The sequence below is a fragment of the Candidatus Pelagibacter sp. PS_16 genome (assembly GCF_059417965.1).
The window spans coordinates 57672-114761 of sequence record NZ_CM182074.1 but is presented as its reverse complement, the minus strand read 5'-3'; the positions used below and the strand labels follow the sequence as shown (position 1 = coordinate 114761).

Below are 57090 nucleotides of genomic sequence, written 5' to 3'. Positions count from 1 at the left end.
AGGTTCCCCTACGGCTACCTTGTTACGACTTCACCCCAGTCGCTGACTATACCGTGGTCAAGGGTATAAAACCTTGCCTTAAGGTAGAACCAACTCCCATGGTGTGACGGGCGGTGTGTACAAGACCCGGGAACGCATTCACCGTGGCACGCTGATCCACGATTACTAGTAATTCCAGCTTCATGCACTCGAGTTGCAGAGTGCAATCCGAACTGAGGCATCTTTTCGGGATTTGCTTAACGTTGCCGTTTTGCTTCCTGTTGTAGATGCCATTGTAGCACGTGTGTAGCCCAACACGTAAGGGCCATGAGGACTTGACGTCATCCCCACCTTCCTCCAGCTTATCACTGGCAGTTCTTTCAGAGTGCCCAACTTAATGATGGCAACTAAAAGTGAGGGTTGCGCTCGTTGCGGGACTTAACCCAACATCTCACGACACGAGCTGACGACAGCCATGCAGCACCTGTGTTTCGTCCGGCCGAACCGAAAACTCTAATCTCTTAGAGTCGCGACGAACATGTCAAGTGTTGGTAAGGTTCTGCGCGTATCTTCGAATTAAACCACATGCTCCACTACTTGTGCGGGTCCCCGTCAATTCATTTGAGTTTTAACCTTGCGGTCGTACTCCCCAGGCGGTGTGTTTATCGGTTTCCCTGCGACACTGAAAATAAATTTCCAACGTCTAACACACATCGTTTACGGCATGGACTACGAGGGTATCTAATCCTCTTCGCTACCCATGCTTTCGTTCCTCAGTGTCAGTAATGATCCAGAAAGCTGCCTTCGCAATTGGTATTCTTTCTAATATCTACGAATTTCACCTCTACACTAGAAATTCTGCTTTCCTCTATCATACTCTAGCTGAAAAGTTTTGATGGCAGTTCCAGAGTTAAGCTCTGGGATTTCACCACCAACTTTTTCAACCACCTACGAACTCTTTAAGCCCAGTAATTCCGAACTACGCTAGGTCCCTTCGTATTACCGCGGCTGCTGGCACGAAGTTAGCCGGACCTTCTTATTCGGGTACAGTCATTTTCTTCCCCGACGAAAGAGCTTTACAACCCAAAGGCCTTCTTCACTCACGCGGCATCGCTGCATCAGAGTTTCCTCCATTGTGCAAGATTCCCCACTGCTGCCTCCCGTAGGAGTTTGGGCCGTGTCTCAGTCCCAATGTGGCTGATCATCCTCTCAAATCAGCTATTGATCATAGTCTTGGTAGGCCATTACCCTACCAACAAACTAATCAAGTGCGGGCTCATCCAATGGTGCATAAAGCTTTCTCCGTAAAGACTTATCCGGTATTAGCACAAGTTTCCTCGTGTTATTCCAGGCCAAAGGGTAGATACCCACATGTTACTCACCCGTCTGCCACTAAGTATTGCTACTTCGTTCGACTTGCATGTGTTAGGCGTGCCGCCAGCGTACGTTCTGAGCCATGATCAAACTCTCAAGTTAAAAAACGGCGCACACTAGCTTCATATATAAATTGTAAGAATACAATCCATACGATTTTGAAGTGTGTACGACAAATTTTGGTAACCTTAACCGTCCACACTTCTCTTCTTAAATTTTTACTTTTTAAATAGCTAATTGGGTCTAAAACGCCCAATAATCCTCACTAATCTATTGAGTAAACAATAATTTTACTGAGAAAGTGTGCTGCTTATAAGCTAAAATAAAAGTAAATCAAGCATTTAGCATTTAAATAAATGCTCAAATATATCAATAAATACTAGGTTTTTTTTGATTTTTAGTCATTACTAAATTAATAATTCAAAGTTCAAGATGATATTTAGTTCAAATAAAATAATAAAAATAATAAAAAAAAACATTGAGATTACTTTTCTTTTCTTACTATTGTTAATTACGATTTCAAGCACCAGCATCTATAACAAAAAAAAAGTATTAATAGATGAAAATTACAAAAATTTAATAAATAATATTTATTTCCAAAAAAGTATTAACCAAATTTTTGACAATCTAGTTCCAAGATATAAAAATATTGATCATAAAATTTCTAGTGGTGAAACCTTTGATAAAATTTTAAATAATTATTCTATACCAAATGAAGAAATTAATCAGATCAAAAAAAAATTAAATTCAGAATACAATATAAATAATCTTCAGCCAAATCTTGAAATAAAAATTACTATTGATCAATCAAATAATAAAAAAATTACTTCTTTTTTATTTCCAGTTTCTAGAACAGAAAAAATTCAATTAACTAGAAATCTAGATAATAACCTTTTTGAAAAAAAAATAATTATTACAAATTTAAATAAAAAAATTGTTTTTAAGGAAGGGAAAATTACACAAAGTTTATATAAAACGGCTATTGATTTGAAAGTTCAGCCAAATGTGATTATTGAGTTTGCAAGAATTTATGGATTCCAAATTGATTTTCAAAGAGATATTAGAAAAAATGATAATTTTCAAATCATGTACGAAGTGTTTGAAGATGATGATGGTAAAATATTTGAGACAGGTAATATTATTTTTGCAGATCTAAACCTAAGTGGAAAAAATAATGCATTATATTATTTTGAAAAAAAAGGAAGTGAAGGACACTATGATGAAAATGGTAAGAGTGTTGAAAAAGCATTGATGAAAACTCCTATTAATGGTGCAAGGCTTTCTTCTGCATTTGGAATGAGAAAACATCCTATAGATGGTTTTAATAAAATGCATAGAGGAACTGACTTTGCAGCCCCAATGGGCACTCCTATTATGGCATCTGGAAGTGGACTGATAACAAGAGCAAGATGGTGTGGTGGTGGTGGAAATTGTATTAAAATAAAACATAATTCAACTTATGAAACTATTTATGCTCATATGAAAAATTTTGCTAGAGGAATAAAAGAGGGAATAAGAGTAAAACAAGGTCAGATAATTGGTTATGTTGGGTCTACTGGAAAATCTACAGGTCCACATCTACATTATGAGGTAGTTGTAAATGGAAAAAAAGTTAACTCTCAAAAATTAAAGTTGCCTTCTGGTAAAACTCTTAAAGGAAAAGAAAGAGAAATATTTGAGGTAGAAAAAATTAAATTAGATGTTTTAAAATCAGAATTAATTATTGGATAAAATTAACTAGCAACAACTTTCTTTTCAACCACTTTTTTATCTAAACTTTTAACAACTTTTTTAACCTCAGGTTCAGTCACTTCTTTTTTAACCGTTTCAGCTTCAGTTTTAATAGTTTCTTCAACTTTTTTTTCTGAATCTAGTGGTTTAATAGTTGCAGTTGCAGATGAATTTACTCTAGCCATTCTAAGGCTTTCTTGCTCGTTTTGAACTCTTGTAAAGTGATCCGCGTGTTGAAAATAATTTTCAGATAAAATTTTATCTTCATTAGCTAAAGCTTCTCTCGCTAGGTCATTGTATTTTTCAATAAGTTTAACTGCATTATGATTATTTCTACCTGGAACTTTTCTTTGAAAATTATCATTGTTAGAAAATTTTGCCCCTTCATTATTGTTTCTAAATGGAGGTCTTCTATTATTATTGCTTCTAAATGGAGGTCTTCTATTATTATTACTATTATTACTTCTAAATGTTACCATAATATTTTTTCAATTTAAATTTTAGTGCTGATTATACAGCGATCATTGTTGCCATAATCTTTTATGGCTTTGTTAACGTAAAAACCTTCTTCTTTTAATATTTTTATAACTTTATTTTTTTGATTAAAACCAATCTCTAAAATAAATTTACCATTTTTCTTAATCAGAATACTCGTCTTATTGATTACTTTTCTGATTTTTGAAAAACCATCAAACCCACCATTTAAAGCTAACTTTGGCTCAAAATTAACTACATCTTTTTCCAAATATTTTAAATTTAACTGTTCAATATATGGAGGATTTGAAACAATAATATCATATTTGCCATTATTAAAATTGTCAACACTTGAGTGAAAAAACTTTACTCGACTAGTTAAGTTTAGTTGTTTAGCGTTAAATTTACTTACATTTATACTTTTTTTAGAAATATCTATTCCAGTTCCATAAAAATTAGATCTCTCTTTTAATATAGATAAAAGAATGCATCCAGATCCAGTTCCAATATCGAGAATTTGTAGTTGATCATCTTTTGAATAAATTTTTAAAACCTGTTCTATTATTAGTTCACTATCAGGTCTTGGAATTAGCACATCTTTATTGACAAAAAATTCATCTTTCCAAAACTCTTTTTTATTTATTAAATAAGCAATTGGTTCACCTTTTTTTCTTCTTTCAATTAAACTTTTAAATTTTCCTAATTGCTCTGAGTTCAAAACTTCTTTAGGGTTTAAAATAATATGCTTTTTATCTCTTTTAATCGAGTTGGATAATAATATCTCACTATCAAGTTGAGGGTTGGTTATCTTATTTTTTTGTAAGATATCTATTCCTTCATTTAGAATATTTTTTATATTCATTTAATTAAGATTGCTCAATTTTTCTTCTTGTGCTTGCAGCGTTAAGCTTTCTACCATTTCGTCAAAGGCTTCGCCTTCTAAAAAAGCTTCAAGTTTGTGTAAGGTTAGATTAATACGATGGTCTGTTACTCTTCCTTGTGGAAAATTGTATGTTCTAATTCTTTCAGAACGGTCTCCAGTTCCTATTTTACTTTTTCTATCTTCAGATCTTTCGCCTTCTATTCTTGATCTTTCTAATTCATAAAGTCTTGATCTTAAAATTAACATACCTTTTGCTTTATTTTTGTGTTGTGATTTTTGATCTTGTTGAGATACAGATAATCCAGTTGGAATATGAGTAATTCTCACGGCACTATCAGTTGTATTAACGGATTGTCCACCTGGGCCACCAGCTCTAAAAACATCAATTCTTAAATCTGAATCATTTATTTTTATATCAACCTCTTCTGCTTCTGGTAGAACGGCCACTGTTGCTGCAGAAGTGTGAACTCTCCCTTGAGTTTCTGTATCTGGAACTCTTTGAACACGATGAACTCCACTTTCATATTTTAATGTTGAATAAATATTTTTCCCCCTAATTGATGCAATAACTTCTTTTAGTCCCCCTGCCTCACTCTGAGACATACTTATTAATTCTAATTCCCATTTTTTTTGATGACTAACTTTTTCATACATCTTAAAAAGATCTGCAGCAAATAAACTTGCCTCTAATCCTCCCGTACCTGCTCTAATTTCTATAATTGCATTTTTTTTATCTGCTTCATCTTTTGGTAATAAAAATAGTTTTAATTTTTTTTCTATAGTTTCGTTTTCTAATTTTAAATCTTTTAATTCTACTTCAGCCATTTCTTTAAACTCATTATCACTACTAGAATCGCTTAATATTTTTTCTAGATCTTTTTTTTCTCCCTCATAAGAAAAATATTTTCTAGCATCATCAATTACCTCATTTAAATCCGAGTATTCTTTTGATTTTTCAGCAAAAAGTTTTTTATCCACTTCACCTGATGATAATTCTTTCTCTAAAACAGAATGCTTAGATATTAAATCTTCAATAGTTTTTAGAGGTATCATTGTATTTATAATTTTTTATCAAGTTCAGCAGCTTTTTTTTCAACTTCACTTACAACTCTTGATATTATATCCTCTGATAAAACTTTTTCACTTTGAATGCCAGATAAATAAAGCATATTATTACCCTTACCGCCTCCAGTAATTCCTATATCTGTCATCGCTGCTTCTCCAGGTCCATTAACTACACAGCCAATAATCGATAATGTTAAAGGGGTTTTGATGTGAGCTAGTTTATCTTCTAATATTTTTACCGTGTCAATTACTTGGAATGCTTGTCTTGCACATGATGGACAAGATATAATTTTTACACCTCTATTTCTTAAATTAAGTGACTTTAATATTTCATTACCAATTTTAATTTCTTTAACAGGATCATCAGACAAAGAAATTCTTATAGTATCACCTATTCCATCCATTAAAAGTGAGCCAAGACCTATTGATGACTTGACACTGCCTGATACAAAGCTTCCAGCTTCTGTAATCCCTAGGTGTAATGGATAATCTGTAACTTTTGATAGTTGACGATACGCTGCAATAGATAAAAATATATCTGAAGATTTTACACTTATCTTAAAATTAAAAAAATCTTGATCTTCTAAAATCTTAATATTCCTTTGTGCGCTTTCAACTAAAGCTTCTGGGCATGGCTCTTTATATTTTTCTAAAATATCTTTTTCAAGAGAGCCAGCATTAACACCTATTCTAATAGAACAATCATTATTTTTAGCAGCACTTAGTACATCGTGTATTTTTAATTTATCACCAATATTTCCTGGATTAATTCTTAAACATTTTGCTCCATTTTCAGCTGCTTCTATTGCTCTTTTATAATGAAAATGAATATCAGCAATTATTGGAACAGATACATGTTTTGTAATTTCTTTAAGAGCTAATGAAGACTCTTCATCTGGGCAAGAAACTCTAACCAAATCTGCACCCTCTTCATGAATATCATTAATTTGTTTTATTGTGGCCTGAATATCGGTTGTTAAGGTATTGGTCATTGATTGAACAGAAATAGGATTGTCACCACCTATTTTTACATCACCAACATTTATTACTTTTGTTTTTTTTCTATGAATGTCTCTAAATGGTCTTAAGCTCATAAGTTAATCTAACTTAAATTCTTTGTGAAGCACTGCTACTGCTTTTTTTATCTGTTTATTTGAAATTAAAACTGAAATTTTAATTTCAGAAGTTGAAATAACCATTATGTTAATCTTTTTTGAAGCCAAAGCTTGGAACATTCTATAGGTAATTCCTGGTGTTGTAATCATACCCACACCAATAATAGATACTTTTGAAACATTATTGTCATACGTAAGTTTTCTAAATGAAATTCTTTTATTTTGTTTAATTATTTTTTCTGTTTTTTTTACATCCTCAGATTTAATTGTAAAAGTTAAGTCTGTTTCTTTTCCATTTAAAGAAATATTTTGAACTACCATATCAACATTAATTTGATTAAGTGATAATGGTTTAAAAACAGCAGCTGCTACTCCTGGTCTGTCCTTAACACCTACAATCGTAACTTTAGAATCATTTTTTGTAGAAGTAATTCCAGTTATTATTTGATTACTGAAGGTTTTTTTTGTACCAGTTATTAATGTGCCTTTCTTTTTTTGAAATGAAGATTTAACTGAAAAATTAATATTATTTAGTTTTGCATCTTGCACAGATGTAGGTTGCATAACCTTTGCGCCTAATGATGCCATCTCTAACATTTCATCGTAGGAAATTTTATGAATTTTCTTGGCTTTAGAATGATTTCTTGGATCTGTAGTATAAACACCATCTACATCAGTGTAGATATCACACGCATCAGTATTAAAAAATTTTGCAAGCATTATTGCTGATGCATCAGTTCCACCTCTGCCCAGTGTTGTAAGTCTATTTTCTAAGTTAATGCCTTGAAAACCAGTTATGATAGGTATTCCACCTGATTTCATGAAACTAAGTATTTTTCCTTTATTGATTTTGCTAATTCTTGAAGAGCTATAAGGTCCTTCTGTAATAATTGGTAGCTGCCAAGACATCCATGATCTAGCTTTAAAACCAAGGTGTTTTAATCTACCAGCAATTAATGCACAAGTTGCTTGCTCTCCTGTTGCTAACAAAACATCATATTCTGCTGCATCAAAGGTATTACTTAATTCTTTTGTTTTTTTTATTAATTCATTGGTTGTGCCACTCATTGCAGATGAAACCACAATGACACCCATTTTCTTCTTTTTGTAAGAGGAAATAATTTTTGCTACGCTCTTTATTCTATCTATACTTCCAACGGAGGTTCCACCGAACTTTAATACAACAGTTTTCATTGATAATTTTGTAATTTATATTTGATAAAATACATCTTAATTGTTATGTCCACAAGTTATCTATTATGAATTCAATAAATAAAAAAGAAATTGAGAAATTTTCCAAAATTGCTGAAGAATGGTGGGATCCTAATGGTAAATTCAAACCATTGCATAATTTTAATCCAATAAGAATTAGATATATAAAAGAAAATATTATCAAAGATTTTAAAATTAGATCATCTGATAAGCCATTAAAAAATATTAAATTACTTGATATTGGTTGTGGTGGAGGGTTATTATCTGAACCAATGTGCAGACTAGGAGCAAGTGTTGTTGGCATTGATGCATCAAAGAAAAATATTGAAGTTGCAAAATTTCATGCAAAAAAAAATAAACTTAAGATTGACTATAAAGTTGCATCTCCAGAGATGTTAAAAGATAAAAAAAAATTTGATGTAATTTTGAACATGGAAATAGTTGAACATGTTAATGATATAGACTTTTTTATTAAAGAAAGTTCAAAATTATTGAAAAAAAATGGAATAATGTTTATCGCAACCCTTAACAAAACATTAAAATCTTATGTATTTGCAATAGTGGGTGCTGAATATATTTTAAAATGGCTTCCAATTGGAACACATGATTGGGAAAAATTTGTTAAACCTAGTGAGCTAATAGATATAGGTAAAAAAAACAATCTATCTCTTAAAAAATTAGATGGAATGAATTTTAATATATTAGATAATAGCTGGAAAGTAACAAATGATACTTCTGTTAATTATATTACAAAATTTATAAAAAATTAGTTCGTAGTATCTTTTATCCAAGGTAGTATTTCTGCTTTTATACCCTCTTCCTTTAATTCGTTAAGATCTTTTTTTGTTGCGGTACCATAAATACCTTTGGCTTTTTTTTTGTCTTTATAATGTAGAGACCTTGCCTCATAAGCAAAATTTTCTCCCACATATTCAAAATTTTTTTTTATAAATTCTTGATATTTATAAATTGTTTTTTTTATTTCTTTATATTTTTCACTGGATGAATCAATGTCTGTTAAAATATTTTTTGAAGTACTCACATTAGGAGACATCAAGCCCTTTCCAACATTTAAAGAATTACAAAAATGACAATTTAAGAATTTTTTCTTTTTAAGTTTTTCATATTCCTTAGACGATGAAAACCAACTATCAAAAGTAGTTTCACAATCTTTACATATGAGCTTGTATTTGATCATGGTTTATAGTTAATAATTAATAAAGTTAATTCAATATCAAATTAGCTTCTATAATCAGCATTAATCTCAATATATTTTTTTGTTAAATCCATTGTGTAAGCAGTAAAACTTTTTGATCCCATATTTAAATTTACTAAAATATCTATTGATTGACTTTTCATATAGTTAGCCACTTCATTTTCTTTATAATATTTAAAAATTTGTCCTTTTTCTATAATCTTAATACCACCAAAGTTTATTGCTAATTTTTTTAAATCTATTTTCACTCCAGATTTTCCTATGGCCATTATTATTCTACCCCAATTTGGATCTTCTCCTGCGATGGCTGTTTTAACAAGATTTGAATTCGCAATAGAAAAAGCTATTACTCTTGCTTCTTTCTCACTTTTTGATTTAACTATATTGATTGTAATAAATTTAGTAGCTCCTTCACCATCCTTAACCACTCTTTTTGACAAATTTAATAATACTGAATGTAGGGCTTTATCAAAACTAAATATCTTTTTATCATTAATATTATTAATGATTGAGTTTTTTACTTTTCCTGTTGAAAAAATAGAAACCATATCATTAGTACTAGTGTCACCATCGCAACTAATTGCATTAAAAGTTGTATTAATATTTTTCTTTAATAGTTTTTTTAAAACATCGTTTGAAAGATCTGCATCAGTGAAAACATAACCTAATGTGGTCGCCATGTTTGGAAAAATCATTCCTGATCCTTTGGCAATCCCATAAATCTTAACATTTTTATTTCCTATTTTGCATTCCTCCATAGAAATTTTTGGCTGTAGGTCTGTTGTCATTATGCCTAATGCGGCTTTCATCCAGGTAAATTTATTTTGTGTATATTTAATTTTTTTGATTAATTCTGGAATGTTCTTTTTAATTTTTTCAGTTGGATATTTTTCTCCAATTGTCCCTGTGCATCCAAAAAGTACTTGATTTGATGATATCTTCTTTGGAAAATCTTCGTCTTCAGTTTGTTTTTTTGTTAATTGTAATGCTGCTTCTTCTGCTATTTCTTTTAAACCTTGGTAACCTTCTGATCCTGTAAATGCATTAGCATTTCTAGTATTAATAATTAGAGAGCTTATTTTTTTACTTTTAATATTTAAATTCCACTTAATGTTCTCTGAAACTATTTTTGATTGTGTATAAACAGATGCATAGTTAGCCCCGTCTCTAAAATAAAACATAACCAAATCATCCCTGGGTTTGCTGTATAAATTTGCACAAACTGTGGATATTGAAACTCCATCTAGATGTTCTAAATCTTGAAAGTCACTATTTTTTGACTTTAAATTTAGTGAGTTTATAAAGTTTTTAACGTTTATTGGCATGTGTTTAAAATATTTATTTAATACTTATATTAAAAGTTATAATTAATTATATACCAGAAAATTAAATGCTTAATCCCTTAAATTTTATCAAAAAGTTTATTAAATCTAGCAATCAAAAAGAGCTCGATAGAATTAACAAAATAGTTGTAAAAGTTAACTCCTTGGAAGCTTCTGTTAAAAACCTTAGTGACGAAGACTTTCCTAAAAAAACTATAGAATTGAAAGATAGACTTAAAAATGGTGAAAATTTAGACACCCTATTGCCTGAAGCTTTTGCACTTGTGAGAGAGGCTTCTAAGAGAACAAGAAATGAGAGACATCATGATGTTCAAATACTTGGAGGTGTTGTGCTTCACGAGGGCAAAATTGCAGAAATGAGAACTGGTGAAGGTAAAACTTTAACAATAAGTCTAGCTGCTTATTTAAATGCTCTGACAGAAGGAGGGGTGCATATAGTTACTGTAAATGACTATCTTGCAAAAAGAGACTCGCAAGAAATGGGGGAGATATATAAATTTTTAGGATTAACTTTTGGTTTTATAAATAATGACCAAGATGATCTTGAAAGAAAAAAAAATTATAATTTTGATATTACATATGCAACTAATAGTGAATTAGGGTTTGATTATCTTAGAGATAATATGAAATTTTCAAAAGAACAAATGGTTCAAAGAGGACATGTTTATACTATTGTGGATGAAATAGATTCTTGTTTAATTGATGAGGCTAGAACGCCACTTGTAATATCGGGAGCTGCTGAAGACAAAACAGAACAATATCTTGCGATTGACAAACTTATAAAAAGATTATTACCAGAACATTATGAGATTGATGAAAAAGATAAAAATATATTGCTTACCAATGAGGGAATAAATAATGTAGAAAAAATATTCTCTGATGCTGGAATTCTAAAAAATAATAACTTTTATGACCCTGAAAACTTAAGTTTAGTTCATCATGTAAATCAATCTTTAAGAGCTCATCATCTATTTGAAAAAGGAAAGGATTATATTGTTAAAGATGGAACATTAAAAATTATTGACGAACTTACTGGTAGAATATTAGAGGGAAGAAGATTTGGAGATGGCTTACACCAAGCACTTGAAGCCAAAGAAAGAATAGATGTTCAAGCTGAAAATCAAACTCTAGCATCAATAACTTATCAAAATTACTTCAAGCTCTATAATAAAATTTCAGGATGTACTGGAACTGCAGCAACTGAATCTCAGGAGTTTTATGAAATATATAATTTAGTTGTGGTTATCATCCCTACAAATAAAGAAATGATTAGAAAAGATTGGAATGATCAAATTTTTAGAACTGAAGAAGAAAAAAATAAAGCTATCATTGAAAAAGTTCTAGAGTGTCACCAGCAAGGTCAGCCTATATTAGTTTTCACTTCTAGCATTAATAAATCAGAAATTTATTCAAAATTACTAAATGATGAAAAAATTAAACATGTAGTTTTAAATGCAAAAAATCATGAAAATGAAGCTGAAATCATTGCAAATGCTGGAAAAATGAATTCAGTTATAATCACAACAAGTATCTCGGGTAGAGGTGTTGATATCCAGTTAGGTGGAAAAAAAGGAAGTCAACCTGATGATGAACTTTTAGAAAATAAAAATAAAATAAAATCACTCGGTGGACTATTTGTTATTGGTACAGAAAGAATGGAATCTAGAAGAGTTGATAACCAAGCCAGAGGAAGAGCTGGTAGACAGGGTGATGAAGGAAGTTCAATTTTTTATGTTAGTTTAGAAGATGACTTAATGAGAATTTTTGGTTCAGAATCTATGAATAATATTCTTCAAAAATTAGGCTTAAAAGATGGAGAAAGTATTGATCACCCTTGGATTAATAAAGCACTTGAAAGGGCACAACAAAAAGTTGAGGCTAGAAATTTTGATATAAGAAAAAATTTATTAAAATTTGATGATGTGTTAAATGATCAAAGACATGTAATATTCTCTCAAAGGAATGGCGTGATGAATAGTGAAAAAGTTTTTGATTATTCAGATGAATTCTTATCTGAAATTATTAGTCATCTAATCAGCTTAAAAACACAGAAACTATCAACAACTAAAAATAATGAATTTAATAATCAGTTAAAAACTTTACTAGGAAAAAGTGTTGATGATAATGAATTTAAAAATGTTACTGAATTAAAAGATGAAGAGTTCAAAAATAAAATTAATTCTAAATTTTTAGAAGCAAGAAATGAAAGAATTAAAATGTTGGATGAAGAAAAAGCAAAAGAAGTTGAAAAAAGAATTTTTCTTCAGTGTATAGATTTAAACTGGAAGTCACATATTCAATATCTTGAACAACTAAGACAAGTTATTGGCCTAAGATCTTATGGTCAAAGAGATCCATTAGTTGAGTATAAAAAAGAAGCCTTTTTTCTTTTCGAAAACTTATTGAATAAATTGAAAATGGATTTTGTTACAATTTTAATAAATTTAAAAATAGCTCAAGAACCTGGTGAAAGTATTTCAAGACCATTAAAAAAAGAAACATCTAACGATCCAAAATGTTTACTAATAAAAAGAAAAAATGAAAAAATTTCAAGAAATGAGAAATGTGAAGCTACAGGTAAAAAGTTTAAAAACTGTTGTGGGGCCTTATAAAGAAAATATAAAATAGCCCAATAAAACTATTACTCCAAATAAAACTGCTAAATTTAACTTTGATTTAAAGAAGTTTTTAATAAATAAATTAACCTTACTTTCTTTCATGCTGAGTGTACTTAGATCATCTAATTGATTTACGAAACCTTTAGATCTTCCAATAGTTAAAAATTTATTTTTTCTATGATTAAAAATTTCTTCTCCACTCATGTTAAAAAATTCATTCAAATTTTTTTCAATCGATTTTCTTACGTTATCTAATATTAGGTCTCTATCTCTGTGGGCACCACCAATTGGCTCTGGAATAATTTCATCAATTACTTTTAGTTCTAAAAGGTCTTTTGAAGACAATTTCATAGCTTTTGCTGCTTCTAAAGTTCTTTTAGGGTCTCTCCATAAAATGGTGGCACAGCCCTCTGGAGATATTACTGAGTAAATTGCATTTTCTAACATGATTACCTTGTTAGATGAAGCAAGTGCTATTGCCCCTCCTGATCCACCTTCTCCAATAACAATTGCAAGAGTTGGGACGTATAACGACATGCAGCACTCAATTGATTTTGCAATTGCCTCTGCTTGACCTCTTTCTTCCGCTCCTACACCAGGGTAAGCTCCGGGTGTGTCTATAAAAGAAATTATCGGAATGTTAAATTTATTTGCTAATTTCATTAATCTAATTGTTTTTCTGTAACCTTCAGGTCTCATCATTCCAAAATTTCTTTCAATTCTACTTTCAAGGCTGTCCCCTTTTTCTTGACCAATAACTAAGACAGATTTTTCATCAAATTTTGCAAATCCTGCTAATACAGATTTGTCTTCTCCATAATATCTATCACCTGACAATGGGATAAAATCTTCAAATAAATTATCAATAAAAAATTTTGCTTTAGGTCTATCTTCATGTCTTGCAACTAGAGTGGTTTGCCAAGGGTCTAAGTTAGAGTAAATTTCTTGTAGCTTATTATCTATCTCTTTTTGAGACTCAGATATTTTTTTGGTATCTACTTCTGAAAGACCATCTTGATTATAAGGATCTTTAAGTTTGTCTATTTCTATCTCTAAGTTTTTAATATCTGTCTCAAAATTTAAATAATTTTTCATATGATTGTTTAATTATTAATTAATTAAGAAAAAAGGCAATAAAATGTTTCAAATAATTTATATTTGACATAATTCTATTAAGAGATAGTCTTAATCAATATCGGGAGAGACTATTTTAAATAGCGCCGAAGGAGCAACCACCCCGGAAACTCTCAGGCAAATGGACCGATAACAAACATAACACTCTGGAAAGAGATTTATCTCGCCGATGGAGCAAAACTCTCAGGCAAAAATACAGATGGGGTAAAATGGGTGCTATGAAAGAACAATATACAAAAATACACAATCTATCAGTTTCTCATAAATTGCTTAACTTCGTTAATGAAGAGCTGCTTAAAGATACAAATATTTCTTCTGAAAAATTCTGGGAAGGCTTCGACCAAGTAGTTCATGAGCTAGCCCCAAAAAATAAAGAGCTATTAAAAATAAGAGAAGATTTACAAAAAAAAATAGACGATTGGCATATTGCAAATAAAGGAAATGAAATCAATCTAGAGGAGTATAAAAAATTTTTAAAAGAAATTGATTATTTAAAAGAAGTAGGCCCTGATTTTAAGATCAAAACAAATAATGTTGATGAAGAAATAACTAGTATTGCTGGACCTCAATTAGTAGTTCCAATCATGAATGAAAGGTATGCACTGAATGCAGCTAATGCTAGATGGATGAGTTTATATGACAGTTTATATGGTACAGATGTAATCGATCAATCTGAGGATAGTGCCACTCAAAGATACGATCCTTTAAGAGGAGAAATGGTTATAAAATATGGAAGAGACTTTTTAGAAAAATATTTTCCTCTAGAAAATTTTGAATGGCATAATATTACAGGCTTTAAAATTGATAATGGCTCTTTAACAGTATTAAAAGATAGTAATAAATCATCTTTAAAAAATAAAGATAAATATATTGGTCATAGAGGAGAGGCCAATGATCCATCAGCAATAATTTTAAAAAATAATAATCTTCATATAGAAATAATTATAGACCCAAATGCTTTTAGCGCTCAACAAGATCCTGCTAAAATTAGTGATATTATTGTTGAAGCTGCAGTTTCAACTATTTGTGATAATGAAGATAGTGTTGCTGCAGTAGATGCTGATGACAAAGTTATTTGTTATCGTAATTGGCTTGGACTTATGAAAGGTGATTTGAAATCAACTTTTGAAAAAAATGGAAAGACTTATGAGCGTAAATTAAATCCCGACAGAAGTTATGTTTCTAAAGATGGAAAAGGATTAAAGCTACATGGAAGAAGTTTATTATTGGTAAGGAATGTTGGACACCTTATGACTAACTCAGCAATCACTTTAAAAGATGGTTCTGAAATACCAGAAGGTATTATGGATGCCTTTATAACTTCAGCAGCTTGCCTTCATGATATTAAAAAAAAAGGTAATTCTAGAACTGGTTCCATTTATATTGTTAAACCAAAAATGCATGGCCCTGATGAAACCTCATTTACTGATTTAATTTTTACTAAAGTTGAAGAAGTTTTAGGATTGGAAAAATACACTTGTAAAATTGGAATTATGGATGAAGAGAGAAGAACCTCATCAAATTTAAAAGAGTGTATTAGAACACTGCAAAATAGAGTATTTTTTATTAATACTGGTTTTTTAGATCGTACTGGTGATGAAATGCATACTTCAATGGAAGCTGGTCCTATGATTAAAAAAGGAGACATGAAATCTTCTAAATGGATTGGGGCATATGAAAATAACAATGTAGACATAGGTCTTCAATGTGGTCTTTCTGGTAAGGCTCAAATTGGCAAAGGAATGTGGGCTATGCCGGACAAAATGAAAGAGATGATGGAACAAAAAACTGGGCATCTAAATGCTGGTGCAAATTGTGCTTGGGTTCCCTCACCTACAGCGGCAGCTCTTCATGCTCTTCATTATCATGAAATAAATATTTTTGAGAAACAGAAAGAAATTCAAAAAAGAGAATCTGCAAAACTGGATGATTTGTTAACAATTCCTGTAGCAGACAGACCAAACTGGTCAATGGAAGAAATTAACTCCGAAATTTCCAATTCTGCACAAACTCTTTTAGGGTATGTCGTCAGATGGATAGATCATGGAGTTGGCTGTTCAAAGGTACCTGATATTAATAATGTTGGTTTGATGGAGGATAGAGCCACTTTAAGAATTTCTTCTCAACATATAGCTAATTGGATACATCACGATATTTGTACAAAATCACAAGTTATGGAAGTAATGAAAAAAATGGCAAAAATTGTTGATGATCAAAATAAAAATGATGGTGCCTATACTCGCTCCGGAAGAGGAAGCTACGAAATGATGTCTGAAAATTTTGAGCAATCAATTGCTTTTAAGACAGCTTGTGATTTAATCTTTAAAGGTAAAGAGCAACCTTCGGGTTACACAGAACCGTTATTACATCTAAATCGATTAATAAAGAAATCTAGTCAGAATTAGTTTTAATTCCAGTTCTGTTTTTAAAAGCTGAATATAAAGTTCCATCATCGAGACTTTCTATTTCACCACCAACAGGAAGTCCTTGAGCAAGTTTTGTAACCTTAGTAGAAGTTTTTTTTAAACTATCCTCTATGTAATAAGCAGTAGTTTGACCTTCTACTGTTGCACTTGTTGCTAGTATAACTTCTTCAATATTTTCTCTTGAAACTCTTTCTACTAATGAATTAATCAAAAGATCCTCTTTTCTCTGGCCGGCAGAAGAAATAGTGCCACCAAGAATATGAAAGTAGCCTTTATAGATATTTGAATTTTCAATTGACCATTGATCTGCAATGTCTTCAACTACACATATTTTATTATATTTTTCTTTTGAATTTTCACAATTGTTACAGCCTAATGAATTAGATTTTAAAGTACCACAAGATTGACACCTAATAACATTTTTATAAACTTGTGCCAACGTGTTTGCCATTGGCTTTACAAGTTCATCCCTATTATTAATAAGTTTTAATACAATTCTTTTTGCAGATTTAGGACCTAAGCCAGGAAGTTTAGAAATTAATTTAATTAACTCTTCTATCTCATTAATATTTTGCATATTCTTAAAGTGGCCATTTAAAACCAGGAATACCTAATCCACTTGTAGACTTAGAAATTTCTTCAGATGTCTTAGATTTTAATTCTGATTTTGCATTATTATGGGCAGCCACTATCAAATCTTCGATTATAATTTTATTTTCCTTTAATATTTCGTCTGAAAGATCAATTTTGATCATTTCATTTTCACCATTTAAAGTAACCTTTACAGAATTTGAACCAGACGTTCCTTCTACCTGAATGTTCTTTATTTTTTCTTGGCTCTCTTTCATTTTAGCCTCTAATTCTTTTGCTTTATCTAAAATTTTTGTAAAATCAGTCATTCTTTAATCTTCTTTTCTAGGTTTAACATCAATAAGTTCTGCGTCAGGGAAATTTTTTAAAATATCTTTATAAATTGAGGAGTTCTTTACACTTTCTATCAGTTCTTTTTTTTCATTAATTTCTTCTTCTTTTTTTGATGGCTGTCCTTTAGTTTTGCTTAGACTTATAATCCATCTTTCATTGGTCCATTCAAAAAGTTTTGTTGAAAGATCTTTAATAAAATCTTTATCTAAATCTTCATTAAATGAAATTTCAATTCTTTTGTTCTCAAAACTTACAAGGTTAACATTTTTTTCTAATTCATATTTTAATTTAATCTCTTTTTTAGAAGAGCATGCTTTTAATAGATCATCAAATGAATTTATAAGACTGGTATTTATTTCAATGTTATTATTTTCTTTTTCTTTGATATCTTTTTCCTGAACAATATTTTTCATTTGCCCTATTGTTTCAGATTTATCTTTTATTCCAAAGATATCTTCGTTTGTTTTTTTTGGGGAAAAAGATGTTTGGTTTTCACTTTCAGATAATAGTTTGCTATCTTCTTTATATTTTTCACTTTCCTGTTTAATACTTTTTAAATGAATTAATCTAATTAAGAACATTTCCATTGATAAATGTTGATTAGAAACAATATCAAGCTCCTCAAGTGTTTTAATAGTAAATTGCCAAAATAATATTAGGGTCTCATTGTTAACTTTTTCTGAAAGATCTTTAATTTTATTAAACTCTTCATCATTCAATAAAAAATTATTACCATCCAAATTTAGTGAATCAATATTTTTAAAATAATATAAGAGCTCTAAGAAATCATTAATAAAAATTTTTGGTTCAACACCTTGGTTATATATTTCTCTGTAAGTGTTGAGAACTTCAGTTTCTTTACCTTCAAATATTAATTCAAATAAATCAATTAATTGAGACTTATCAAAATAACCAAATATTTTTTGTGCTGCTGCAAGATCTAATTCTTTGTCTTTATCCAAAGTAAGTAGAGCTCTATCAAGTAACGATAGCGCATCCCTAACTGAACCCTCAGAAATTTTAACAATTAATTTAAGAGCATCATCTGATGCGTTACCATTTTCTTTTTCTTTAATTTTCTTAATAAAATCAAACAACTCTAAAGATTTAATTCTAGATAAATCAAATCTTTGACAACGTGAGACTACTGTAATTGGAATTTTTTTTATTTCTGTTGTTGCAAAGATAAATTTTAAATATTCTGGCGGCTCCTCTAAGGTTTTTAATAATGCATTGAATGCTTGTTTGCTAAGCATGTGAACTTCATCAATTATAAATATTTTATATTTAGCAGTAGTTGGGCCATATCTAGAAAATTCAATAAGGTCTCTTACATCGTCCACCCCTGTTTTACTTGCTGCATCCATTTCCAATACATCAATATGATTTGAGTTAGAAATGGCATTACAATTTTCACAAAGTTCCTCTTTACACAAATTATCTATTCCATTTGAACAATTTAGAGATTTTGCAACAATCCTTGCTGTTGTCGTTTTTCCTATTCCTCTAATTCCAGTAAAAAGATAGGCATTAGGCACTTTATTAGCCTTAATAGAATTAGAAATTGTTTCCGCAACAACATCTTGCCCTATAAGATCATTAAATGTCTGAGGTCTGTACTTTAAAGCTAAAACTTTTGTATTTTTATTCATTTTATATAAAGGAGACTAGAACCTGAATAACTGTCTCTACGACTGCTTCCGTTAAGATCTGGTCGGGTTCAAGCAGTATCCACCTCTAGCCTCCAAAACTATTATAACAGTAATGTTTTCTATTCTACAAGAAAAGTTTCTAAGTTATTTTTCTCTAAACTTATCAGCCTCAAAAACACCTAGTACGTGAAAATCTTGGCAATGAAGTCCTAATTCTTCTAAAGACTTTTGTACTTTTGAATTGTCTATGTGTCCCTCTAAATCACATAAGAAAAAATATGACTCAAAGGAATTTTGCTCTGGATAGCTTTGAAGTTTTGTAAGGTTAACTCCATTGATCGCAAAGCCACCTAATGATTGATAGAGAGCTGCAGGCTTACTTTTTAACTTAAATAGAAAAGAAGTTATGTATTTTTTATCACCAAAATCAGGCTGTAAAACTTCATTACCCATTACCAAAAACCTCGTAGCATTTCCTTTTTCATTTTCAATATTTTTTGAAAGTATTTTTAGATCATAAATTTCAGCACTTAAAGTAGAGGCAATTGCAGCTTCTGTTTTAATTTTAGACTTTGAAATTGTCTCAGCTGAACCAGCAGTATCTGCACGAATATGTTCAACTAAATTATTTTTTTTAATAAATTTAGAGCATTGTGATAAAGCTTGAGCATGAGAATAAACATCTTTGATATCACTTAAATTGCTATCTGGCTGTCCTAATAAATTATGTTCAATTTTTTGAAAATGTTCTGCATAAATATTAAGTCTATACTTAAAAATAAGATATTCGATTCCAATATTTCCTGTAATTCGATTTGATTCTGGAATTACCATTCTCGAATTTTTATCTTGAGATGTTTTTAAAAAACATTCATCAAATGTCTTACATGGAATTATTTCTGCTTTAGGATTTATTTCTAGCGCTGCTAAATGTGAATAAGCACCGAATGTTCCTTGAAAATAAATTTTGGTCATTTTAGGATTTATATTCCATAATTTTTTTTATAGCTAGATAATCTTCTTTTGTATCTACACCAATGGGAGAAAAGTTTGCCAAAGCAACGTTGATTTTCAGATCATTATCTAATGCTCTTAACTGTTCTAATCTATTTTTTTTTTCTTTAAATGTTTGATCCAGACTAACAAATTTTTTTAATGTACTTGTTTTATATGAATAGATTCCAATATGATGATAAATATTTTGATCATTTCTTGAAAAACCATCTCTAGTAAAATTTAATGCTGTTGGAAAATTATTCTTTTCTAATTTTGTTTCTGTAATAACCTTAACTACATTTTGATCAATTAACATTTTATCATTTTTAATTTCTGCAGCTAGCGTTCCAATTCCAGAATTACTATTAATCATAAAGTTATTTAAATTTATAATATCATTTTTATTGATATTTGGTTCATCCCCTTGCAGGTTTAATATAAAATCAATGTCTTTAATATTAAGCTTTTCGTAAGCCTCAAAAATTCTATCTGTGCCAGTTTTGTGAGTGTTACTCGTCAAAACAGCTCTACCACCATTTTTTTCAACATCATCGAGTATTTCTTGATCTTCGGTTGCTACTACTACCTCGCCAATATTTGTTTCTTCTGCCCTCTTAAAAACATGAGAAATTATTGATAAATTATTAATTGTTAAAAGTGGTTTACCTGGCAATCTACTTGCTAACATTCTTGATGGAATTAATATTAATGTTTTAGTCATTATAAATTTACCAATTTGTGCGTCTAACAGACGCAAAATTAAAAATTAAAAATTAAGTATTTTTTTAATTATCATGTTATATCTGCAAAATAATAAAATTTATATGGATTCGTTCGAGCTTAATAAAATTATTGCTGCTATTTTAATGGTTGCACTTCTTGTAATTGGTTTAGGAAAAGTTGCCGACGGTGTCTTTCATGTAAATAAACCAGAAAATCCAGGGTATCAAGTTGAAGTAGAAGGACAACCAGCTTCCACAGTATCTCAAGTTGCTGAAGTTGAGCAAAAAGTAGACATTGCCGCTATAATGGCTCTAGGCGATGTAACTTCAGGTGAAAAAATTTTTAAAAAATGTGCAGCATGTCACTCTATTGAAAAAGGTGGTCCAAATAAAATTGGTCCTGCTCTTTATAACGTAGTGGGCAGTAAAGTAGGTGCTGTAGAAGACTACAAATATTCTAAAACTTTAGCCTCATATGGTAAAGACTGGACTTTTGAAGAACTCAATGGTTTTTTAACAAAACCTAGCTCATATTTGAAAGGAACAAAAATGTCTTACGCTGGCTTGAGAAAAGAAGCAGATAGAGCCTCGATTATTAAGTACCTAAATCAAAATAGTGATAGCCCTAAACAGCTACCTTAATTTACCAAAACAATATAATAAAATACTTTTTTGAACATGCACTCTATTTAGAGCCTGCAGCCATACTTCAGAATTTTTTCCCAAAAAAACATCTGCTGCAACCTCTTCTCCCCTTGGAAGACAGTGTAAAAAAGTTGTATCTTTTTTAGCAAAACTCATCAATTTTGAATTGATTTGAAAGTTTCTAAAATCTTTAATTTTTTTATTTTTATTAACTTTATCGTTCAATGAAATTACTTTATCTGAAAAAATTACATCAGCATTTTTAACTGCTTTTTTAGCATCATAAAAGATGTGAATTTTTCTTTTATTTTTTTTTACCCAATCTAATACAAATTTTTTAGGCCCATAATTCTTGGGACAACCAATATTTAAGTTGAAAGAAAATTTAACTGAAGCAGCAATCAAACTATTTAGAACATTATTAGAATCTCCAATCCAACAAATATTTAATTTGGAAATAGATTTTTTTTTAATTTCTTCAACTGTAAAAATATCTGATAGCACTTGTGTTGGATGAGACGATGGACTTAGACCATTTATTACTGGTATCTTTAAGTATCTGCTAAATTCTTCTATTTTTTTATCACTGTCAGTTCTCAGCATAAAACCATCCCCATAAGTTGATAAAATTTTAGCAGTATCTGCTAGACTTTCCCCACCTTTTCCTAGGTGTAATTCGTTAGCTCTAAGTGTTATAGTTCCTCCACCTAGTTGTTTTATTGCAAGGTAAAAACTTAATCGCGTTCTCAAACTTGCTTTTTCAAACATTTGAATGAGTAACTTGCCTTTTAAAGGTTTATCTTTATCAACTTCTAGAGTGTTATAATTTTTTCTTTTTTGTTTTCTGTTCTTTGCATCAATGATGATTTTTTTAAGGTCTGCTGAAGGTATATCTTTAAGGTTGATGAAATGTTTCATATTTATTTATAAGTAGAACACACTTTTTTAATAATATTTATTGCTATTTTTATTTCTTCTTTTTTAACATTAAGAGGAGGTAATATTCTAATAACATTTTCAGCCGCTCTAATTGTTAATAATTTATTATCCATTAGTTTCTGTATAAATTTTGTTTGATCATTATGAAGTTGTAATCCTATTAATAAACCAACACCTCTTACTTCTTTAATTATTTTAGGAAACTTTTTTCTCAATATATTTAATTCTGAATGAAAGTATTTTGATAATTTTTTAACATTTGAAAGAAATCCTTTTTTTAATATTTGATCTAAAACTGCATTTCCAACAGACATAGCTAGTGGGTTGCCACCAAATGTTGACCCATGAGTTCCAGCTGTCATTCCTGATGCTACCTTTTTATTCATTAAAACTGCACCTAACGGAAACCCACCTCCAATTCCTTTTGCTATTGGAACAATATCGGGCTTAATTTTCGAATTTTCAAATGCAAAAAAATTTCCACTTCTTCCAATTCCACACTGGACTTCATCTAAAATTAATAAAATTTTTTTCTTATCACAAATTTTTCTTAATTCTTTTAAACACCAATTGGGTATAACTTTAATTCCTCCTTCTCCCATCACAGTTTCAACCATAATAGCAGCCGTTTTTTTTGTTATTTTTTTTTTAAAATCTTTATGATTTCCAAATTCAAAATGGTCAAATCCATCAACTTTCGGTCCAAAGCCCTCCGTCATCTTCTTTGATCCACTAGCATAAATTGTAGCTAATGTTCTTCCATGAAATGAATTTTTAACACAAAGAATTCTATTTTTTGAAGGTTGTCCTATCGAATAAAAATATCTTCTAGCAACTTTAATTGCTGCTTCTGTGGCTTCTGCTCCACTATTTTGAAAAATAATAAAATCTGCAAAAGTTTTTTTTGCCAATCTTTTAGCCAATTTTTCTCCCTCTGGAATAATAAATGCATTAGAAACATGCCAAAGTTTTTTAGATTGTTTGTTAACTGCTTTTATTAAATATGGGTTTGCATGCCCCAAGGAATTTACTGCTATTCCCTGAACAAAGTCTAAATATTTTTTTCCATTAGTAGAATATAAAAAACTTCCCTTACCATATTTAAAAGAGATTTTTTTTCTATTATAATTTTTTGCTAAAGCGCTCATTAACTAAGATTTAATTTTATAACCTTTTTTGTAAAGAAGAAAAGCAACATACCACATGAGAACACTTAATATAATTAGATAGATTAAGCCTACTGTTATCGATCCATCTGATTTTCCTAAGAAGCCATATCTAAACCCATCGATCATATAAAAAAATGGATTAATATGACTTATCGTTTGAAAAAATTGTGGAAGTTTATCTATTGAATAAAATACTCCAGATAAAAAACTTAGGGGTGTAATAACAAAATTAGTGACTGTTGCCGTATGATCAAATTTTTCAGCCCAAAGACCGGTAATAAAACCTAAGCTTCCCAAAATAAATGCTCCTAAAAAACCAAAGACAAAAATATAAAAAATATTATAAATTGTGATATCAACTATTAATGAAAAGACAGCTATTGAAATTATAGCTATTAAAAAACTTCTCGTTAAAGCAGCCAGTATTATTGCCATTGACACTTCAAGGGCTGATAATGGTGCATAGAGCATATCAACAATGTTTCCTTGAATTTTTCCTATCATTAGTGAAGAAACAGAATGACTAAATGATTGTGTTAAAATGCTCATTGCAATTAAACCAGGCGCTAAAAAATTTATGAAAGAATAGCCAAGCACATCTCCTCTATTATTGCCTAAAGCTAGGGACAAAACTGATAAAAATAGTAAACTTGAAACAAGTGGAGATAGCAAAGTTTGCTGCCAAACTGCCATGAACCTGTTACACTCTTTAAGCCATAGGCTTTTAAAGCCAATCCAATTTACAAAGCCAAACTTTTTAACTCCGATATGATATTTTTTATCCAATTCAACCATAAGTAATCATATATAAATTTTAAAAAAAGATGTGTATAAAACAGAAAAATCCATTGTCTTTTTTTTAATCTTGTGTGATCTGTATATAGTTATAAAATTTAATTAACATACTAAATATAGAATATGAGCTGGAACGAAGAAAAGGTAGAAAAGTTAAAAGAACTTTGGGGCAAAGGAAGCACTGCAAGCCAAATAGCTGAAATAATCGGTGGTATTAGTAGAAATGCAGTAATTGGTAAAGCTCATAGATTAAATTTATCATCAAAAATTAAAACTAGAAATGCATCTTCAAGCCAAAATTTTGATAATAGTTCAGAAGAAAATTCTTCTAAGCAAAAAAGAGGCAGAAAAAGTAAGTTTCAATCCTTAATTATTGAAAAAGACTTTGAACCAGAAAATCCTAAGAAATTAGAGGAACTAGATGAGAGCTCTTGTAAGTGGCCTATAGGTCATCCTGAAGAACAATCATTTTATTTTTGTGGACGATCGTCTTTAAAAGATTTTTCATATTGCAAACTTCATTTACTATATGCCTATCAGCCAAAAGGAAGAAAAGAAGAGCCTGTAGCTGATAAAGATGAAGAGTCACCTCAGTATATTGATAAAAAAATTAATACTGCTTAATAATTTTTTAATTTAATTAATCTTAATTTTTTATTTCTTATTCTTTCCATTAAATCCTCTAATCAGAGATTTTATGATTAGATAAATTAGGTAAGAGAAAATTGAGAATATTAAAAAATAAATAATATTAATTATCATAAATAATCATACAATTTTAGTATAGGAAATTCTATTAAGAATTAGCAGGGTTATATTTTTTTGTAGAAAATTGCCCACCTTCTCTCCACATATAGCTATATTTTTCTACTTCATTATCAAATACTCTTGTACTTGGAACCCCAATATCAGCATTAGTTTGATATTTACCTGAAGGAACATTATCATATTTTAAAAGCGTAAGCTGATCTATTGTTAGGAGTGGTTTTGGAAATAATTGAAAAACTTTAGCAGACATAGTTGCTACAAAAAGAGGTAATGGTACTAATAATCTTTTTTTATCTATTAAATATAATAATTTTTTTAAAATTTCTTTTAAGGATAAGATGTCATACCCAACACACTCTATAATTTTCGAGTAAATATTTTTAGAGACAACATGATAAATGGTATCAGTTAAATCCGAACAATGTATTGGAGCAAATTTAGTTGATCCATTATAATAAAGAGGGAAAAATGGAAGTCTACTGAGTAAAGTCATAAAAGACGTAGTAAAATTATCATCAACTGAATAAACTACAGAAGGCCTTAATATTGTTGCTAAAGGAAAATTTTTTTGAATATTAAGTTCGCCATCTAATTTACTTTTTGCATACTCTGAGTCTGGTGCATTATTTATCCCTAATGCTGACAAATGAATAAATTGCTGAACTTTATATTCCTTACAAAGTTTAGATAAAATAGATGGAAAAATAGAGTGAATATTTTTGAAAGTATTGCCCTTGCCACTTTCATATAAAATACCAATTAAATTTATACAAATATCAGTTTGAGAGAAAAGCTTTCTAATTTTTTTTTCATCAAAGATATTAGCTTCAACAATGTCTATGTAACCTGCATTAGCTTGAGTTTTTATTGCATATCCTTTTTGATGAAGGTTTCTAGTAACCACAGTTACTTTATAATTATTTTTAGTAAGCTTTCTTATTAAATGACGACCTATTTGACCACTACCGCCAAAAATTAGACAATTTTTTGCTTTCATATATATATAATTAAAAATGAATATTGATATTAAACTTCACAAGAGTGATCTACCAGAAGATTTAGATTTAGGCAATATTATAGCGGTTGATGGAGAGTTTATGGGTCTCAATGTTAAACGTGATCCTTTATGTCTTATTCAAATATCAACTGGTAAATCTGATGCTCATATTATCCAGCTTGATAGGGAAAAATATGATGCTCCAAACTTAAATAAAGTTCTTTCTGACGAATCCATCACCAAAATATTTCACTATGGTAGGGCGGACATGGCTCACATTAAGCATTACCTGAAAACAGAAACTAATAATATTTTAGACACAAAAATTGCCTCTAAATTAGCAAGATCCTATTCTGATAGTCACTCCCTAAAAACTTTGATTAAAGAATTTATGAACGTTGATGTAAGTAAACAATTTCAAAGTTCAGATTTTGGAGGGGAGCTATCTCCAGCACAATTAAAATATTGTGCCAATGATGTTATTTATTTGCATAAAATTCATGAAGAATTAAACAAAATTCTCATAAGGGAAAAACGAATTGATTTATATAAAAGCTGTTTAGCATTTTTAAAAACTAGAGTTGATCTTGATTTGGCTTTATTTAAAGACGATATATGGTCTCATTAAATGAAAAAAAGAAATTATAAAAAAATTGCAAAGAGTGTAATTGATCTTGAAATCAAAGCTTTAAAAAAATTAAAAGATTCAATTAATAATTCTTTTAGTGAAGCGGTAGAATCGTTGGCAAACTGTCAATCAAAAGTGATATTATGTGGGGTAGGCAAAAGTGGATTAATAGCAGCAAAAATTTCAGCAACACTTTCCTCTGTTGGCACACCTTCATTTTCACTATCTGCAAATGACTGTTCTCATGGTGATCTTGGTAGTATTTCAAAAAAAGATATTTTAATTTTGATAAGTTATTCTGGTTCCACAGAAGAGTTAAAAAATATTATTAAATATGCAAATCGAAATAAAATCACTCTAATAGGAATAATGTCTAAAAAAAATTCGATATTATACAAAGCGTCTGATATCAAACTCCTTATTCCAGAAGTAACTGAGGCAGGTCTTGGTATCGTTCCAACTTCAAGCACAATTAATCAATTGAGCATAGGTGATGCGTTGGCAGTAGCAGTTTTAAATAAAAAAAATATTAATAAAAAAGATTTTAAAAAATTTCATCCCTCTGGAAATCTTGGCGCACAACTTAGAACTGTTGAAGAATTAATGATCACAGGAAACAAAATTCCATTCGTAAATGAAAACTTGAATATGAAAAAAGCTTTACAAATTATTTCAAATAAAAAACTTGGTACTTTAATTGTTCAAAATAATAAGAAAATCACTACAGGAATAATTACTGATGGCCAAATTAGAAGAGTTAATGCAATGAGCAATAATCTCCAAGATCTATCTGTCAAAAAAGTTATGACCAAAAACCCTATAAGCATCAATCTAGACACTCTTGCTGAAAAAGCTTTATCTATAATGAATGCAAAGAAAATCACTTCATTATGTGTTCACAAAGATAAAAACAAAAAAAAGACAGTTGGAATTTTACATATTCACAACATACTTCATTCAAATATTCGTTAAATGAATAAAAAAACAGGCCTACAAGCTATAATGGTTCTTGTCATTATCTTCATTTCATTATGGTTTTATTTAAAGTACTTCACTGAGAATTTTGAAGATGTAAAGGAAACTCAAGTTAAAGAAAAAATTGATGAAAATCAAAATAGCAACTCAACCTATATTGATGATATTAATTATGTTTCTACTGATGCTAAAGGTAATAAATATCAGATCACTGCAAAACAAGCTGAAATTAAAGTTGAAAATTCTGACGTGATGTTTTTAAGAGACGTTGTAGCTTTTATTTTTATAAAAGATTCAGACACAGTTAAAATTACTTCTAATTTTGGCAAATATAATTCAAAAAATTATGATACTATTTTTTCTGAAAATGTAATAGTTATTTACCCAAGACATAAGATATCAGGAGAATACTTGGATTTTTCCTTTTTAAGTAATCTTGGGACATTTACTGAAAATGTCGTTTATGCTGGAGAAAAAACAAATTTATATGCTGATAAAATTGAAATGAATCTTACTACTAAAGACACTAAAATTTTTATGAATGATACTGGAAAAAAAGTATTAATCGAAGGAACTAAGTAATATGGGTGTAATAAAAAAATTTAGGATTAAATCTTTTAAAAACCCTCAGCCCTTTATCTCTCTAGAAAATATATCATTATCATTTGGTAAGAGAAAAATTTTAGACAACGTAAGCTTTAAGATTAATCATGGACAAATTTTAGGAATGTTAGGACCAAATGGAGTTGGGAAATCAACAATTTTTAATTTAATCACAGGTTTAATTAAACCTGACTTTGGTAAAATTAAATTTGAGGGGATTGATGTTGTTGATTACCCGATATATTTGAGAACAACAAAATTTAGAATTGGGTATGTTCCTCAATACGGTGGTTATTTTAGTGATCTTACTTTATTAGAAAATTTAAAAGCAATAGCAGAAATCGTAATCGACGATAAAAATTTAATTCATCATAAGATTGATATGCTTATAGCTAAATTTGAATTAGACGCTATCAGAGATATAAAAGCAAAGTTTCTATCTGGTGGACAAAAAAAGAAGCTAGTAATTGCTCTTGCCTTATTAAGTGACCCAAAGGTGCTTTTACTTGATGAGTGTTTCGCAGCACTAGATGTTCTGACTATTAAGATGCTACAGGAAATCATTGTTAATTTACAAACAGAAAGCAACATAACTATTTGTATTTGTGATCACCAAGCGCGAGATCTTCTTTCTTGTGTAGATGTAGCAGTCATTTTATCAAACTGTAAGATTGTAGCGCAAGGATCTCCTAATGATTTGATTAATAACACTGAGGCCAAAAATGCTTATTTCGGTGACTCTTTTAAATTTAATTAAAGCATGTCAAAAACACTCATAATTAAAGATAAAATAAAAAAATTTAATAAACAAATACAAGTTAGTGGAGATAAGAGTTTAAGTATAAGATGGGTTCTTTTATCTTCTCAAGCAATTGGAAAATCAAAAGGTTACAACCTTTTAATGTCAGAAGATGTATTAGCTGCAATTGATAGCATCAAAAAACTTGGCATAAAAGTGCGGATACAAAAAAATTACTGTGAAATAGTAGGCAATGGGATTAATGGCTTTAAATACAATAAAAATTTAACAATAGATGCTAAAAATTCTGGAACACTTGGTAGATTAATTTTAGGTCTTTTAATTAAATCTACAAAAAAAATAAAAATAATTGGTGACAAAAGTTTATCTAAAAGAGACTTTTCAAGAGTAACCACACCTCTAAGAAAATTTGGGGTTAAATTTTATTATAAAATAAAGAATAAACTACCTTTAACAATTCTTGGCACACAATCAGCAAAAGGTATTAAATATTTTGAGAACAAAGGTTCAGCTCAATGCAAAAGTAGCGTAATGCTTGCAGCACTAAATGCATCAGGAACAACCTCTATTAAAGCAAAGAAATCAAGAAATCACACAGAATTACTTTTTAAATATTTAAAAATTCCAATCAAGGTAAGAGAGACTAAAAAGTTTGATTTTATAGATATTAAAAAACCAAAAAAAATTAATGCCTTCAATTATCAAATTCCAGGAGACATAAGTTCCAGTGCTTTTTTTATGGTACTAACAACACTTGCTGATAATTCAAAACTTTTAATTAAGAATGTAAATATCAATCCTTCTAGAGTGGGAGTTATTACAATCTTAAAAAAAATGGGAGCCAAAATAACACTTGAAAACCAAAAAAATTATAGGGGAGAAAAAATTTCTAATATTTTAATAAAAAGTTCAAAAAAACTTAAAGCTATTAATTGTCCAGTAGAATTAAATAGTAGTGCCATTGATGAATTTTTGGTTATTTTTTTAATTGCCGCAAAAGCAAAAGGTATTTCTTATTTTAAAGACCTTTCAGAACTAAACCAAAAAGAAAGTCCGAGATTAATTTGGGGTTCGAAAATTTTAAATATGATGGGTATAAAAACAGATTTAACAAACGATTCTATTAAGATTTATGGACAACCTGATTTAGAAATAAAAAAACCAATAACTGTTAAAAACTATCTAAAGGATCATAGAGTTTTTATGATGAGTACAATTGCTGCCTTAACCTTTGGTGGAAAATGGAAAATTCACAATAAAGATTCTATCAACACTTCCTTTCCATCTTTTTTGAAGATAATTAAAAATATAAACCATTCATCACTATGAAGCTTAAAAAAAAAATTAAAATCGCAATAGACTCGCCTGCTGCTGCAGGTGCCGGCACTCAAGCAAAATTAATTTCTAAACATTTTAACTTATTTTATTTAGATACAGGAAAAATTTATAGATTAATTGCAAATATTAAACTTACTCAACCAAATAAGTATAGTCATAGTTTAATAAAAAAAAAGATGCTCAAATTAACTATGAAAGATTTGCAAAATAAAAAATTATTATCAGATGAAGTTGGAACAATGGCATCAATTATATCAAAAGATAAAAAAATAAGAAAACTTGTTCATGCATTTCAAATTAAAAGCGCTTATCATCCTCCAAAAAAGTATAATGGATCTTGTTTAGATGGAAGAGACATAACTTATAAGATAATTCCTGATGCTGATTTTAAATTTTTTATAACAGCAAATACTAAGACTAGAGCTTTAAGAAGGTATAAAGAGTTAAAAGGACTAAATAAGAAAATATCTTTTAATGAAGTCCTAAAAAGTATCAAAAACCGTGACAAAAGTGACTATAATAGAAAAGTTTCACCTCTTATGAGAACTCGAGATTCGGTCTTGATTAATACCACGAATTTAACTAAAAGATCATGCTTTTTAAAAATTAAACAAATTATGGATAGGAAACTAAAAGCTTAATGGAAATTTATAAAGACCTTTCAAACCCTGCCTCTAAAGAATTCGAACAATTACTAAATTCACAGTTTACTAAAACAGCAAATCTTGAAGAAGGAAAAATTATTACTGGTGTAGTAAACAAAGTTACTGATAACTTTGTATTTCTTGAAGTACCTGGTTTAAAATCAGAGCCTATCTTGGATATTAACGAATTAAAAAGCATGGGTATGCTTGATAAAGCAAAAGTGGGTGAAAAAATTTCTGTTCTTCTTGAAAGGTTAGAAGATAAAAAAGGTGAAGTACTAGTATCAGCTTCAAAAGCTCAAAAAATTCAAGGTTGGGACAAACTTGTTGAAGCGTATGAAAAAAATGAACCTATCATGGGTAAAATTACTGGACGTGTTAAAGGTGGATGCATAGTTGAACACATCGATACTGGTTCTTTAATGTTTTTACCTGGATCTCAAATTTCAGATAAACCATTAAAAGACATTAGTCATTTAATGAATGAACCTCAAAAATTTGCTCTAATAAAATTAGATAAAGTTAGAGGAAACGCATGTGTTTCTAGAAGAGAAATAATCTCATCATTTAAAAAAGAAGATAAAATTAAAATTGTCGAAAAATTCAAAGTTGGAGATATAATTAAAGGTGCTGAAGTAAAAGGCTATAGTTCATTTGGTTGTTTTTTTAGTGTTAATGGTGAGCTTGATGTTTTAGTTCACTTACAAGAAATTTCTTATTCAAGAGTTAATCATCCTGATGAAGTTTTTACAATTGGTGAGAAACATGACCTTAAAGTAATCAGTGTTGATCTTGAAAAGCTTCAGGTTGGTTGTTCAGTAAAACAGCTTACACCAGACCCTTTTGAAAACATTTCAAATTACGAACTAAACAAAATCTATAAAGTAAAAGTCGTTAAGCTTATGGACTTTGGAGCTTTTTGTGAGCTTGAAAAAGGATTATCAACTTTATTGCACTCAAGTGAATTAAGTTGGACTAAAAAAAATATTTCTGCAAAAAAAATGTTTAAAGTTGGAGATGAAATTGATTGTGTAATCACTGAAATCGATAAAGAAAAAAGAAGAGTGGCAATATCTCACCGTTTAACAACTGATAACCCTTTTGAAACATTTGAAAAAACTTACCCAATTGGATCTGAGGTTGAGGGTGAAGTTGCAAGTAAAAATGAATATTCTATTTTCTTAAAAGTTGATGGCTTAGATATTGATGCTTTCTTGCATTGTAATGATTTAACTTACCTAAATAATGGTGAAGAAGAATTAGCTAAATATAAAATTGGAGATAAATTAAAAGTTAAAGTGTTAGAAGTAAAAGCAGCAGAACAAAAGGTTAGAGTTGGCTTACGTCAAACTCAACCAGACCCTTTTGATTGGTTTAATGATAAAAAGGTTAAACAAACTATCACTGTTAAGATTATTTCAACTGACAACAAAGGTCTTGTTGTAAGACCTGAGGGCTGTGAAATGGACTTCATTATTAAAAAATCTGCAATAGCTATTAATGCTGCTGATGCAAGACCTGCTAGATTTACAGGTGGAGAAAGAATTGACTGTGCTATCCAAGAGTTAGATATAGATAAAAGAAAAGCAACATTAAGTATTAAACTTTTAGAAGAAATTGAGCGTAAAGTTGCACTAGATACTTATGGTTCTGAAGCAAGTGGTAAAAACTTACCTTTCTCTTCATTATCTGATGATTTAGAGAAAAAGAAAAAAGAAGACGAATAAAAATTGGCTATTGTAAAATCAAAGCTTCTAAAACAACTCGCTAATAACTACCCAAATTTTTTAAAAAAAGACCTAGAAAAGTTTACTGATATTATTCTTACTGAAATAAAGCAGGCCCTTAAACGAGGAGATCGTGTTGAATTAAGAGGTTTTGGAATGTTCTCTACTAATATTCAAAAGGCAAGAATATCAAGAAATCCCAAAACAGGAGAGAAAGTGAATACGCCTGAAAAAAAAACAATTCACTTTAAAATGTCTAAGGAAATGTTTAAAAAATTAAACAATGATGAATAAAAATATCTTTGTTGCTTGTGATACATCAAGCTTAAAAGAAATAAAAAAAATAATTAGCGATACGAAAACTAATAAACTTCAAATAATTCCAAAATTTGGCTTACAGTTCTTTTATTCAAAAAGTGGGAGAGCTTTTCTTCAAAATTTTAAGAGAGATTATTTCTTAGATTTAAAAATAAATGATATTCCACAAACTGCTTTATCTGCAATGGATAGTTTAAAAGATTTAAAGAAATGTAAATATATTACAGTTCATGTAAGCGGTGGACTTGAAATGCTTAAAGCTATTACAAAAAAAGCTAAATCAATTAACAAAAATTTAAAAATATTAGGAGTTACAATTTTAACAAGCCTTAACAAAAAATCTCTTGAAGAAATTGGTCACACCAAGACCGTAGAGCAGTTAGTATTAAAACAAGCTGGTCTTATAAAAAAATCAGGTGCAGCTGGAATTGTGTGTTCTGCACAAGAAGCAAAAATAGTTAGGAAAAAATACAAAAATTTATTTATTGTTACGCCAGGAATAAGGCTACCTGGAGATGATGCAAATGATCAATCTAGAGTAATGACTCCTAATGATGCTTTTAAAAATAAAGTTTCTGGTATTGTAATGGGAAGGTCATTAATAAAGGGTAATATCAAAAACAACATTAAAAGATTAATTAATCACTTAAATCAATGATCCAACCCTGCAAGATTTGTGGGATCTCCGACTCTAAAACTTTGGAATTTTTAACTTCCCATCCTACTCCACCTAAGATGATAGGGTTTATTTGTAATTGGCCTAAATCAAAAAGATTTGTTGAACATGACAAGCTTAAAAAGCTATTAAAAGTTGATAAAAAAAAATCAGAATATGTTGCTGTATTAGTTAAACCTAATGAAGATATATTAGAAAAAATAAAGGATTTACCATTCGATTATTATCAACTTTATGATTGTACACCTACTGAAGTTAAATCACTTAAAGAAAAATATAATAAAAAAATTATTGTTGCGATAACTGTAAAAGATCAAAATGACACAGTTAAATATTTAGAATATAATGAACTTGCAGATATAATATTATTCGACAGTAAAGGTTATGAAAAAAGCATGTCCTTTGATCATCAATTGATTAAAAATATTAAAATTAATAAAGAATTGATGCTTGCTGGGAATATTCAAATTGAAGATAACCTTGAAAATTATAAAGAAATAGCAGACATTATAGATATTTCTGGAGGTCTAGAAACATCTGGATTAAAAGATATTTCAAAAATAAATACTTTTTTAAATAAAATTAAATTAATTAACAATGAAACTTAAAAAAAAGATTCCTTTAATCGATCAGCACAACAAAAATGGATTTTGGGGTGGTAAATTTGGTGGTAATTTTATACCTGAAACTTTAAAAAAGCCTATTGAAGATTTAACTGAACTTTTTGAAAAACTTAGATACGATAAGAAATTTCTTAAAGAAAGAGACTATTATTTCAAGAATTATATAGGCTCTCCTACTTCATTTGTTAAACTTCAAAACCTATCAGATCACTTAAGTGGAGCTCAAATATATGCCAAAATGGTGTCAGAGGCGAACGGAGGAGCTCATAAAATTTATAATGCAACAGTTCATTGCCTTATTGCTAAAAAAGCAGGGAAAAAATATGTCGTTGGTGATACGGGCGCAGGTTATGCTGGAAAGATGCTGAGTATGGCTGCTAAAAAATTTGGCCTTAAATGCAAAATATTCATGGGTGCAAAGGATATTAAAAGACAAAAGCCTAATGTAGATGCAATGAAAAAGAATGGTGCAGAAGTTGTACCCGTTTATTCAGGAAGCCAAACATTAGTAGATGCTGTCAGTGAATGCATGCGTTATTGGGTTTCAAATTGCGATAACACCCATATGTGTGTTGGATCAACAGTAGGCCCTAATATATTTGTTAAAATTTGTGGCTGGAGTACAGCTCAAATTTCAAGAGAATTAAAAGTTCAAATTCAGTCAGAATTTAAAAAGATGCCTAAAAGAATTAAACTCATTAATTGTGTTGGAGGTGGAAGTTCAGCTTATGGGTTTTGGAGTGAGTTTATTGATTATGACAAAAAGCAGATTGAATTAATTGGTGTTGAAGCTGGTGGACCAAAAAGTTCAAAACTACATGCAGCACCTCTAACTAATGGAGCTAAACTCGGAATATTGCATGGAGCTGCAGCTTATGTTTGTCAAAATAGTGAAGGACAAATTAACGATACCGCTTCTATTTCTGCTGGATTAGATTATCCTGGGGTATCCCCTATTCACTGCTTCTTAAAAGATACTAAAAGAGCAAGATATACATCTGCAACTGATGAGGCAGCTTTAAATGCATACAAACTAGTTACAAAACTTGAAAAAATAAACCCAAGTCTTGAACCTAGTCATGCTTTTGCTGAAGCTATAAAAATTGCTCCAAAATTAAATAAAGATACTATCATTATTGTTAATTCTTGTGGTGATGCCAAAAAGGATCGTGATATTTTAAAAGAAAGATTGGGAAAAATTAACTAAGATGTCATTAATCAACTTAGCATTTAAAAAAGTAAAAACTGAAAAGAGACCTGCATTACTAACTTACACGGTAGCTGGAGATAATACTAAAAAGAAGTCTCTTGAGATATTAAAATCAATTGCAAAATATGCTGACATTTGCGAAATAGGATTTCCTCATAACACTCCAATTGCAGATGGTGGACAGATTCAATCAAGCGCTTATAGAGCTTTGAAAAATGGTATTAAAATTAAAGATGTTTTTTCAATAGTTAAAAATTTTAAAAAATCAAAACAATCAAAACCCGTAATATTGATGGGTTATTATAATATGATTTATCAATATGGAGATAATAACTTTATAAATATTTGTAAAAAAGTAGGAGTAGATGGATTAATTGTTGTTGACCTTCCTTATCCAGAAAATAAAGAATTTGCAAAAAAATGTAAGAAAAAAGATATTAGTTTTATTCAATTAGTATCTCCTACTACATCTCTGGACAGAATGAAAAAAATTATAAGAGACTCACATGATATGGTCTATTATATCAGTATGCTCTCAACAACTGGTGGCAAGCTAAAGGTTTCACCTAAAAAAATTTTAGAGCGTTACAGTAAAATTAAAAAACTTAACAAGAATAAGAATATTGTAATAGGCTTTGGGATCACTGAAAAAACCATAGCATCTTTAAGAAAGGCTGATGGATTAGTGGTTGGCAGTGCTTTATGTAAAGAAATATCAAATTCTATTAAAAAACGCCAAAATCCTGTCACAAATGTAACTAATATTGTGTTAAAGTTAAGAAAAAAAATAGCATGAATTGGATTAAAAAAACTTTAAGATTTGGTGAAAAGATTAAAACCATCATTAAAGCACGTGCAACCAAAACAGAGATAGCTAATAGTGACTGGACCTCATGTTGTAAGGGGCCAATCTTAAAAAAAGATTTAGAAGAAAACTTATGGGTTTGCCCATCTTGTAACAAACACCACAGAATAAGCCCACGTCAGAGATTTGACATTATATTTGGCAAAAATAATTATGAAGTTTTAAAAACTCCAATTCCTCAAGATGACCCTTTAAATTGGAATGATGCAAAACCTTATAAAGATAGATTAAAAGCTGCTAGAAAAAAAACTGGCATGGATTGTGGAATGATGGTTGTTAATACTAATATTCTAAATTTAAAAATCACAGCAATTGCATCTGATTTTGATTTTGTAGGTGGCTCAATTGGTGCTGCAGAAGGTGAGGCTTTTTTATACGGAATTCAACATGCAATAGAAAATGAGCAACCTTTTATAGTATTTACTTCTGGTGGTGGAATGAGAATGATGGAAAGTCTCATATCTTTAAGCCAAATGACAAGAACGACACTCGCAATTAACGAACTAAAGAAAAATAATTTACCCTATATTGTTGTTCTAACTGATCCAACCGCTGGTGGTATTACAGCATCATATGCAATGTTAGGTGATCTACACCTAGCAGAACCAGGAGCGCTTATAGCTTTTGCAGGAGCTAGAGTAATTCAAGGCACTGTAAGAGAAGAGTTACCAGAGGGCTTTCAAAGAAGTGAGTATGTAGAAAAAACTGGCTTTGTAGATTTAATTGTAGAGAGAAAAGACCTAAGAGAAAAAATTGGTTCATTATTATCAATATTGTTAAAGAAAAATTCTGCTATAAATTCATCAGAAAATGAAACTTCAGAAGATAGTAGAGCGCTTACAAAAGCTGCATCCTAAAGAGATTGATCTAAGTCTAGATCGAACTAAAAATCTTTTAGAAAAATTAGGCAATCCTCAAGATCAAATCAGTTGTATTTCTATTGTTGGCACAAACGGAAAATTTTCAACTATCCAGGCACTTTATGCAATTTTAAAAGAGGCTGATTATAAATGTAATATTTATACCAGTCCCCACATTCAAAAAATTAATGAGAGATTTGTTTTTGACAATAAGCCTCTAACAGATGATGAATTAGCCAATCTTTTTTCTGAAATAGAAGAAGCTAATAATCAAACACAAATCACTTTCTTTGAAATTTTAACGGTTGCATATTTTCATTATGCAAAGAAATACCCTGAAAACATTAACTTAATTGAGTCAGGTCTATTTCATAGATTTGATGCAACCAATATTTTAAAAAAAAACTTAGCTAGTATTGTAACAGCTATTGGTCTGGATCACTTAGACTGGCTTCCAAAAGAAGAGCAAACAGTTGAAAAAATAATATTTGAGAAAACATCCACTTTGTTAAACTCTAAAATCGTAGTTGCAAAACAAAGTTCAAATGAAATAAGCAAAAGTATTGAAAATACAATTAAAGACAATACTTCTAAAAAAATAATCTTTAATAAAAATTATAATTTTACATTAAAAGAAAATGATTTTTTTTATTTTGAAGATGAATTTGGTGCTCTTAAACTTCCAAAACCTAATTTGCCTGGAGAATTTCAATTAGAAAATGTCTCTACGGCAATTGCAACTGCTAGACAATTAACAGAATATAAAATAACTGATGAACATATTAAGAGTGGTATTACTAAAATAGAAAGTACTGCACGACTACAAGAGTTAAAATCTGGAAAATTAAAAGATTTAACTAGTAATAATTTATTATTTGTTGATGGATCTCATAATCCACTTGGTGCAAAGGTATTAAATGAATATCTTCAAAGTCTAAATTGTAACAAACATATTATTTTAGGAATGATGGCCAACAAAGACCACAATGAATATATGAGTTACTTTAAAGATATTAAATCATTAACAACAATTGACATTCCAAATCAACCCAATGCTATTAAGGGAAGTGAACTTAAAGGGAAAATTAAAAATTTTGAAAATATTAATTATAAAAATTCTATTGAGGAAGCAATTAGCTCAATTGATCTTCAAGAAAATGATATTATTTTAATTACAGGATCTTTGTATCTTGCGGGAGAAGTTTTAAACTTAAACTAGATATTCTTATCTAGAAATTCTTTCATTTGACTCTCAGCAACTCCACCAACTTTTCTGTCTACTTCAACACCTTTTTTGTAAACAATAACAGTTGGTACACCTCTTACACCAGCAGCTGAACCTGTGTTAATTCCACCATTTTCTATGTCAGCATAATAAAAGTTTGCTTTATCTTTGTAGCTATCTGAAAACTTATCCATGATGGGTTTAAGGCTCTTGCACGGAGCACACCATTCTGCAGAAAATTGAACTACAGAGATATCTTCATTCTTAATTTTTGTTTCAAATTCTTCGTCTTTAAAATCAATAAGCATGCTTCATATATAAATTCTTATTAGATTTATTCAATATGTAAAAAATGATTTTTTTAGTTAATTAACAGAGACTTATTATGCTTGTTCGTATTTTTTTTGAATACCTTCTACGAACTCATTAATTTCGTCTAGAAACTTCAGCTTTTTCTCATCTTTTTCGTTTGTATATCTATCTCTTAAATTATCACACTCAAAATAAAATTCTTTGCATGTCCACCATTTTTCTTTTTCATCACTTAATATTCTTTCGGCTATTCCACGCTTAATAGTCTTAAACATATCAGGTGGAAGTGTCTCAGGTGATTCTTGATATATTATCTTTTTTCCAAAGCTTACCATTCTCTCGTCTTCAAATTTATCTAATAATATTAATTTATCTTTCCAAGAAGCTGCATGCCATTTTGGAAATAAAGCTGTATCTTTTTGAGGAGTAAATTTTTTATAAATTGTCTCTTCTGCCAGTAAATCAACTTGTGAATCGAATTGTGCTTTTTCTTCAGCTGTTTCTCGTAATGCTGTTAAAACATTTTGAGAAAATCTCTCATTACTGTTTACTAATTTTGCACGCTCTTTAATTAGATCAGGATCAAGATTACTATATGGTTCAACTTGTAGTCCATAACTTGCGTCTAGAATTATAGGAGCTTTATTTGATCGTATAGTTCTTAAAAACTTTAATTTTTTAATAGCACTTTTAAGTTCAGAAATTGACATATCAAATAATGGAATAGGATCAATTTTAAGGTCAAAAGCTTGACCCCATTGATAGATTGGGTGAATACAATGTTTTGGGTGAAGTGGTGCAACTACAAATCTATAATTTTTACCAAAATGATATTCTGCTAATGTAAACATTTTTTCAGTTTTAAATATCGTCTCAGTATCACTCTTGTTTGCTGTTCTTAAAAATGTATCCCAAGTCTGAGGTTGATTTTTTTTAATTAATCCTAAAACCTTAACGGTTAGTTCTGCATCAAATAAAGCTGAGTGAGCTCCACTTGATTCAAAGCCATTCATTCTAGCTAACGACTCTAGTTTCATGACCGCATTACCTTTTGCATTTGTTTCAGTTTTTATAACACTCTCATCAACTGCATGGGCACCTCTTGCAATGTTTAAACCATCATGTCTTTTGTTAGGGGTTGCATTGGTGATATAAGGATATCTAATTCCTCTAAAGAATTCGTTTCTTATCATCTCATCATCAAAGCCAATGTTTGACCAACCCATGAATATTGCTGGGCTCCATTTTTTAAATGTTGCTTCTAACTGAGATAACATTTGGTAATGACTTAAATTTCCTTTAGTTAATAAATCAACACTAGTCTTGTTAACTATCAAAGCCATTGCTTGAGGAACTTCTCCTTCTGGTAATCTACATCTAAAATTAAAACGATCTAATTCTTTAAAATTTGGGTCAACTAAAATACCACCTACTTCAATAATACTTCCCCATGAAGTATTGGCACTACTAGATTCAATGTCCCATATTGCTAAATTCATATTAGTTCATATTCCGTTGATGATAATATTGTTCTACTTTTTCTAAAAACTTGTTTTGGTATTCTTCTAGTTTTTCACCTTGAATTCTAAAGTCTTGGAATAAATTATCTACAGTGCAAAGTAAAACAATTCCTTGGGTTATTTTTGAATTATGGACAACGTTATGAGCTAATGAATATGCCCCTAATTGAAGATAATAGTCCTCAATCCACTCTTCTTTTTTTGGTTTATTGGATTGTTTAAAATCAATGATAGTTTCTTGCCCTTCATACACACCAACTGCATCACATGTACCTGCGTATTTTCCAGGATAATACAATGTTGCTTCAGTACCATAAATTTCTGACAATTTTCCTTTAATACCTTGTTCGATAATTTCGTCTGCCATTTTTTTAGATTTGCTAGCCTCTTCTTCTAATAACTCTAAATTTAATTGACCTAATAAATATTTTTCTAAATGAGAGTGCATTGATGTGCCTCTACTTGAAGCATCATTTTTAATTCTATTTGCTTCAGCAGCTCCCACTCTTGCCTTCCAATTTGCAAGGGATGCTTTTTTTTCTTCACTTTGTGTTGCTTGTAATATGGAAGTTACTGAAGGAAGCTTTTCTTGATTTACAGCATACATCCTTGAACCACTCACCATTGATCTCATAGATTTTGGATAAGTAAATTTATTATTCCACTGCATATAGTTTGTTATAAGCGGTATTGAAGAAAAAAAGAAATTAATTTTTTACTTGTTTTGAATGGTCAACAAATTTTTCTACATTTTCTGTTTGAACGGCTTTATCAACTCGTTCAGGATCTTTAATATTTTCTAGGCTTCTGCTAATCGATCTTGCATCTGTTCCAAACTTATCAACAACAATCATTGCTTCTTCTAATTTTTTTCTAAGAGCAACTATATTTTCAAAATGTTTTCCAAATCTTGAGCTAATTGTTTTTAGATGATCGTAGATTTCTGTTGCACCTTTTTGAACTTTTAAAGATTGAAAGCCCATGTGTAATGATTGCAAATAAGCAGAAAGAGTATTTGGACCACAGATTACAACTTTATGTTTTTTCATTAATTCTTGAGTTAATAATTCTTTAGTAGTTGGATCTTGGTATTCAGTTAATTCTTTGTATAAACTTTCAGTTGGTGCATAAACTATTGCAAAGTCTGTAGTTTTTGGTGGAACAATATATTTTTCATTAACACTTTTAGCTTTTGCTTTAAATGCAGTAGCTAATTTTGCTCTTGCATCTGCAACAGCTTTTTTATCATCAGCATCATAGCCATCAGTAATTGCTTTAAATTTTTCTACTGGAAAATGCGAGTCTACAGGCACCATTACATCACCCTGAAGTTTGATTGCAAATTCAACATTTTCACCTGTATCTTCTTTCATCTTAACGTTAGTCATGAATTGAGAGGCAGGTAATAAGTCTTTGATTAGAGCATCTAATGAAAACTCTGCAAGAGTTCCATATTTTTTAACTCCAGCTAAAATTTTTGTTATACCTTCTTGGCTTCTATTTAATATTTGAACTTGTTGATTAAAATTTCCAACTTTTTCATCAACTTTTGTTAGGGCCTCTGTCATATCTTTAGTTACCCCCGTTGATAAATTGTTAAATGAAGTCGACATTGAACCAAGTGAAGTATTAATAGTAGTATTTAAAGTATCTTTTAATGAAGTAATTTCTGTCTTTAAATTGGCCATCTCTTCAGCTTCCTTATTTTCACTATCATCTTTTGCCTTAGATCTTAAGTTTAGATAAAGGATTGTTAAAGCAACTCCTAATAACAAGACTAATACGGTTAATAAAATTATGTCCATGATTCTAGGAGATATTTTATAGTAAAAATTTGATTTATATATGTAATTATTTAAAACTGTCTTTATGGAATTAATCTTAATACTAAAAATACTACTTATCATAGGAGCTATTGTTGCAGCTTATGCAGTACTTAGAAACCTTGATATTATTAGGATTATTTTAATTTACGTAAAAGATACTTTACTTCGAAAGTAACTTAACTAGTTTTTTAACCAAACCATTTTTTAAAGAAGATTTTGAAGCCATCATGCAGGCTTCTGACTTTAAAATTTCACCATCTTTAAGAATTCGAAGATTATTTGCTCTTAGAGTTTCACCAGACGAAGTAATATCAGTTATAATTTCAGATGACTCTGTAAAAGGATACGCTTCAGTTGCACCTAAACTACTAACTAATTTAAATTGAGTAACTCCTTTTGAAAACAAAAACTCCCTTGTTAAATTGGGATATTTCGTTGCCACTCTTAATCTTTTTTTCTTTTTATCTTTAAATTCAAAAGCAATTTCTTCTAAATCAGCAACCGTTTGAACATCAATCCAAGGATCTGGGATGGCCACAACCAGTGTTGCTTTACCAAAACCGTAATTCTTAACAACACTTATCTTTTTTTTAATATTTACTTCACTTTCTTTTAATAAATCAAATCCAGAAAAGCCAAGATCTAAAGAGCCATCTCCAAGTCTTTCAACTATCTCTCTTGCATGAAGATATAATACTTTAACATTTTTCAAGTTTTTAATAGATCCTAATAAATCTCTTTCACCTCTTTCTGAGATTAAATTTAGTTTATTTTTTTTAAATATCTTTAAGATATCAGCTCTCAATCTACCTTTACTTGGAATACCGATATTAATAATATTTTTTATCATTAGTAATTTAAATTTAAAGCAGCTCCTACTGCTGGAACTTGTTTTTTTGATCCAAGGTCTGAAATTAGATTGTCGTAACGTCCACCGTTAATGATGTTAATATTTTTAGATTTAGATTTAATATCAATTTTAAAGACCATACCTGTATAATATTCTAATTGACGCCCAAAAGACGCTGAGAACTCTACATTTAATTTTTGAATTTTATTTAATGAAGTTGGGAAATATTTTTGATCCACAACTAAATTAATTTTATTTTTTTTAAAAAAAATATTAAGGTTTTTAGCAGCATGTCCTATTGGACAGTTAATTTTTAAAAACTCTTTAATAATTTTTGAAACTTTTTTACCTCTACTAGCTCTTCTTGGATCTTTAATCTTGTTATCAAATCTCTTTAAAATCTCTTCAATTGATCGTCCAGCAACTACTGTTTGCTGTTTATCTTTTAGCATTTTTTGATATCTCTTTTTATCAACCTCAACAATTGTTGGGTCCACATCAGAGTTTGTCTCTAACCTTTTTAATAAATCATTGAAGTATACTTCTCTCCAAAAGTGTCTTGAAAGCCTTAACTTCCATCTTTTTGGGATATCTAATTTTGAAATTAATAAATTGAAAATCTCAACATTACCAATTTTTAAAGTCCCTGATGAATATTGTAAATTAGATAAAGATTTTAGGGCTGTATTAATAATTTCTTTATCATCTTTTTTTTCATCTTTAGAACCGATGATCTCAAAGCCAACTTGATCTCTAATAATAGAATCTTTTTTATTATTTGATTTTCTATAAGCCTGACCGCTATAAAATATTTTCTCTTTTCCTTTAAGATTGTTTTCTAGGTATCTTAAACATGATGCTATTGTAAGATCTGGTCTTAGACAAAGCTCACTACCATTTTGATCAGTAAATGAAAAAATAAACTTTCTAAAATTTTCCCCAGATCGTTGAACGATATGATTGGCCTCAATTACTGAAGGTAAATCAATATATTTAAACCCTTTAGACTTAACAGATCTAAGAATTTTTTCAGATAAATTTTTTGATTTCATTAATTAAATTTTCTTTTGGGAACGTTAACTGATTATTTTCACCTTTAACTCCTAAAAGGTTTTTTAAAGTAATCGTATTATCTTTAAATTCATTTTCACCACAAATAACAGCTATCGGGCATTGTTTTTTATTAGCATATGTTAATTGTTTGCCTAGATTTTTTTTACTATCTAAAAATATTTCAGAGTTAATATTATTGTCTCTTAAAACTTTTAAAATTTCATAATAATTTTTTAAATACTTTTCATCCATTACACAAATAATGACTGGTTTTTTCTCATCAACTTCAATTTGATCAAGTTGCATCATAGCGAATAATAATCGGTCAACACCAATACTCATTCCAGTTCCAGGAATATCAACTCCCTTAAATCTTGAAATTAATTTATTATATTGTCCACCTGAACAAATACTTCCTATATCAACTTCTTTGCCTTTGTTATTTGTTGTCTTAAAATTTAAATTTGTTTCAACACAAAATCCGTCATAATAAGCAAGACCTCTAACAATTGTAAAGTTTGTCTTTATTTGATCTAAATAATCTCCATAACTTACTATTTCTACTAATTCTTCTAGTTCTTTAATTCCTTCTTGGGATAAAGGGTTTTTTAAATTTTCTTTTAATTCTTCTAAATCTTTTACTTTCAGGAAGTTAATTATTTGTGAAGCTTGATCATCTTTTAAGTTAGCACCCTTTGTAACAGCTCCACTTGCATCTACTCTTTCTTCTTTTAATAAATCTTCAACTCCTCTTAAACCAAAGCCAGGCTTATCTAATTTATCTATTGCTCTCATAACCTTTATCTTCTTATCATCGGATATTTTAAGGTCTTCAATTAAACCTTGAACAATTTTTCTATTACTAATGTTAATAACGAACTGATCTTTTTTTAAACCACAGGCAAGAAGTGTACTTGCAATTAAATTACAAAGTTCGGCATTGGCTTGAGCTGGATTAACGTTACCAACGATATCTGCATCACATTGTAAAAAGCTTCTATAGCGAGCATTGCCTGCTTTTTCGTTTCTCCATACATCACCCATTTGATATCTTTTATAAGGTAAGGGTAATTCCTGATTATTTTGAGCAACAAATCTAGCTAATGGACTTGATAAATCATATCTAAGTGTAATATTTTTCTCCCCATCTTTGAATGAGAATACGTCAGACATAGGATTACTATCATCATCTGCAAGAAATGATCCTATGTTCTCTGAAATTTCAAATGAAGGCGTTTCAAGAGCACCAAAACCAAATTTTACAAAATTAGCTTCAATAATATTAATTAACTTTTTCTTGAGAATTAATTTTTTGCCCCATCGATCTTCAAATCCTGAGGGTAACCCAGGAATTAGTTTATTTTCTTTATTCATCTTTTTGGTACCCGGGCTGAGAATCGAACTCAAACTTAAAGTTCCACAAACTTTCGTGCTAACCGTTACACCACCCAGGCATTCCTTGTGTTTATATTATTTTTGTGTGGATTTAAAATTATATTATAAATAAATAGCCTAAAGGCTATGGAAACAAAGTCTGTGAGTACTTCTTGAAGTCTCTCTGTATGTAATATTCATAGTCATGATCAGTCTTTTAGACAATTAAGAATAATTTTCAACACCTAAATATAAAAGGACGTTAACCTTATTTTTAAGGATTAAACGCCCTTTTAGATTTTTGAAGTTTAAGAACTAGTCTATTTTTTTTAAATTTACAGCTGAAGGGCCTTTCGGGCCATCCTCCATCTCAAATTCTAGTTTATCACCTTCGTTTAAAAAACGCATACCTGCAGTTTTTACTGCTGATGCGTGAACGAATGCATCTTTTTCTTTATCTTCTCTTTCAATAAAGCCAAAACCTTTTTTACCGTTAAACCACTTTACTGTTCCTTTTAGTGTGCTCATTTTTACTTATCCTTTTATTATTTATATAAAAAATTATTTTATTTTTTTTATTTTTTCAATAATTTTTTGGATTTTTAAAGGGAGGTGGTGGTGGCCCCAACTGGACTCGAACCAGTGACACACGGATTTTCAATCCGATGCTCTACCAACTGAGCTACAGGGCCCCTTATTAACCTCTAAAAGTGATACGACCTTTGGTCAAATCGTAAGGTGTCATTTCAACTTGAACCTTATCACCTTGAAGTACTCTAATTCTGTTCTTACGCAATTTGCCTGCAGCATGAGCTGTAACAATATGGCCGTTTTCTAATTTTACTCTAAACATTGCATTTGGTAATAAATCCTCAACAATTCCTGAGAACGACAGCATTTCTTGTTTTGACAAATTTATTTTCTCCTAATTCTTTTTTCTACCGACTTAGCGTGTCCCACTAAACCCTCGTAGTTTGCAAGTGTTATAACTGATGGACCAAGGGTTTCAATCCCTTTTTTTGATAGGTTTATATATGAAATTCTTTTATAAAATTCATTAACACTAACTCCACTTGAATATCTTGCTGAGGAATTGGTTGGCAATACATGGTTAGAGCCAACATTATAATCTGTCATTGCCATTACAGCATATTTTCCTAAACAGATAGATCCTGCATTTTTAATCTTACTCACTACCTTTTTATAGTTCTTAGTATTAAGCTCTAAGTGCTCAGGAGCAATTTTATTTACTGTGTTAATAATTTTTTGGTCAAACGGCATATGAATTAAAATTCCATTATTAAGTAGACTATTTTTTGCAATCACTGCTCTAGGCAATTCTTTTAATTGATTGATAATTTCATAATTAACTTTTTTAATAATTGATTTGTCTTTTGAAATTAAAATACATTGAGCAAGGTTATCGTGTTCTGCTTGACCTATTAGATCGCTCGCTATCCATTCAGGATTTGAAAACTTATCACAAACAATTGTCACTTCAGAAGGACCTGCAATCATTCCTTCAATTCCAACATCTCCAAATACTTCTTTTTTTGCTGCAGCTACATAAGAATTTCCAGGGCCAATAATTTTGTCAACTTTTTTGATTTTCTTAGTACCATATGCAACAGCTGCAATAGCAGATGGTCCTCCAATTGAATAAATCTCTTTAATCTTACATTTTTTAGCAGCATATAATACCGCAGGATTTTGTTTACCTTTTTGACCTGGATTAACCATAACTAGTCTTTTCACTCCAGCAACAATTGCAGGTACTGCATTCATTAAAACACTGGAAGGATATGAAGCTGTTGAACCAGGTACATAAATTGCAACTGATTCAATAGGTACGTATTTATACTCTAATTTATTTTTTAGTTTGTCTGTATAAGAAATGTTTTTAAATTTTTGTAATGAATGGAATTTATAAATTCTATCATAAGCAAGATCGATTGCCTTTTTAACTTTTGGATCTAAAGACTGAATAGCTCTATTAATTTGTTTTATGCTTGGGGCAATAATACTATTTTTATTAAATCTCTTTTCATACTTTAAAATAGCTTTATCTCCATTTTTCTTAACATCTTTAATAATTTTAATAACTGAAACTGAATTAAGTTGGACTCTATTTTTTCGTTTAGACAGTAATGCGTCTAAAGTTTTGTCAAAGTTTTTATTTTTACTATCTAATATCTTAATCATTAATCAGCTTTGTTTTGGTCATCTAAAGTTACTTCAATTATTTCTGTCGATAATGTAATATATGCATTGTTTGTAAACATTAAGTTTATCTCATAATTGTCATTATTTTTTAAATAATCCATCCCAATTAACTCTAATTTTTCCTCAGGGTCGTTTTGTTTAATATTTTTAGATTTAACTCTATCTACAAATTCAAATTTGCAAATACTAGTAATTTTTTTATCTTGTTCTTCCGTTTCTACTTTAGATCTTTTTAATGATAATAGAAAAACTTTGTTTTTCTGAAGATACTTAATTTCATTAACTTTAACTTCAGCTCCAGAGCAACATGCTGAGATTACTTGTAATCCCTCATTATCTGTAGCTATAATTTTTGATAAATATTTTTTATCCATTAATTAATTCTCTTAATTTTAGCCCCTACTTTTTTTAATTTCTTCTCTATATCTTCATAGCCCCTATCAAGGTGATATATTCTATTAATTACTGATTTTCCTTTAGCTGCAAGAGCTGCAAGAATTAAAGATACAGAGGCTCTTAAATCTGTGGCCATTAATTCTGCTGCTTCAAATTTGATATTTCCTTGTATGCTTGCTTGATTTCCATTAATAGAAATTTTAGCTCCCATTCTATTAAGCTCTGCAACGTGCATAAACCTATTTTCAAATATTTCTTCTTTAATATGAGATCTTTTATTAGCCTTACATAATAATACCATCATTTGTGCCTGCAAATCTGTTGGAAACCCTGGATAAGGAGATGTTTTAATATTTATATTTTTAATCTTTTTACTTCCTTGAATAAGGATTTCATTTTTTTTTAAAGTAATTTTTGATCCTACTTTTTTTAAGATATTAATTTCTGTACTTATTATCTTAGGATCAATTCCAGTAATTTTTAAATTTCCTTCAGTTAATGCTGCAGCTATTAAATAAGTTCCAGCCTCTATTCTATCCGGCATTACTGAGTAATCTAATTCTTTAAGATTGTTCACTCCTTCAATTCTAACCGTTCTCTTTGCAGTCCACTTAATATTACACCCCATATTAATTAAAAAATTAACTAAATCTTTAATCTCAGGTTCAATCGCACAATTTGATAAAGTTGTTTTTCCTTTAGCTAAACATGCGGCTATAATTAAATTTTCTGTAGCACCAACTGAAACTTTAGGAAATTTTATATTTGCTCCTATTAATCCTTTGGGTGCATTAGCATGCACATAACCTTGGATAATTTTATATTTAACTCCAAGTTTTGATAGAGCTTGTAAATGAATATCAACAGGTCTTGTCCCTATTGCGCAGCCGCCAGGTAATGAAACTTTTGCTTTACCAAATTTAGCAAGTAATGGTCCTAAAACTAATATTCCTGCTCTCATAGTTTTAACCAAACTATAAGCTGCAAAAGTTTTTGTTTGCTTGGTATTTTTGATAATCAATTCTTTTTTATTATCTTCAATAATTGAACCTAATGACTTTAATAAAAGTATCATTGTTTCAATATCTTTTACCCTTGGGAGGTTTGCTAAAGATATCTTTTTATTTGATAATAATGTTGCAGCTAAAATAGGAAGGGATGCATTTTTAGAACCTGAAATTCTAATTTGTCCCTTGAGCTTTGCTGCCCCAAAGACTTCCAATTTTTTCATGATTATACTTTTGGTAAAGTTACTCCAGTTTGACCCATATATTTTCCTTTACGGTCAGCATATGAAGTTTCAGGAGACTGATCTCCTTTTAGAAATAAAAATTGTGCAACACCTTCATTTGCATAAATTTTTGCAGGTAGCGGTGTGGTATTAGAAAACTCAAGAGTAACTGTTCCAAAAAACTCAGATTCAATTGGAGTTACATTAACTATGATTCCTGTTCTTGCATATGTGCTCTTACCAACAACAATACACATAATATCTCTTGGTATTTTAAAGACTTCAATAGTAGTTCCAAGAGCGAAAGAATTAGGAGGAATGATAATATAATCAGAGCTTTTTTTGGTTACAAAATTATCTGAACTAAACTCCTTAGGGTCAACGATAGAAGAATTAACATTATGAAATATCTTAAATTCATCTCCTACTCTTGCATCATAGCCAAATGAACTAAGTCCATAAGAAATTTTACCATCCCTGACTTGCTTATCTATAAAAGGAGAAATCATTGACTGCTCAACTGCTAACTTCTTTATAGATTTATCAGAAAGTACTGACATTATTTACTTTTCTTCTTATTTTTTTTTTGAAAAATTTTTCTTTTTTTTAAATTTTTTCTAAGAGCCAGACTTAACTTCTCATTTTTTTCTTTATCATTCATTATTTGTCTGGATTAGTTAAAAAATCTAAAGTGATAGGCTTTGATGCATCTAAAGTTTTCTCTGGTTCTTCTTGAACTTTTGGTCCCTCTTTAGCTTCACGTTTTGCTTTTTTTTCAGCAAGCTTTTTTTCTCTCTTTGCCTGCTTCTCCATAAGCTTATTGCCTTTAGTAGATTTATAATCGTAATGAATGCCCATAAAATTTCCTCCGTAGGTATAAATCATTATATGAAAAAAATTAAGGCAATTTTTTGAAAAAATGATTTATTATAGAAATACTTCAATAAAATAACAAATTAGCCCCTATAGTTAAATGGCATAACATGTCCATGGTAAGGATAAATTTCAAGTTCGATTCTTGGTGGGGGCACCAGATTATTTTTTGTAGAATATTTTTCTAGCAACAATTGCAGCTACTAATAAAGCTCCAAAAGCAATCATTGGAATGTAGATATCTGGTGAATATATTAAATCAATGATTCTAGGAGCTTCTAAGTTTTGTTCTATGATTTTTTCAAGTCCACTTCCAATTGAAACAACTAAAAATAGTGGTGGAGTTAATCCTATTAATGTTGCCCAAAAAAAATTACTCACTCTAACATTAAAAATACAAGGTAACACATTTGATAATGCAAAAGGAATGCCTCCAATAAATCTATAAGCTAAAAGATAAATAAATTCTGATTTTTTAAATTTTACTTCTAGATTTTTAAATCTATTTAAAAACTTTTCTTTAATAATTTCTTTAAAAAAATAATTTCCAATGATGTATAAAATTGTTGCACCAATAGTCATTCCAATTATTAGAATAATCGTTCCAAGCCACTTGCCAAAAATAAACCCTGCTAAGAGTGCAACTGGCAAACCAAATCCAGCCATCACAACCCAGATAATTGTGGCTGTTAAAAATATTAAAGAAATTAAAAATAAATTAGTTTGTTTTAATCCAAAAAAATAATCTCTATTGTTTTTAATAAATTCATAGCTTGTTAATTCTTCGAGGGTGAATTTTGATAAAAAAAAGTATAAAAATGATGAAACAACTAGAAGATAAAATAAACCTAAAGTTATCTTAACTTTTTTTGATTTTTCCATAATTTATTGGTCGTATTATAAAATCTTCTATTTGCTATTTATACATATAATTACTATAAAGGGCGAAATTTAAAAAAACTTAAATAAATCCTATGAAAAGAACATATCAGCCCAAAGTTGGAAAACGTCTTAAGAAGCATGGCTTCAGATCAAAGATGGCAACTAAAGGTGGGAAGAAACTTATTAAGAGAAGACGTGATAAGGGACGTAAAAACCTTACAGTGTCATCCACTCAAAAAAAACCTCAGGGTAAATAGTTCAAAATAAATGAAAAGCAAAATTGTTGCTCTTTCTAAAAACGAAGATTTTAAAAATTTACTTAAGAAAAAAAAAATCTCAAATAAATATATCACTCTCTTTTTTGGTCCTCTTGCAGATAAAGATAATAAAAAACTAAATATTAGCTTTGTAGCTAAAAAAAAACTAATCCGTAGTGCTGTAAAGAGAAATAAAATTAAAAGAAGATTAAGAAATATAATGAACGAAGCTATAAAAAAAGTGTCTATAAACTTTAATTATTCTTACCTTGTGATTGCGAAAATAACTATGCTAAACAATGAATATGCGATAATAAAAGATACTTTATTCCAAGACATAGAAAAGATTAAGTAATGAATATTATATCAAACATTTTAATTGGCCTGATCAAATTTTATAAAATGGTTATTAGCCCCTACTTAACTCCTTCGTGTAGATATCTTCCAACTTGCTCAGAGTATACAATTGAATGTTTAAGAACATATGGGCTCATTAAAGGGATATCAAAAAGCACTAAAAGAATATTTTCATGCCACCCCATTAAAATGTTAGGTGGTGGTGAAGGATTTGATCCAGTAAATAAAGAATTAAAGGCTAAGAAATAATGGATACTAAAAACGTAATTGCAGCAATATCCTTATCAGCAGCAGTAATTGTTTTATACTCTCTTTTTTTTCAGCCTGACCCTGCAACTATTAAACAAAATCTAGCTGAACAAAATAAAATTGAAAATAATACAGATACTCCAAGCTTAGATAAAAATGAAAATTTTTCGAAACTTTCAAGAACAGATGCTTTAAAAGAAAATGATAGAATTCAATTTGAAAATGGAAGTGTTGTTGGGTCAATTTCTTTAAAGGGTGCAGCAATAGATGATTTAACTTTTAAAGAATATAATGTCGAACTTAATAAAAATGAAAAAATAATCTTATTAAATCCAAGAAATGTTGAAGATGGTTATTTAGTTGAAAGTGGCTTTGTAAGTACTAACAAAAATATTGATATACCTGATGCTTCTACTGTCTGGGAAATTACCGGAAATAAGAGGTTAACCAATAATAATCCTATAAAACTAACATGGAGTAATACTCAAGGGATCACATTTGAGAAACATATAAGTCTAGATGATCAATTTTTATTTACTGTAAAAGAAAAAATAATTAACTCATCAGATAAATCCTATAATTTTTACTCCTATGGGCAAATAATTAGAAATGAGATACCAGAGATATCTGGCTTTTATATTTTGCATGAAGGGTTTTTATCTGTACTTGATGATGAATTAATTGAGGAAGATTACGACGATATCCAGGATAAAAAATTTACTCAAATCGCGCAAGAAGGATTTGTTGCTATTTCAGATAAATTTTGGGTTACATCAGTTATACCGCCAAAAGGTAAGGAGTTTAAAACAACTTTTGACTATAAAAATAAATTCAGAGCAAATTACATATCTACCAAAGGTATTGAGGTTAAAGCAAACAGTTCCATTGAAGAAAAAATTCAAATTATAGTTGCTGCTAAAAGAGTAAATGTAATTGATGGTTATGCTGAAAATTTAGATATCAACAAATTTGATCTAGCGATTGATTGGGGCTTTATGTACTTCATCACAAAACCTTTGTTCTTTGTATTAGATTACTTCTTTAAATTACTTGGTAATTACGGTTTAGCAATTATTGCTGTCACTATTTGCATTAGATTGGCATTCTTTCCTCTTGCCAATTTTAGTTTTAAGTCTATGGGAAAAATGAAGTTATTAGCACCTGAAATGGCTCGTCTAAAAGAGTTACACAAGGATGACAAAATGAAATTGCAACAAGCAATGATGGCTCTTTATAAAAAAGAAAAAGTTAATCCAATGAGTGGTTGTCTTCCTATTCTGGTTCAGATTCCTGTTTTCTTTGCGCTATATAAAGTATTATTTGTAACCATTGAAATGAGACACATGCCATTTTATGGATGGATACATGACTTAAGTGATAGAGATCCAACATCTTTATTCAATGTTTTTGGTTTAATTCCTTGGGATCCACCTTCTTTCTTATTAATAGGTGCGTGGCCTATCATTATGGGTATCACAATGTGGATACAGCAGAAACTAAACCCAACGCCACCAGATCCTATACAGGCTAAAATATTTATGTTTTTCCCAGTTTTTTTAACTGTAATTCTTGCACCATTTCCTGCAGGTCTTGTTATCTACTGGAGCTTCAACAACATCTTCACAATGATACAACAATATATTGTTCAAAGAAAAATGACTATCAAAACAACATAAATGTCATCGTTAAGAGAAGAAGAATTAATAAATATCTTACCCAAAGATGGCCCAACAGTTGAAGAAGTAAAAAAATATTTAGAAAAATATAATGATGAATTTATTATCATTAAGTGTGGTGGCAGTGTTTTAGTTGATCCAAAATTATTTAAAGTTTTTATTGAAGATGTAGTCGTTTTAAAAAAACTTGGTTTCAATCCTATAATTGTTCATGGAGGTGGAAAAAGAATTAATAGTAAGCTTTTAGAAGTTAATATTAAAAGCAATTTTATTAACGGACTAAGAGTTACTGATAAAGATACGATCAACATAGTTGAGGATGTATTAATCGAATTTAATAAAGAGATTGTTGAAGCTTTAAATGAGTTAGATTGCAAAGCAAAAAGAATTACCTCAAAAGAAAATAATATAATTACTGTCGTACAAGAAAACAAAGACCTTGGATTTGTGGGAAGGCCTACTGGGATTAACAAAGAGTTCTTAACTGAAATAATAAAAGCAAACAAAGTACCAGTCATTGCACCCTTAGGTTTGGATAAAGATAATCAGACCTTTAATATAAATGCAGATACTACTGCAGGATCGATTGCAATTGAACTAAAAGCTAGAAGATTAATGATTATTAGTGATGTTGAGGGCGTATTAGACAGTGAAAAAAAACTAATCCCTGAAATTAATTCTAAAAAAGCTAATGAATTAATTGATCAAGAAGTAATTTCTGGTGGAATGATACCTAAAATTAAGAATTGTCTAGATGTTGCAAGTAATGGAGTTAAGGCAGTTGTAATAATTGATGGAAGAAAAAATCACTCACTCCTTTTTGAACTATTATCTGATAAAGGTTCAGGAACTTTAATTAGAGAATGAAAAATTTAATTGATACTAAATACTGGCTATTCGACTTAGATAATACTTTGTATTCTGGACAAACAAAGGTTTTTTCTGAAGTTGATAAAAAGATGTCTTCTTTTATTTCAAAGAAATTTAATGTCGATTTAATTAAAGCAAGAGAAATTCAAAAAAAATACTTCTATGAATATGGAACGACATTATCTGGATTAATGAGTCACGATAAAATTGATCCACATGAATTTTTGGAATTTGTTCATGATATTGATATTAGCTGGCTTCCTAAAGATGAGATATTAAGAGAAGAATTAATTAAAATAAAAGAAAAGAAATATATTTTTACTAATGGTTCTCACGCTCATGTTGAAAATGTAACTAAACAACTAGGTATAGATGGTTTGTTTGATGGAGCGTTTGATATTGTTGATGCTAATTTTATTCCAAAACCAAAAATTGAACCTTATAAAAAGATAGTAGAAAAATTTGAGCTTGATCCAACAAAATCAATATTAATCGAAGATATTGCTCATAATTTAGAACAAGCGAAAAATTTAGGAATGAAAACTTGTTGGCTTGAGAATGATGAAGTATTTGCAAAAAAAGATGCCGATAAACCATATATTGATTATAAGATTAAGAACTTGCCTTCTTTTCTTCAAGAAATTAATATATTAAAAGCACAATAAAACTAACCTACTAAAGATAAAATAAAACTATGAAAGAATTTGAAAGCATTATTAATACAGCTTGGGAAAATAAAGATTCCATAAATGGTCAATCTGATAAATCTATATTAGATGCTATCAACCAAACAATTGAACTTGTTGATAAAGGTGAGCTAAGAGTTGCTGAAAAAAATGGCAATGAGTGGGTAGTTAATCAGTGGGTTAAAAAAGCAATAATGTTAAGTTTTAGAACTCATGATATGGATTCATTAAGCGGCCCGTATAGTAGTTGGTATGATAAATCTCATTTATTAAAAGGTAAAACAGCAAATTGGACTAAGGAAGATCATATAAAAGCTGGTTTTAGAATGGTTCCAAATTCTCCAGTTAGAAAAGGATCTTTTATTGGAAAGAATGCAGTACTAATGCCTTGCTTTGTAAATATTGGAGCTTATGTAGATGAAGGAACTATGGTGGACACTTGGGCTTCTGTAGGGTCTTGTGCACAAATAGGAAAGAACTGTCACATATCAGGTGGTGCTGGAATTGGAGGTGTATTAGAGCCAATGCAAGCTAACCCTACTATCATCGAAGACAATTGCTTTATTGGAGCTCGTTCAGAAATAGTTGAAGGAGTAATTGTTGGAGAAGGATCTGTATTATCTATGGGTGTATTTATTGGTCAATCTACAAAAATTGTTTATCGAGAAACTGGTGAAGTAATCTATGGAAAAATTCCACCATACTCAGTAATAGTTCCAGGTAGCATTCCTAGTAAAGATGGTAAAGGTCCTGCTTTATATTGTGCAGTAATTATTAAACAAGTTGATGAAAAAACTAGATCTAAAACTTCTATTAACGACTTATTAAGAGACTAAATGCCAACTTATAATGAAATCACATTAGCTAAAGAGCTAATAAGATTTCCAAGCATTACACCAATTGATGCTGGGGTAATGAAATTCTTAGCTAAAAAATTAACTACTATTGGATTTAAATGTAAGATTTTAGAGTTTAAAGATAAAAAATCTAAACCAGTTAAAAACCTATATGCAAGATTGGGTAATACTCAACCAAACTTTATGTTTGCTGGTCACTTAGATGTAGTACCTCCCGGAAATATACAAGATTGGACGATTAAACCTTTTAGTCCAACTATTAAAAAAAATCATCTTATTGGTAGAGGTGCTAATGATATGAAAAGTGCAATTGCAAGCTGGGTTGTTGCTGTAAACAACTATGTATTAACTAATAAAAAAATTAATGGATCAATTAGTTTATTAATTACTGGTGATGAAGAAGGTGTTGCAATTAATGGTACTAAAAAAGTAGTTGATTACTTAAAAAAGAAAAAAGAAAAAATAGATTTTTGCTTAGTTGGTGAGCCAACAAACCCTAATAAACTTGGTGAAATGATTAAAATAGGTAGAAGAGGAAGTATTAATGTTGAATTAACGATAATTGGAACTCAAGGTCATGTTGCATATCCTCATCGTGCTAAAAATCCATCGACTTCATTAATAAAAATACTAAATGAAATAAAAGAAATAAAATTTGATAAAGGAACAAAAGACTTTCAGCCTACAAATTTAGAGGTAACTAAAATTAATATCAATAATACAGCTGATAATGTTATTCCAGGCCATGCAAGAGCTACCTTTAACATAAGATTTAATAATAAACATACGTCTTCTAGCTTAAAGAATAGATTGAATAAAATTTTCAAAAAAATTACTAAAAAAGATAAATCTAATTTTAAAGTTGAATACCGTGTATCAGGTGAAGCTTTTTTAACTAAGCCTAATAAAACAACTTATATGATTCAAGATGTAATAAAAAAAATTACAAAAATTAAACCTCAATTGTCT

General features: G+C 29.7%; 60 protein-coding genes, 3 tRNA genes, 1 rRNA gene and 1 riboswitch (2 of these 65 running past the window's edge). Of the genes, 29 read left to right on the top strand and 35 right to left on the bottom strand.

Going from position 1 to position 57090, the window contains the following annotated elements; all coding sequences use genetic code 11:
* Positions 1–1455 (bottom strand): 16S ribosomal RNA (locus AC5SL0_RS00590) (it extends 20 nt beyond the left edge of the window).
* Between the two features lie 330 nt (positions 1456–1785).
* Between AC5SL0_RS00590 and AC5SL0_RS00585 the strand changes: the two genes are divergently transcribed.
* Complete coding sequence (locus tag AC5SL0_RS00585; protein ID WP_494618334.1) at positions 1786–3084, top strand: M23 family metallopeptidase; 1299 nt, start codon at positions 1786–1788, stop codon at positions 3082–3084.
* Positions 3085–3086: 2 nt separating this feature from the next.
* On the opposite strand, the gene AC5SL0_RS00580 is transcribed toward AC5SL0_RS00585, so the two are convergent.
* From AC5SL0_RS00580 to AC5SL0_RS00560, 5 genes are read right to left on the bottom strand one after another with little or no spacing between them, the layout of a single operon-like run.
* Positions 3087–3563, bottom strand: coding sequence for a DUF4167 domain-containing protein (locus tag AC5SL0_RS00580; RefSeq protein ID WP_494618333.1), 477 nt, complete (start codon positions 3561–3563; stop codon positions 3087–3089).
* 14 nt (positions 3564–3577) lie between these two features.
* A complete protein-coding gene (gene prmC / locus AC5SL0_RS00575; protein ID WP_494618332.1) occupies positions 3578–4420 on the bottom strand; it encodes a peptide chain release factor N(5)-glutamine methyltransferase in 843 nt (280 codons plus the stop codon).
* Positions 4421–5494 (bottom strand): peptide chain release factor 1, encoded by a 1074-nt coding sequence (gene prfA / locus AC5SL0_RS00570; RefSeq protein ID WP_271564949.1) that lies wholly within the window; start codon positions 5492–5494, stop codon positions 4421–4423.
* A gap of 5 nt (positions 5495–5499) precedes the next feature.
* Positions 5500–6600, bottom strand: coding sequence for a flavodoxin-dependent (E)-4-hydroxy-3-methylbut-2-enyl-diphosphate synthase (gene ispG / locus AC5SL0_RS00565; protein ID WP_494592000.1), 1101 nt, complete (start codon positions 6598–6600; stop codon positions 5500–5502).
* A 3-nt stretch (positions 6601–6603) separates the two neighbouring features.
* Complete coding sequence (locus AC5SL0_RS00560; RefSeq protein ID WP_006997387.1) at positions 6604–7815, bottom strand: aspartate kinase; 1212 nt, start codon at positions 7813–7815, stop codon at positions 6604–6606.
* 65 nt (positions 7816–7880) lie between these two features.
* Between AC5SL0_RS00560 and ubiG the strand changes: the two genes are divergently transcribed.
* Positions 7881–8603 carry a bifunctional 2-polyprenyl-6-hydroxyphenol methylase/3-demethylubiquinol 3-O-methyltransferase UbiG gene (gene ubiG, locus AC5SL0_RS00555; RefSeq protein ID WP_494618331.1) on the top strand — a complete coding sequence of 241 codons (723 nt, stop codon included), beginning with the start codon at positions 7881–7883 and terminating at the stop codon, positions 8601–8603.
* Here ubiG and AC5SL0_RS00550 read toward each other — a convergent pair.
* Complete coding sequence (locus AC5SL0_RS00550) at positions 8600–9031, bottom strand: DUF1178 family protein (RefSeq protein ID WP_011281766.1); 432 nt, start codon at positions 9029–9031, stop codon at positions 8600–8602. The genes ubiG and AC5SL0_RS00550 overlap by 4 nt on opposite strands.
* Before the next feature lie 41 nt (positions 9032–9072).
* Entirely contained in the window at positions 9073–10374 is a 1302-nt protein-coding gene (argJ, locus tag AC5SL0_RS00545) for a bifunctional glutamate N-acetyltransferase/amino-acid acetyltransferase ArgJ (protein ID WP_494618330.1), read from the bottom strand.
* Positions 10375–10439: 65 nt separating this feature from the next.
* On the opposite strand from argJ, the gene secA reads away from it, so the two are divergent.
* Positions 10440–13004 carry a preprotein translocase subunit SecA gene (secA, locus tag AC5SL0_RS00540; protein WP_494618329.1) on the top strand — a complete coding sequence of 855 codons (2565 nt, stop codon included), beginning with the start codon at positions 10440–10442 and terminating at the stop codon, positions 13002–13004.
* Here secA and AC5SL0_RS00535 read toward each other — a convergent pair.
* Complete coding sequence (locus tag AC5SL0_RS00535; protein ID WP_494618328.1) at positions 12999–14105, bottom strand: acetyl-CoA carboxylase carboxyltransferase subunit alpha; 1107 nt, start codon at positions 14103–14105, stop codon at positions 12999–13001. The two genes, secA and AC5SL0_RS00535, sit on opposite strands and share 6 nt — an antisense overlap.
* 91 nt (positions 14106–14196) lie before the next feature.
* Positions 14197–14283: riboswitch (glycine riboswitch) on the top strand.
* Positions 14284–14353: 70 nt separating this feature from the next.
* On the opposite strand from AC5SL0_RS00535, the gene AC5SL0_RS00530 reads away from it, so the two are divergent.
* A complete protein-coding gene (locus AC5SL0_RS00530) occupies positions 14354–16549 on the top strand; it encodes a malate synthase G (RefSeq protein WP_494618327.1) in 2196 nt (731 codons plus the stop codon).
* Here AC5SL0_RS00530 and recR read toward each other — a convergent pair.
* The 5 genes from recR to kdsB form a co-directional block, all read right to left on the bottom strand.
* On the bottom strand, positions 16536–17147 hold the full coding sequence (gene recR / locus AC5SL0_RS00525) for a recombination mediator RecR (protein ID WP_006997394.1): 612 nt from the start codon (positions 17145–17147) through the stop codon (positions 16536–16538). The genes AC5SL0_RS00530 and recR overlap by 14 nt on opposite strands.
* Positions 17148–17151: 4 nt before the next feature.
* A complete protein-coding gene (locus tag AC5SL0_RS00520; RefSeq protein ID WP_006997395.1) occupies positions 17152–17469 on the bottom strand; it encodes a YbaB/EbfC family nucleoid-associated protein in 318 nt (105 codons plus the stop codon).
* A gap of 3 nt (positions 17470–17472) precedes the next feature.
* Complete coding sequence (gene dnaX / locus AC5SL0_RS00515) at positions 17473–19146, bottom strand: DNA polymerase III subunit gamma/tau (RefSeq protein WP_494618326.1); 1674 nt, start codon at positions 19144–19146, stop codon at positions 17473–17475.
* 144 nt (positions 19147–19290) lie between these two features.
* Positions 19291–20121 (bottom strand): prephenate dehydratase, encoded by an 831-nt coding sequence (locus tag AC5SL0_RS00510; protein ID WP_494618325.1) that lies wholly within the window; start codon positions 20119–20121, stop codon positions 19291–19293.
* Position 20122: 1 nt separating this feature from the next.
* Positions 20123–20863, bottom strand: coding sequence for a 3-deoxy-manno-octulosonate cytidylyltransferase (kdsB, locus tag AC5SL0_RS00505; RefSeq protein WP_494618324.1), 741 nt, complete (start codon positions 20861–20863; stop codon positions 20123–20125).
* A gap of 103 nt (positions 20864–20966) precedes the next feature.
* On the opposite strand from kdsB, the gene AC5SL0_RS00500 reads away from it, so the two are divergent.
* Positions 20967–21506, top strand: a complete 540-nt coding sequence (locus AC5SL0_RS00500; RefSeq protein ID WP_271626137.1) for a c-type cytochrome — start codon at positions 20967–20969, stop codon at positions 21504–21506.
* Here the strand turns inward: AC5SL0_RS00500 and argF are convergent.
* From argF to AC5SL0_RS00485, 3 genes are read right to left on the bottom strand one after another with little or no spacing between them, the layout of a single operon-like run.
* Complete coding sequence (gene argF / locus AC5SL0_RS00495) at positions 21498–22427, bottom strand: ornithine carbamoyltransferase (RefSeq protein ID WP_011281757.1); 930 nt, start codon at positions 22425–22427, stop codon at positions 21498–21500. The two genes, AC5SL0_RS00500 and argF, sit on opposite strands and share 9 nt — an antisense overlap.
* Before the next feature lie 2 nt (positions 22428–22429).
* A complete protein-coding gene (locus AC5SL0_RS00490) occupies positions 22430–23596 on the bottom strand; it encodes an aspartate aminotransferase family protein (RefSeq protein WP_494618323.1) in 1167 nt (388 codons plus the stop codon).
* 3 nt (positions 23597–23599) lie between these two features.
* A complete protein-coding gene (locus tag AC5SL0_RS00485; RefSeq protein WP_271623068.1) occupies positions 23600–24412 on the bottom strand; it encodes an ABC transporter permease in 813 nt (270 codons plus the stop codon).
* Between the two features lie 123 nt (positions 24413–24535).
* Between AC5SL0_RS00485 and AC5SL0_RS00480 the strand changes: the two genes are divergently transcribed.
* Entirely contained in the window at positions 24536–25036 is a 501-nt protein-coding gene (locus tag AC5SL0_RS00480; protein WP_494618322.1) for a GcrA family cell cycle regulator, read from the top strand.
* A 172-nt stretch (positions 25037–25208) separates the two neighbouring features.
* Here AC5SL0_RS00480 and AC5SL0_RS00475 read toward each other — a convergent pair whose 3' ends face one another.
* Positions 25209–26177 carry a complex I NDUFA9 subunit family protein gene (locus tag AC5SL0_RS00475; protein ID WP_494618320.1) on the bottom strand — a complete coding sequence of 323 codons (969 nt, stop codon included), beginning with the start codon at positions 26175–26177 and terminating at the stop codon, positions 25209–25211.
* Positions 26178–26193: 16 nt separating this feature from the next.
* On the opposite strand from AC5SL0_RS00475, the gene AC5SL0_RS00470 reads away from it, so the two are divergent.
* The 14 genes from AC5SL0_RS00470 to AC5SL0_RS00405 are packed head-to-tail and all read left to right on the top strand — an operon-like array spanning position 26194 to position 38623.
* A complete protein-coding gene (locus tag AC5SL0_RS00470) occupies positions 26194–26805 on the top strand; it encodes a ribonuclease D (protein WP_494618319.1) in 612 nt (203 codons plus the stop codon).
* Positions 26806–27777, top strand: coding sequence for a KpsF/GutQ family sugar-phosphate isomerase (locus AC5SL0_RS00465; RefSeq protein ID WP_494618318.1), 972 nt, complete (start codon positions 26806–26808; stop codon positions 27775–27777).
* Positions 27778–28362, top strand: coding sequence for an LPS export ABC transporter periplasmic protein LptC (gene lptC / locus AC5SL0_RS00460; RefSeq protein ID WP_494618316.1), 585 nt, complete (start codon positions 27778–27780; stop codon positions 28360–28362).
* A gap of 1 nt (position 28363) precedes the next feature.
* Positions 28364–29140, top strand: coding sequence for an ATP-binding cassette domain-containing protein (locus AC5SL0_RS00455; protein ID WP_006997408.1), 777 nt, complete (start codon positions 28364–28366; stop codon positions 29138–29140).
* 3 nt (positions 29141–29143) lie between these two features.
* The gene (gene aroA, locus AC5SL0_RS00450) at positions 29144–30472 is read left to right on the top strand and encodes a 3-phosphoshikimate 1-carboxyvinyltransferase (RefSeq protein ID WP_494618314.1); all 1329 of its coding nucleotides are present in this window, start codon (positions 29144–29146) and stop codon (positions 30470–30472) included.
* Positions 30469–31122 carry a (d)CMP kinase gene (locus AC5SL0_RS00445; RefSeq protein WP_020169046.1) on the top strand — a complete coding sequence of 218 codons (654 nt, stop codon included), beginning with the start codon at positions 30469–30471 and terminating at the stop codon, positions 31120–31122. The genes aroA and AC5SL0_RS00445 overlap by 4 nt, the downstream gene beginning before the upstream one ends.
* A complete protein-coding gene (locus AC5SL0_RS00440; protein ID WP_006997411.1) occupies positions 31122–32852 on the top strand; it encodes a S1 RNA-binding domain-containing protein in 1731 nt (576 codons plus the stop codon). The genes AC5SL0_RS00445 and AC5SL0_RS00440 overlap by 1 nt, the downstream gene beginning before the upstream one ends.
* Positions 32853–32855: 3 nt before the next feature.
* Complete coding sequence (locus AC5SL0_RS00435; protein WP_006997412.1) at positions 32856–33146, top strand: HU family DNA-binding protein; 291 nt, start codon at positions 32856–32858, stop codon at positions 33144–33146.
* Positions 33136–33828: an orotidine-5'-phosphate decarboxylase gene (gene pyrF / locus AC5SL0_RS00430; protein ID WP_320412856.1), complete on the top strand. Its 693-nt coding sequence runs from the start codon at positions 33136–33138 to the stop codon at positions 33826–33828. Before AC5SL0_RS00435 ends, pyrF begins: the two co-directional genes overlap by 11 nt.
* Positions 33825–34454: a phosphoribosylanthranilate isomerase gene (locus tag AC5SL0_RS00425; protein WP_271626125.1), complete on the top strand. Its 630-nt coding sequence runs from the start codon at positions 33825–33827 to the stop codon at positions 34452–34454. Before pyrF ends, AC5SL0_RS00425 begins: the two co-directional genes overlap by 4 nt.
* Positions 34444–35676 (top strand): tryptophan synthase subunit beta, encoded by a 1233-nt coding sequence (trpB, locus tag AC5SL0_RS00420; RefSeq protein ID WP_271626124.1) that lies wholly within the window; start codon positions 34444–34446, stop codon positions 35674–35676. The genes AC5SL0_RS00425 and trpB overlap by 11 nt, the downstream gene beginning before the upstream one ends.
* A 1-nt stretch (position 35677) precedes the next feature.
* The gene (trpA, locus tag AC5SL0_RS00415) at positions 35678–36475 is read left to right on the top strand and encodes a tryptophan synthase subunit alpha (RefSeq protein WP_271626123.1); all 798 of its coding nucleotides are present in this window, start codon (positions 35678–35680) and stop codon (positions 36473–36475) included.
* A complete protein-coding gene (locus tag AC5SL0_RS00410) occupies positions 36472–37401 on the top strand; it encodes an acetyl-CoA carboxylase carboxyltransferase subunit beta (protein WP_271564467.1) in 930 nt (309 codons plus the stop codon). Before trpA ends, AC5SL0_RS00410 begins: the two co-directional genes overlap by 4 nt.
* Positions 37355–38623 (top strand): bifunctional folylpolyglutamate synthase/dihydrofolate synthase, encoded by a 1269-nt coding sequence (locus AC5SL0_RS00405; protein ID WP_494618310.1) that lies wholly within the window; start codon positions 37355–37357, stop codon positions 38621–38623. Before AC5SL0_RS00410 ends, AC5SL0_RS00405 begins: the two co-directional genes overlap by 47 nt.
* Here AC5SL0_RS00405 and AC5SL0_RS00400 read toward each other — a convergent pair.
* The 16 genes from AC5SL0_RS00400 to AC5SL0_RS00325 all read right to left on the bottom strand — a co-directional run bounded on the left by AC5SL0_RS00400 (position 38620) and on the right by AC5SL0_RS00325 (position 50272).
* Positions 38620–38937, bottom strand: coding sequence for a thioredoxin family protein (locus tag AC5SL0_RS00400; protein WP_011281744.1), 318 nt, complete (start codon positions 38935–38937; stop codon positions 38620–38622). The two genes, AC5SL0_RS00405 and AC5SL0_RS00400, sit on opposite strands and share 4 nt — an antisense overlap.
* Positions 38938–39012: 75 nt before the next feature.
* Entirely contained in the window at positions 39013–40440 is a 1428-nt protein-coding gene (locus AC5SL0_RS00395) for an exonuclease domain-containing protein (protein WP_006997420.1), read from the bottom strand.
* A gap of 1 nt (position 40441) precedes the next feature.
* Positions 40442–41131, bottom strand: a complete 690-nt coding sequence (locus AC5SL0_RS00390; RefSeq protein ID WP_027306781.1) for a hypothetical protein — start codon at positions 41129–41131, stop codon at positions 40442–40444.
* A gap of 37 nt (positions 41132–41168) precedes the next feature.
* Positions 41169–42266, bottom strand: coding sequence for a DNA recombination protein RmuC (locus AC5SL0_RS00385; RefSeq protein WP_494618308.1), 1098 nt, complete (start codon positions 42264–42266; stop codon positions 41169–41171).
* 181 nt (positions 42267–42447) lie between these two features.
* Positions 42448–43137, bottom strand: coding sequence for an ATP phosphoribosyltransferase (gene hisG / locus AC5SL0_RS00380; RefSeq protein ID WP_494618306.1), 690 nt, complete (start codon positions 43135–43137; stop codon positions 42448–42450).
* On the bottom strand, positions 43137–44189 hold the full coding sequence (locus AC5SL0_RS00375) for an ATP phosphoribosyltransferase regulatory subunit (protein WP_494618304.1): 1053 nt from the start codon (positions 44187–44189) through the stop codon (positions 43137–43139). The genes hisG and AC5SL0_RS00375 overlap by 1 nt, the downstream gene beginning before the upstream one ends.
* Entirely contained in the window at positions 44167–45564 is a 1398-nt protein-coding gene (gene hisS, locus AC5SL0_RS00370) for a histidine--tRNA ligase (RefSeq protein WP_494618302.1), read from the bottom strand. Before hisS ends, AC5SL0_RS00375 begins: the two co-directional genes overlap by 23 nt.
* Positions 45565–45569: 5 nt before the next feature.
* Positions 45570–45644: transfer RNA gene (locus AC5SL0_RS00365), tRNA-His, on the bottom strand.
* Between the two features lie 235 nt (positions 45645–45879).
* The gene (locus tag AC5SL0_RS00360; protein ID WP_006997426.1) at positions 45880–46092 is read right to left on the bottom strand and encodes a cold-shock protein; all 213 of its coding nucleotides are present in this window, start codon (positions 46090–46092) and stop codon (positions 45880–45882) included.
* Positions 46093–46180: 88 nt separating this feature from the next.
* Positions 46181–46256: transfer RNA gene (locus AC5SL0_RS00355), tRNA-Phe, on the bottom strand.
* A 5-nt stretch (positions 46257–46261) separates the two neighbouring features.
* Positions 46262–46477: a translation initiation factor IF-1 gene (infA, locus tag AC5SL0_RS00350; protein WP_006997427.1), complete on the bottom strand. Its 216-nt coding sequence runs from the start codon at positions 46475–46477 to the stop codon at positions 46262–46264.
* Between the two features lie 2 nt (positions 46478–46479).
* A complete protein-coding gene (gene hisD, locus AC5SL0_RS00345) occupies positions 46480–47766 on the bottom strand; it encodes a histidinol dehydrogenase (RefSeq protein WP_494618301.1) in 1287 nt (428 codons plus the stop codon).
* The gene (locus AC5SL0_RS00340) at positions 47766–48161 is read right to left on the bottom strand and encodes a DUF2948 family protein (protein ID WP_006997429.1); all 396 of its coding nucleotides are present in this window, start codon (positions 48159–48161) and stop codon (positions 47766–47768) included. The genes hisD and AC5SL0_RS00340 overlap by 1 nt, the downstream gene beginning before the upstream one ends.
* Positions 48161–49414, bottom strand: coding sequence for a UDP-N-acetylglucosamine 1-carboxyvinyltransferase (gene murA / locus AC5SL0_RS00335; RefSeq protein ID WP_494618299.1), 1254 nt, complete (start codon positions 49412–49414; stop codon positions 48161–48163). Before murA ends, AC5SL0_RS00340 begins: the two co-directional genes overlap by 1 nt.
* 2 nt (positions 49415–49416) lie before the next feature.
* Complete coding sequence (gene dcd / locus AC5SL0_RS00330) at positions 49417–49974, bottom strand: dCTP deaminase (RefSeq protein WP_494618298.1); 558 nt, start codon at positions 49972–49974, stop codon at positions 49417–49419.
* Positions 49975–50074: 100 nt separating this feature from the next.
* Positions 50075–50272 (bottom strand): hypothetical protein, encoded by a 198-nt coding sequence (locus AC5SL0_RS00325; protein WP_006997433.1) that lies wholly within the window; start codon positions 50270–50272, stop codon positions 50075–50077.
* Positions 50273–50373: 101 nt separating this feature from the next.
* On the opposite strand from AC5SL0_RS00325, the gene AC5SL0_RS00320 reads away from it, so the two are divergent.
* Positions 50374–50447 (top strand) — tRNA-Thr (locus tag AC5SL0_RS00320).
* Between the two features lie 2 nt (positions 50448–50449).
* Here AC5SL0_RS00320 and AC5SL0_RS00315 read toward each other — a convergent pair.
* On the bottom strand, positions 50450–51169 hold the full coding sequence (locus tag AC5SL0_RS00315; RefSeq protein WP_011281734.1) for a TVP38/TMEM64 family protein: 720 nt from the start codon (positions 51167–51169) through the stop codon (positions 50450–50452).
* A 92-nt stretch (positions 51170–51261) separates the two neighbouring features.
* On the opposite strand from AC5SL0_RS00315, the gene rpmH reads away from it, so the two are divergent.
* The 8 genes in view from rpmH to dapE are tightly spaced (at most 29 nt apart) and all read left to right on the top strand, a layout consistent with a single transcriptional unit that may run on beyond the window.
* A complete protein-coding gene (gene rpmH, locus AC5SL0_RS00310; protein WP_006997435.1) occupies positions 51262–51426 on the top strand; it encodes a 50S ribosomal protein L34 in 165 nt (54 codons plus the stop codon).
* A 10-nt stretch (positions 51427–51436) separates the two neighbouring features.
* On the top strand, positions 51437–51781 hold the full coding sequence (gene rnpA, locus AC5SL0_RS00305) for a ribonuclease P protein component (protein ID WP_011281733.1): 345 nt from the start codon (positions 51437–51439) through the stop codon (positions 51779–51781).
* Entirely contained in the window at positions 51781–52032 is a 252-nt protein-coding gene (yidD, locus tag AC5SL0_RS00300; protein ID WP_020169032.1) for a membrane protein insertion efficiency factor YidD, read from the top strand. Before rnpA ends, yidD begins: the two co-directional genes overlap by 1 nt.
* On the top strand, positions 52032–53708 hold the full coding sequence (gene yidC / locus AC5SL0_RS00295; protein WP_271564457.1) for a membrane protein insertase YidC: 1677 nt from the start codon (positions 52032–52034) through the stop codon (positions 53706–53708). The genes yidD and yidC overlap by 1 nt, the downstream gene beginning before the upstream one ends.
* Positions 53709–54575 carry an acetylglutamate kinase gene (gene argB / locus AC5SL0_RS00290; RefSeq protein WP_011281731.1) on the top strand — a complete coding sequence of 289 codons (867 nt, stop codon included), beginning with the start codon at positions 53709–53711 and terminating at the stop codon, positions 54573–54575.
* Positions 54572–55243: a pyrimidine 5'-nucleotidase gene (locus tag AC5SL0_RS00285; RefSeq protein WP_271480464.1), complete on the top strand. Its 672-nt coding sequence runs from the start codon at positions 54572–54574 to the stop codon at positions 55241–55243. The genes argB and AC5SL0_RS00285 overlap by 4 nt, the downstream gene beginning before the upstream one ends.
* 29 nt (positions 55244–55272) lie before the next feature.
* A complete protein-coding gene (dapD, locus tag AC5SL0_RS00280) occupies positions 55273–56100 on the top strand; it encodes a 2,3,4,5-tetrahydropyridine-2,6-dicarboxylate N-succinyltransferase (protein ID WP_006997441.1) in 828 nt (275 codons plus the stop codon).
* Positions 56101–57090 carry the 5' portion of a succinyl-diaminopimelate desuccinylase gene (dapE, locus tag AC5SL0_RS00275; RefSeq protein ID WP_494618295.1) on the top strand. It continues 168 nt past the right edge of the window, so only the first 990 of its 1158 coding nucleotides appear in the window; it begins with the start codon at positions 56101–56103; its stop codon lies off the right edge, out of view. It abuts the gene before it with no gap.

What these genes read in the sequence shown, in the direction of transcription:
- AC5SL0_RS00585 (WP_494618334.1), top strand. Translation starts at nt 1,786, where the DNA reads ATGATATTTAGTTCAAATAAAATAATAAAAATAATAAAAAAAAACATT.
- AC5SL0_RS00580 (WP_494618333.1), bottom strand. Translation starts at nt 3,563, where the DNA reads ATGGTAACATTTAGAAGTAATAATAGTAATAATAATAGAAGACCTCCA.
- prmC (WP_494618332.1), bottom strand. Translation starts at nt 4,420, where the DNA reads ATGAATATAAAAAATATTCTAAATGAAGGAATAGATATCTTACAAAAA.
- prfA (WP_271564949.1), bottom strand. Translation starts at nt 5,494, where the DNA reads ATGATACCTCTAAAAACTATTGAAGATTTAATATCTAAGCATTCTGTT.
- ispG (WP_494592000.1), bottom strand. Translation starts at nt 6,600, where the DNA reads ATGAGCTTAAGACCATTTAGAGACATTCATAGAAAAAAAACAAAAGTA.
- AC5SL0_RS00560 (WP_006997387.1), bottom strand. Translation starts at nt 7,815, where the DNA reads ATGAAAACTGTTGTATTAAAGTTCGGTGGAACCTCCGTTGGAAGTATA.
- ubiG (WP_494618331.1), top strand. Translation starts at nt 7,881, where the DNA reads ATGAATTCAATAAATAAAAAAGAAATTGAGAAATTTTCCAAAATTGCT.
- AC5SL0_RS00550 (WP_011281766.1), bottom strand. Translation starts at nt 9,031, where the DNA reads ATGATCAAATACAAGCTCATATGTAAAGATTGTGAAACTACTTTTGAT.
- argJ (WP_494618330.1), bottom strand. Translation starts at nt 10,374, where the DNA reads ATGCCAATAAACGTTAAAAACTTTATAAACTCACTAAATTTAAAGTCA.
- secA (WP_494618329.1), top strand. Translation starts at nt 10,440, where the DNA reads ATGCTTAATCCCTTAAATTTTATCAAAAAGTTTATTAAATCTAGCAAT.
- AC5SL0_RS00535 (WP_494618328.1), bottom strand. Translation starts at nt 14,105, where the DNA reads ATGAAAAATTATTTAAATTTTGAGACAGATATTAAAAACTTAGAGATA.
- AC5SL0_RS00530 (WP_494618327.1), top strand. Translation starts at nt 14,354, where the DNA reads ATGGGTGCTATGAAAGAACAATATACAAAAATACACAATCTATCAGTT.
- recR (WP_006997394.1), bottom strand. Translation starts at nt 17,147, where the DNA reads ATGCAAAATATTAATGAGATAGAAGAGTTAATTAAATTAATTTCTAAA.
- AC5SL0_RS00520 (WP_006997395.1), bottom strand. Translation starts at nt 17,469, where the DNA reads ATGACTGATTTTACAAAAATTTTAGATAAAGCAAAAGAATTAGAGGCT.
- dnaX (WP_494618326.1), bottom strand. Translation starts at nt 19,146, where the DNA reads ATGAATAAAAATACAAAAGTTTTAGCTTTAAAGTACAGACCTCAGACA.
- AC5SL0_RS00510 (WP_494618325.1), bottom strand. Translation starts at nt 20,121, where the DNA reads ATGACCAAAATTTATTTTCAAGGAACATTCGGTGCTTATTCACATTTA.
- kdsB (WP_494618324.1), bottom strand. Translation starts at nt 20,863, where the DNA reads ATGACTAAAACATTAATATTAATTCCATCAAGAATGTTAGCAAGTAGA.
- AC5SL0_RS00500 (WP_271626137.1), top strand. Translation starts at nt 20,967, where the DNA reads ATGGATTCGTTCGAGCTTAATAAAATTATTGCTGCTATTTTAATGGTT.
- argF (WP_011281757.1), bottom strand. Translation starts at nt 22,427, where the DNA reads ATGAAACATTTCATCAACCTTAAAGATATACCTTCAGCAGACCTTAAA.
- AC5SL0_RS00490 (WP_494618323.1), bottom strand. Translation starts at nt 23,596, where the DNA reads ATGAGCGCTTTAGCAAAAAATTATAATAGAAAAAAAATCTCTTTTAAA.
- AC5SL0_RS00485 (WP_271623068.1), bottom strand. Translation starts at nt 24,412, where the DNA reads ATGGTTGAATTGGATAAAAAATATCATATCGGAGTTAAAAAGTTTGGC.
- AC5SL0_RS00480 (WP_494618322.1), top strand. Translation starts at nt 24,536, where the DNA reads ATGAGCTGGAACGAAGAAAAGGTAGAAAAGTTAAAAGAACTTTGGGGC.
- AC5SL0_RS00475 (WP_494618320.1), bottom strand. Translation starts at nt 26,177, where the DNA reads ATGAAAGCAAAAAATTGTCTAATTTTTGGCGGTAGTGGTCAAATAGGT.
- AC5SL0_RS00470 (WP_494618319.1), top strand. Translation starts at nt 26,194, where the DNA reads ATGAATATTGATATTAAACTTCACAAGAGTGATCTACCAGAAGATTTA.
- AC5SL0_RS00465 (WP_494618318.1), top strand. Translation starts at nt 26,806, where the DNA reads ATGAAAAAAAGAAATTATAAAAAAATTGCAAAGAGTGTAATTGATCTT.
- lptC (WP_494618316.1), top strand. Translation starts at nt 27,778, where the DNA reads ATGAATAAAAAAACAGGCCTACAAGCTATAATGGTTCTTGTCATTATC.
- AC5SL0_RS00455 (WP_006997408.1), top strand. Translation starts at nt 28,364, where the DNA reads ATGGGTGTAATAAAAAAATTTAGGATTAAATCTTTTAAAAACCCTCAG.
- aroA (WP_494618314.1), top strand. Translation starts at nt 29,144, where the DNA reads ATGTCAAAAACACTCATAATTAAAGATAAAATAAAAAAATTTAATAAA.
- AC5SL0_RS00445 (WP_020169046.1), top strand. Translation starts at nt 30,469, where the DNA reads ATGAAGCTTAAAAAAAAAATTAAAATCGCAATAGACTCGCCTGCTGCT.
- AC5SL0_RS00440 (WP_006997411.1), top strand. Translation starts at nt 31,122, where the DNA reads ATGGAAATTTATAAAGACCTTTCAAACCCTGCCTCTAAAGAATTCGAA.
- pyrF (WP_320412856.1), top strand. Translation starts at nt 33,136, where the DNA reads ATGATGAATAAAAATATCTTTGTTGCTTGTGATACATCAAGCTTAAAA.
- AC5SL0_RS00425 (WP_271626125.1), top strand. Translation starts at nt 33,825, where the DNA reads ATGATCCAACCCTGCAAGATTTGTGGGATCTCCGACTCTAAAACTTTG.
- trpB (WP_271626124.1), top strand. Translation starts at nt 34,444, where the DNA reads ATGAAACTTAAAAAAAAGATTCCTTTAATCGATCAGCACAACAAAAAT.
- trpA (WP_271626123.1), top strand. Translation starts at nt 35,678, where the DNA reads ATGTCATTAATCAACTTAGCATTTAAAAAAGTAAAAACTGAAAAGAGA.
- AC5SL0_RS00410 (WP_271564467.1), top strand. Translation starts at nt 36,472, where the DNA reads ATGAATTGGATTAAAAAAACTTTAAGATTTGGTGAAAAGATTAAAACC.
- AC5SL0_RS00405 (WP_494618310.1), top strand. Translation starts at nt 37,355, where the DNA reads ATGAAACTTCAGAAGATAGTAGAGCGCTTACAAAAGCTGCATCCTAAA.
- AC5SL0_RS00400 (WP_011281744.1), bottom strand. Translation starts at nt 38,937, where the DNA reads ATGCTTATTGATTTTAAAGACGAAGAATTTGAAACAAAAATTAAGAAT.
- AC5SL0_RS00395 (WP_006997420.1), bottom strand. Translation starts at nt 40,440, where the DNA reads ATGAATTTAGCAATATGGGACATTGAATCTAGTAGTGCCAATACTTCA.
- AC5SL0_RS00390 (WP_027306781.1), bottom strand. Translation starts at nt 41,131, where the DNA reads ATGCAGTGGAATAATAAATTTACTTATCCAAAATCTATGAGATCAATG.
- AC5SL0_RS00385 (WP_494618308.1), bottom strand. Translation starts at nt 42,266, where the DNA reads ATGGACATAATTTTATTAACCGTATTAGTCTTGTTATTAGGAGTTGCT.
- hisG (WP_494618306.1), bottom strand. Translation starts at nt 43,137, where the DNA reads ATGATAAAAAATATTATTAATATCGGTATTCCAAGTAAAGGTAGATTG.
- AC5SL0_RS00375 (WP_494618304.1), bottom strand. Translation starts at nt 44,189, where the DNA reads ATGAAATCAAAAAATTTATCTGAAAAAATTCTTAGATCTGTTAAGTCT.
- hisS (WP_494618302.1), bottom strand. Translation starts at nt 45,564, where the DNA reads ATGAATAAAGAAAATAAACTAATTCCTGGGTTACCCTCAGGATTTGAA.
- AC5SL0_RS00360 (WP_006997426.1), bottom strand. Translation starts at nt 46,092, where the DNA reads ATGAGCACACTAAAAGGAACAGTAAAGTGGTTTAACGGTAAAAAAGGT.
- hisD (WP_494618301.1), bottom strand. Translation starts at nt 47,766, where the DNA reads ATGATTAAGATATTAGATAGTAAAAATAAAAACTTTGACAAAACTTTA.
- AC5SL0_RS00340 (WP_006997429.1), bottom strand. Translation starts at nt 48,161, where the DNA reads ATGGATAAAAAATATTTATCAAAAATTATAGCTACAGATAATGAGGGA.
- murA (WP_494618299.1), bottom strand. Translation starts at nt 49,414, where the DNA reads ATGAAAAAATTGGAAGTCTTTGGGGCAGCAAAGCTCAAGGGACAAATT.
- dcd (WP_494618298.1), bottom strand. Translation starts at nt 49,974, where the DNA reads ATGTCAGTACTTTCTGATAAATCTATAAAGAAGTTAGCAGTTGAGCAG.
- AC5SL0_RS00325 (WP_006997433.1), bottom strand. Translation starts at nt 50,272, where the DNA reads ATGGGCATTCATTACGATTATAAATCTACTAAAGGCAATAAGCTTATG.
- AC5SL0_RS00315 (WP_011281734.1), bottom strand. Translation starts at nt 51,169, where the DNA reads ATGGAAAAATCAAAAAAAGTTAAGATAACTTTAGGTTTATTTTATCTT.
- rpmH (WP_006997435.1), top strand. Translation starts at nt 51,262, where the DNA reads ATGAAAAGAACATATCAGCCCAAAGTTGGAAAACGTCTTAAGAAGCAT.
- rnpA (WP_011281733.1), top strand. Translation starts at nt 51,437, where the DNA reads ATGAAAAGCAAAATTGTTGCTCTTTCTAAAAACGAAGATTTTAAAAAT.
- yidD (WP_020169032.1), top strand. Translation starts at nt 51,781, where the DNA reads ATGAATATTATATCAAACATTTTAATTGGCCTGATCAAATTTTATAAA.
- yidC (WP_271564457.1), top strand. Translation starts at nt 52,032, where the DNA reads ATGGATACTAAAAACGTAATTGCAGCAATATCCTTATCAGCAGCAGTA.
- argB (WP_011281731.1), top strand. Translation starts at nt 53,709, where the DNA reads ATGTCATCGTTAAGAGAAGAAGAATTAATAAATATCTTACCCAAAGAT.
- AC5SL0_RS00285 (WP_271480464.1), top strand. Translation starts at nt 54,572, where the DNA reads ATGAAAAATTTAATTGATACTAAATACTGGCTATTCGACTTAGATAAT.
- dapD (WP_006997441.1), top strand. Translation starts at nt 55,273, where the DNA reads ATGAAAGAATTTGAAAGCATTATTAATACAGCTTGGGAAAATAAAGAT.